The organism is Polaromonas sp. P4_F6 (assembly GCF_056401275.1).
This window is the reverse complement of sequence record NZ_JBFUJQ010000010.1, coordinates 1-57,671: the sequence shown is the minus strand read 5'-3', so window position 1 is coordinate 57,671 and position 57,671 is coordinate 1. Positions and strand designations below refer to the sequence as shown.

43 protein-coding genes, 1 pseudogene and 1 riboswitch (1 of these 45 running past the window's edge) are annotated in these 57,671 nt (G+C 64.7%); of the genes and pseudogenes, 15 read left to right on the top strand and 29 right to left on the bottom strand.

The genetic code is table 11. The features are described from left to right. The 12 genes and pseudogenes from AC1DUN_RS20155 to AC1DUN_RS20100 all read right to left on the bottom strand — a co-directional run. On the bottom strand, window positions 1–1,087 hold the 5' portion of the coding sequence (locus AC1DUN_RS20155) for a DUF2827 domain-containing protein (protein WP_477715525.1). The gene continues 53 nt to the left of window position 1, outside the view; 1,087 of the gene's 1,140 nt are visible here — the first part of the coding sequence; it begins with the start codon at window positions 1,085–1,087; its stop codon lies beyond the left edge, outside the window. Window positions 1,088–1,097: 10 nt separating this feature from the next. After that, entirely contained in the window at window positions 1,098–2,216 is a 1,119-nt protein-coding gene (locus tag AC1DUN_RS20150) for a DUF2827 domain-containing protein (RefSeq protein ID WP_477715524.1), read from the bottom strand. Between the two features lie 19 nt (window positions 2,217–2,235). Then, a complete protein-coding gene (locus tag AC1DUN_RS20145; protein WP_477715523.1) occupies window positions 2,236–2,841 on the bottom strand; it encodes a hypothetical protein in 606 nt (201 codons plus the stop codon). Then, window positions 2,841–3,995 carry a DUF2827 domain-containing protein gene (locus tag AC1DUN_RS20140; RefSeq protein WP_477715522.1) on the bottom strand — a complete coding sequence of 385 codons (1,155 nt, stop codon included), beginning with the start codon at window positions 3,993–3,995 and terminating at the stop codon, window positions 2,841–2,843. Before AC1DUN_RS20140 ends, AC1DUN_RS20145 begins: the two co-directional genes overlap by 1 nt. After that, a complete protein-coding gene (locus tag AC1DUN_RS20135) occupies window positions 3,992–5,137 on the bottom strand; it encodes a DUF2827 domain-containing protein (protein ID WP_477664672.1) in 1,146 nt (381 codons plus the stop codon). Before AC1DUN_RS20135 ends, AC1DUN_RS20140 begins: the two co-directional genes overlap by 4 nt. A 113-nt stretch (window positions 5,138–5,250) precedes the next feature. Then, entirely contained in the window at window positions 5,251–14,412 is a 9,162-nt protein-coding gene (locus AC1DUN_RS20130; protein ID WP_477715649.1) for an ESPR-type extended signal peptide-containing protein, read from the bottom strand. 99 nt (window positions 14,413–14,511) lie between these two features. Then, a pseudogene (locus AC1DUN_RS20125) lies at window positions 14,512–14,643 on the bottom strand (ESPR domain-containing protein); the annotation flags it as partial. Between the two features lie 497 nt (window positions 14,644–15,140). Then, the gene (locus tag AC1DUN_RS20120) at window positions 15,141–16,085 is read right to left on the bottom strand and encodes an RluA family pseudouridine synthase (protein ID WP_477715521.1); all 945 of its coding nucleotides are present in this window, start codon (window positions 16,083–16,085) and stop codon (window positions 15,141–15,143) included. Further along, entirely contained in the window at window positions 16,086–16,841 is a 756-nt protein-coding gene (gene trmB, locus AC1DUN_RS20115) for a tRNA (guanosine(46)-N7)-methyltransferase TrmB (protein ID WP_477715520.1), read from the bottom strand. Beyond that, entirely contained in the window at window positions 16,838–17,728 is an 891-nt protein-coding gene (gene gluQRS / locus AC1DUN_RS20110) for a tRNA glutamyl-Q(34) synthetase GluQRS (protein ID WP_477715519.1), read from the bottom strand. Before gluQRS ends, trmB begins: the two co-directional genes overlap by 4 nt. Before the next feature lie 20 nt (window positions 17,729–17,748). Further along, complete coding sequence (locus AC1DUN_RS20105) at window positions 17,749–18,825, bottom strand: NAD(P)/FAD-dependent oxidoreductase (protein ID WP_477715518.1); 1,077 nt, start codon at window positions 18,823–18,825, stop codon at window positions 17,749–17,751. Window positions 18,826–19,005: 180 nt separating this feature from the next. Continuing rightward, complete coding sequence (locus AC1DUN_RS20100; RefSeq protein WP_477715517.1) at window positions 19,006–19,950, bottom strand: LysR family transcriptional regulator; 945 nt, start codon at window positions 19,948–19,950, stop codon at window positions 19,006–19,008. Between the two features lie 118 nt (window positions 19,951–20,068). On the opposite strand from AC1DUN_RS20100, the gene AC1DUN_RS20095 reads away from it, so the two are divergent. From AC1DUN_RS20095 to AC1DUN_RS20075, 5 genes are all read left to right on the top strand, one after another. Beyond that, a complete protein-coding gene (locus AC1DUN_RS20095) occupies window positions 20,069–20,770 on the top strand; it encodes a pirin family protein (protein ID WP_477715516.1) in 702 nt (233 codons plus the stop codon). A gap of 104 nt (window positions 20,771–20,874) precedes the next feature. Further along, on the top strand, window positions 20,875–21,270 hold the full coding sequence (locus tag AC1DUN_RS20090) for a DoxX family protein (protein WP_477715515.1): 396 nt from the start codon (window positions 20,875–20,877) through the stop codon (window positions 21,268–21,270). 105 nt (window positions 21,271–21,375) lie between these two features. Further along, window positions 21,376–21,930 (top strand): flavodoxin family protein, encoded by a 555-nt coding sequence (locus AC1DUN_RS20085; protein ID WP_477715514.1) that lies wholly within the window; start codon window positions 21,376–21,378, stop codon window positions 21,928–21,930. Between the two features lie 25 nt (window positions 21,931–21,955). Further along, window positions 21,956–22,363 carry an OsmC family protein gene (locus AC1DUN_RS20080; protein WP_477715513.1) on the top strand — a complete coding sequence of 136 codons (408 nt, stop codon included), beginning with the start codon at window positions 21,956–21,958 and terminating at the stop codon, window positions 22,361–22,363. Then, entirely contained in the window at window positions 22,360–23,244 is an 885-nt protein-coding gene (locus AC1DUN_RS20075) for a pirin family protein (RefSeq protein ID WP_477715512.1), read from the top strand. The genes AC1DUN_RS20080 and AC1DUN_RS20075 overlap by 4 nt, the downstream gene beginning before the upstream one ends. 12 nt (window positions 23,245–23,256) lie before the next feature. On the opposite strand, the gene egtB is transcribed toward AC1DUN_RS20075, so the two are convergent. After that, the gene (gene egtB / locus AC1DUN_RS20070) at window positions 23,257–24,600 is read right to left on the bottom strand and encodes an ergothioneine biosynthesis protein EgtB (protein WP_477715511.1); all 1,344 of its coding nucleotides are present in this window, start codon (window positions 24,598–24,600) and stop codon (window positions 23,257–23,259) included. A gap of 76 nt (window positions 24,601–24,676) precedes the next feature. Then, a complete protein-coding gene (locus AC1DUN_RS20065) occupies window positions 24,677–25,483 on the bottom strand; it encodes a sulfurtransferase (RefSeq protein ID WP_477715510.1) in 807 nt (268 codons plus the stop codon). An 86-nt stretch (window positions 25,484–25,569) separates the two neighbouring features. Here AC1DUN_RS20065 and dnaE point away from each other — a divergent pair, with 86 nt between their 5' ends. Then, window positions 25,570–29,052 carry a DNA polymerase III subunit alpha gene (gene dnaE, locus AC1DUN_RS20060; protein WP_477715509.1) on the top strand — a complete coding sequence of 1,161 codons (3,483 nt, stop codon included), beginning with the start codon at window positions 25,570–25,572 and terminating at the stop codon, window positions 29,050–29,052. A gap of 64 nt (window positions 29,053–29,116) precedes the next feature. Here dnaE and tolA read toward each other — a convergent pair whose 3' ends face one another. The 10 genes from tolA to ribD form a co-directional block, all read right to left on the bottom strand. Then, window positions 29,117–30,031 carry a cell envelope integrity protein TolA gene (gene tolA / locus AC1DUN_RS20055; RefSeq protein WP_477715508.1) on the bottom strand — a complete coding sequence of 305 codons (915 nt, stop codon included), beginning with the start codon at window positions 30,029–30,031 and terminating at the stop codon, window positions 29,117–29,119. A 24-nt stretch (window positions 30,032–30,055) separates the two neighbouring features. Then, the gene (locus AC1DUN_RS20050) at window positions 30,056–30,496 is read right to left on the bottom strand and encodes a biopolymer transporter ExbD (protein ID WP_477715507.1); all 441 of its coding nucleotides are present in this window, start codon (window positions 30,494–30,496) and stop codon (window positions 30,056–30,058) included. 17 nt (window positions 30,497–30,513) lie between these two features. Continuing rightward, window positions 30,514–31,206: a protein TolQ gene (gene tolQ, locus AC1DUN_RS20045; protein WP_477664028.1), complete on the bottom strand. Its 693-nt coding sequence runs from the start codon at window positions 31,204–31,206 to the stop codon at window positions 30,514–30,516. Next, the gene (gene ybgC / locus AC1DUN_RS20040; protein ID WP_477715506.1) at window positions 31,203–31,637 is read right to left on the bottom strand and encodes a tol-pal system-associated acyl-CoA thioesterase; all 435 of its coding nucleotides are present in this window, start codon (window positions 31,635–31,637) and stop codon (window positions 31,203–31,205) included. The genes tolQ and ybgC overlap by 4 nt, the downstream gene beginning before the upstream one ends. After that, window positions 31,634–32,830: a pyridoxal phosphate-dependent aminotransferase gene (locus AC1DUN_RS20035; protein ID WP_477715505.1), complete on the bottom strand. Its 1,197-nt coding sequence runs from the start codon at window positions 32,828–32,830 to the stop codon at window positions 31,634–31,636. The genes ybgC and AC1DUN_RS20035 overlap by 4 nt, the downstream gene beginning before the upstream one ends. A gap of 10 nt (window positions 32,831–32,840) precedes the next feature. Next, on the bottom strand, window positions 32,841–33,368 hold the full coding sequence (gene nusB / locus AC1DUN_RS20030) for a transcription antitermination factor NusB (RefSeq protein WP_074575392.1): 528 nt from the start codon (window positions 33,366–33,368) through the stop codon (window positions 32,841–32,843). 59 nt (window positions 33,369–33,427) lie between these two features. After that, window positions 33,428–33,892, bottom strand: a complete 465-nt coding sequence (gene ribH, locus AC1DUN_RS20025) for a 6,7-dimethyl-8-ribityllumazine synthase (RefSeq protein ID WP_477715504.1) — start codon at window positions 33,890–33,892, stop codon at window positions 33,428–33,430. Window positions 33,893–33,940: 48 nt separating this feature from the next. Next, complete coding sequence (gene ribBA, locus AC1DUN_RS20020; RefSeq protein ID WP_477715503.1) at window positions 33,941–35,047, bottom strand: bifunctional 3,4-dihydroxy-2-butanone-4-phosphate synthase/GTP cyclohydrolase II; 1,107 nt, start codon at window positions 35,045–35,047, stop codon at window positions 33,941–33,943. A gap of 3 nt (window positions 35,048–35,050) precedes the next feature. Then, window positions 35,051–35,692 carry a riboflavin synthase gene (locus AC1DUN_RS20015; protein ID WP_477715502.1) on the bottom strand — a complete coding sequence of 214 codons (642 nt, stop codon included), beginning with the start codon at window positions 35,690–35,692 and terminating at the stop codon, window positions 35,051–35,053. A gap of 85 nt (window positions 35,693–35,777) precedes the next feature. After that, a complete protein-coding gene (gene ribD, locus AC1DUN_RS20010) occupies window positions 35,778–36,896 on the bottom strand; it encodes a bifunctional diaminohydroxyphosphoribosylaminopyrimidine deaminase/5-amino-6-(5-phosphoribosylamino)uracil reductase RibD (protein WP_477715501.1) in 1,119 nt (372 codons plus the stop codon). A gap of 79 nt (window positions 36,897–36,975) precedes the next feature. Between ribD and AC1DUN_RS20005 the strand changes: the two genes are divergently transcribed. From AC1DUN_RS20005 to AC1DUN_RS19980, 6 genes are all read left to right on the top strand, one after another. Then, window positions 36,976–37,599: a GspH/FimT family pseudopilin gene (locus AC1DUN_RS20005; RefSeq protein ID WP_477715500.1), complete on the top strand. Its 624-nt coding sequence runs from the start codon at window positions 36,976–36,978 to the stop codon at window positions 37,597–37,599. A gap of 10 nt (window positions 37,600–37,609) precedes the next feature. Then, window positions 37,610–38,140: a type IV pilus modification protein PilV gene (pilV, locus tag AC1DUN_RS20000; protein ID WP_477715499.1), complete on the top strand. Its 531-nt coding sequence runs from the start codon at window positions 37,610–37,612 to the stop codon at window positions 38,138–38,140. Continuing rightward, window positions 38,137–39,312: a PilW family protein gene (locus AC1DUN_RS19995; RefSeq protein ID WP_477715498.1), complete on the top strand. Its 1,176-nt coding sequence runs from the start codon at window positions 38,137–38,139 to the stop codon at window positions 39,310–39,312. The genes pilV and AC1DUN_RS19995 overlap by 4 nt, the downstream gene beginning before the upstream one ends. A 137-nt stretch (window positions 39,313–39,449) precedes the next feature. Continuing rightward, complete coding sequence (locus tag AC1DUN_RS19990) at window positions 39,450–39,959, top strand: pilus assembly PilX family protein (protein ID WP_477715497.1); 510 nt, start codon at window positions 39,450–39,452, stop codon at window positions 39,957–39,959. Window positions 39,960–39,983: 24 nt separating this feature from the next. Then, window positions 39,984–44,591: a pilus assembly protein gene (locus tag AC1DUN_RS19985; protein WP_477715496.1), complete on the top strand. Its 4,608-nt coding sequence runs from the start codon at window positions 39,984–39,986 to the stop codon at window positions 44,589–44,591. Between the two features lie 80 nt (window positions 44,592–44,671). Continuing rightward, window positions 44,672–45,097, top strand: a complete 426-nt coding sequence (locus AC1DUN_RS19980) for a type IV pilin protein (RefSeq protein ID WP_477715495.1) — start codon at window positions 44,672–44,674, stop codon at window positions 45,095–45,097. 6 nt (window positions 45,098–45,103) lie between these two features. Here the strand turns inward: AC1DUN_RS19980 and nrdR are convergent, their stop codons facing one another. The 3 genes from nrdR to AC1DUN_RS19965 form a co-directional block, all read right to left on the bottom strand. Further along, the gene (gene nrdR / locus AC1DUN_RS19975) at window positions 45,104–45,553 is read right to left on the bottom strand and encodes a transcriptional regulator NrdR (protein WP_007872661.1); all 450 of its coding nucleotides are present in this window, start codon (window positions 45,551–45,553) and stop codon (window positions 45,104–45,106) included. A 103-nt stretch (window positions 45,554–45,656) separates the two neighbouring features. Beyond that, a complete protein-coding gene (gene glyA / locus AC1DUN_RS19970; protein ID WP_477715494.1) occupies window positions 45,657–46,901 on the bottom strand; it encodes a serine hydroxymethyltransferase in 1,245 nt (414 codons plus the stop codon). Window positions 46,902–47,059: 158 nt separating this feature from the next. Next, window positions 47,060–47,190: riboswitch (ZMP/ZTP riboswitch) on the bottom strand. A gap of 143 nt (window positions 47,191–47,333) precedes the next feature. Next, window positions 47,334–48,215: a lytic transglycosylase domain-containing protein gene (locus tag AC1DUN_RS19965; protein WP_477664040.1), complete on the bottom strand. Its 882-nt coding sequence runs from the start codon at window positions 48,213–48,215 to the stop codon at window positions 47,334–47,336. Between the two features lie 759 nt (window positions 48,216–48,974). Between AC1DUN_RS19965 and AC1DUN_RS19960 the strand changes: the two genes are divergently transcribed. From AC1DUN_RS19960 to trhA, 3 genes are all read left to right on the top strand, one after another. Next, window positions 48,975–52,880 (top strand): DUF748 domain-containing protein, encoded by a 3,906-nt coding sequence (locus AC1DUN_RS19960; RefSeq protein ID WP_477715493.1) that lies wholly within the window; start codon window positions 48,975–48,977, stop codon window positions 52,878–52,880. 184 nt (window positions 52,881–53,064) lie between these two features. After that, complete coding sequence (locus AC1DUN_RS19955; RefSeq protein ID WP_477715492.1) at window positions 53,065–55,863, top strand: DUF349 domain-containing protein; 2,799 nt, start codon at window positions 53,065–53,067, stop codon at window positions 55,861–55,863. Then, a complete protein-coding gene (gene trhA, locus AC1DUN_RS19950; RefSeq protein ID WP_477715491.1) occupies window positions 55,860–56,537 on the top strand; it encodes a PAQR family membrane homeostasis protein TrhA in 678 nt (225 codons plus the stop codon). The genes AC1DUN_RS19955 and trhA overlap by 4 nt, the downstream gene beginning before the upstream one ends. A gap of 21 nt (window positions 56,538–56,558) precedes the next feature. Here trhA and AC1DUN_RS19945 read toward each other — a convergent pair whose 3' ends face one another. Then, the gene (locus tag AC1DUN_RS19945) at window positions 56,559–57,164 is read right to left on the bottom strand and encodes a DUF4337 domain-containing protein (protein ID WP_477715490.1); all 606 of its coding nucleotides are present in this window, start codon (window positions 57,162–57,164) and stop codon (window positions 56,559–56,561) included. 107 nt (window positions 57,165–57,271) lie between these two features. Continuing rightward, window positions 57,272–57,671, bottom strand: a 400-nt coding sequence (locus AC1DUN_RS19940) for an ankyrin repeat domain-containing protein (RefSeq protein WP_477715489.1), incomplete at its 5' end; no start/stop codon positions are given.

Genomic DNA, 57,671 nt, shown 5'->3' with positions numbered 1-57,671 from the left:
CGACCTCGGTATTGCCCGGCAGGTAGCGCTTGATCAGCTCGCGCTGCCGCGCCGCATAGGCAGCAGCCAGTTCGTCGTGCTTGTCGAACACCTCCAGCAGGCGCGCGCAGCCCGCCTCGACGTCATTGCCCTCGTAGTAATAGCCCAGGTCGGCGCACAGGTGGGCGTTGTGTACCAGCGGATAGCCCTGCCAGCAGACCTCGAGGTAAAAGTAGTTGAGCGCGTTTTCCCACTGGTGCGAGATCACGACGTCGCTCATCTCGCTGAGAAAGGCCGGCGTTTCATACACGCCCAGGAAGGAGGCCTTGTGCTGGCGCACGATGTCGAGCTGGTTCATCAGCGCGACAAACTCCTTGCTCTCCTGCGCCAGGCGCAAGGCATTGGTGACGTGCAGCCAGGCGATGGCCTCGGGCCTGCGCCTGTAGGCTTCCTCGGCGATCAGGATGGGGTAGAGGCAGAACTTGACCACATCCAGGTTCTGCTCCATCACGCTGAGCCGGCGCGGGCCGTGCCGCGGGTGGTAGCGGCCGGCATCGGGGAGGGCCTGGCTGCGTTCCTCGATGAACACCGGGTCCCAGACAAAGGGCACCACGGTGGCCGGCCTGCGCCGCAGCGTTGAAAAATAATGCTGGCTGATGGGCGCCACCTGCGGAATCACCCAGAGGTCGTCATAACGCTGGTTGATGAACAGGTCATAACCCCACAGTGGCCGGCCAAACAGGATGGACTCCATGGTGTGCACATATTCAAAGCCGCAGCAGTAGGACACCAGCCGCGTTCCGCGGCGCTTGAGGTAATCGGTCTGCTCCGCGCTGACCTGGCCGCCGAGCTCGATCAGCACGTCCAGCGAGTCCTTGGCATCCTCAAAGGCGACGGTGGGCCAGCGCCGCTGGTCCCAGGGCAGGGCGGCCGTGATGCGCACGGCGGTGGTGTTCACCAGGCGTACCGAGGCCACCAGCCGCGAGTGCTTGAGGGTTTCGGCCAGGAACACCGCGTTCTGTTTGATGCCGTTGTTCCACAGCGTTTCGGCCTCCTGGTGCAGGCCTATGGTGATGCCTATGCGCAGGCCGGGGCTGGTGGAGGTCATGGCTGCGGTCTCAGCCGGTCAAAAGCCCGGCCAGCAGTTCGTCGTAGCGGGCCACCAGTTCCGGGTTGGCGGCCGTGTGCACCCTTAGCCGCTCCCGCTGCCGCGCGGCATATTCGGTGGCCGCATCGTCATGCCGCTGCAGCACCTGCAGCAGCTGGCGCGCGCCGGCGTCCACGTCATTGCCTTCGTAGTAATAGCCCAGCTCTTTGCACATGCCGGCGTTGTGCACCAGCGGGTAGCCCAGCCAGCAGACGTCGAAGTAGAAATAGTTGAGCGGGTTGTCCCACTGGTTGGAGATCACGGCATCGGCGTGTTCGCCCAGGAAATTCGCCGTGTCATAACGCCCCAGGAAGGTGGCCTTGCCGGCATTGACGATGTCGAGCTGGAACATCAGCAGCTGGAACTCGCGGCTTTGCTCGGCCAGGTGCTTGGCGCTGCAGACGTTGAGGAACTCGATCAGCTCGGGCCGCGCCCGGAAGGCCGCTTCGGCGATCAGGATGGGATAGATACAGGCCTTGACCACATCCATATTCGGTTCCATGACGGCCAGGCGCTTGGCCGCGCGGCCCGGCTGGTAGCGCGCGCCATGGGGCAGCGCCGCCACACTGGACTCCAGCCAGCGCGGGTCCCAGACAAAGGGAACGACCTTGGCCGGGCAGCGCCTGAGCGTCTGGATAAAGGACAGCGAGTTGTTGGCCACCTGGGGAATCACCCAGATCTCGTCGTAGTGGCGGTTCATGTAAACGCCGTTGGGCCAGAGCGGCCGGCCGAACAGGATGGACTCCAGCACCACCACGTACTCGCTGCCGCAGCAGTAGCTGACCAGGCGCGTGCCGGACGCCTTCAGCTGCAGGGAATGCGCTTCGCTGATGCCGCCGCCCAGCTCGATCAGCACGTCGAGGTCCTTCATGGCGGCCTCCAGCGTGACGACCGGGAAGGCCTGGAGGTCCCAGGGAAGCTGGCTGGTGATGGGCACGTCGGTGGTGTTGACCAGCTGCACCCGGTGGCCCAGCGGCGAGGCCTGCAGCACGCAGGCCAGGTTCAGCGCGTTCTGCTTGATGCCGTTGACCCACAGGCTTTCATCGGGCGAGCGCAGGCCTATGGTGATGCCTATGCGCAGGGCCTTCATGGCCGGTTTGCCCCGCCGTTCATCGCCTCGGCGCTTTCAGCGCAGGGTCTTTCCAGTCGTACTCGACGTGGCGGCGGATGATCAGGCAGCCGGGCGGCGAGTCGATCAGGGTCACCGAGGCGCCGGGGTCGCGCGCATCGACGTAGACGGTGAAGGTGGCCAGCAGCTGCGTGGCCTGGTAGCCGCCCAGCTCCTGCTGCGCGATGCTGCGGCAGGCAAAAGGCGCGACCGAGATGCGTTCGGCCGCGACCGAGCAGCCGCCCGTGCTGTCGGGCACCGCCGTCAGGGAAAAGGCCAGCGAGGCGTTTTTGTACTCGACCCCGCTGAGCGAGAAGAAGGGGCCGCCGTCGGGGTTTTTGCGGTCCCAGTCGACCAGCACGTCGTTGCCGGTGCTGCCGTTGACGGTCAGCGAGGACAGGCGGGTGATGGCCGGCAGGCAGCGCCTCACGCCCACATTGGTGGCGGCGGCTGTCAGCGCGTCCAGCGGTGCGCCGGGGGCGGGAGCGGCAGCTGCCGCGGGCGGGCGCTGCGGCGTGACCTGTGCCTGCGCCTGGAAAGCCGGCGCGCCCAGAACCGCGGCCGCCAGCAGAGCGCGGCGCAAAAAGGAGAGGAAAGAGGTGGGCATCACGATGAAGCTGCGCGGTACAGATGGACCAGCGCCTCATTGTAGGCACGCACGTTGTCCTCGTTCTCGGGCGCCAGCGTGCGCAAAAAGGTGCGCGCGCGCTCCCGGTAGCCGGCCAGGTCGGCGTCATGCTGGGAAAAGGCCTGCAGCAGGGCCAGGCCGCCTTCCTCGCAATCGAAGCCGGGGTAGAAGTAGCCGCAATCGGCGAGGAAGCTGGAGTTGTGGACCAGCGGGTAGCCGCCGTAAAGCGCTTCGTAATACAGGTAGTTCTGCCCGTTTTCCCAGTGGTGGCAGACCACGGCATCGACCTGCGAGGACAAACACTGATAGACCGGAAAGCGGCCTTCGAAGACGGCCAGGCCGTGCCTGACGATGTCCAGGCTGTTGGCGAAGCCGACAAAGGTCACATGGTCCTTCATGTGAAAGCTGTTGTAGACCCGCATCAGCTCGATCACGCGCGGGTTGGCCCGGTGCGCCATGTCGATCAGCAGCATGGGCAGGTGGCTGGTCTTGACCATGCAGATATTGGGCTCGAAGATGCCCAGCCGCCATTTTTTGCGGCCCGGTTTGTAGCCGAAGGTCTCGCCGTTGGGCAGGGTCGCGGCCGCGCGGTCTATCACGCCGGGGCTCCAGAGGTGCTGCATCAGCCGTACCGGCGCCCGCATCGCGCTGCCGAAGTAGTGCATGCAGCTGCGCTCGTACTCTGGCAGGGTCCAGATTTCGTCGTAGGGCGTTCCGGCGATCAGCAAGCCGTGCTGCTTGTTGAAAATCATGCGCTCGATGTCGATGACGTAGTCGTTGCCGACGCGCATGGTCACGATCTTCCCGCCGCGCTCGCGAAAGCCCACGGCCCAGTCCCGGCCCAGCTGCGCGCTCATTTCTATCATGATGTCGAGCTTGTCGGCCGCGGCCGCCATGTCGATGATGGGCACCGGGGAGTCGGCCATGAAGCGCTGGGCGTCGGCCGCGTCGCCGTCGCCGCCTCCGCTGACCAGGTAGGTTTCGGCCACGTTGGGCGCCTTGAGCAGCAGCATCACCAGAAACAGGCAGTTCTGGTAAATGCCGTTTTCCCACAGCGATTGCTCGCCCTTGCGCACGTAAATGGAAACGCCGACCCGCAGGCGGTCAGGTGTGCTCGCTTTGGCCTGGCTCATGCGGCGGCTCCCACGCTTGCGGTATTGCTGAAAAGCGCCTGCAGCCTGCGCGCCAGGCTTTGCAGGTTGGCGTGCGCGAAGGGATCGACCGAGGCGATCACCCGCCGGGCCTGCTGGCGGTGCTGCTCCAGGCGGCTGTCGTGCTGGCTTGCGGCCAGCAGCAGCTTGCGCCCGCCTTCGGCCGTGTTGAAGTCGGGATAGTAGTAGTCGGAATACCCGGCGTCGCGCAGCCAGGGCGAGTTGTGGATCAGCGGGTAGTTGCCGTGCAGGGCGTCCAGGTAGTTGTAGTTCTGGTCGTTTTGCCACTGGTGGGCCACCACGGCGTCGGCATGCTGCACCATATAGCCGGCAAAGTCATGGCGGCCCTGGAAAATCGCTTTTTGCTGCTTGACCAGATCCAGCGAGTTGGCCAGGTAGAGCAGCGTGGGGTGGTCCTTGAGGTGCAGGGTGTTGAGCACGTGCATGAAGCTCACCTGGGCGGGCTCGGCGCGGAAGGCCTCGTCGCAGACCAGCATGGGGATGTTGGTGCATTTGACCACCGACACATTGGGCTCGAAGATGGCCACGCGCAGGCCGGCGCCGGGCGCGCGCGGTTTGTAGCCGAAGGCATAACCCTCTTTCTCCAGTTCCCGGGCGCGCGCGTCCAGGAACTGCGGCGACCAGATATAGGGCACTTCATGCACCGGGCAGCGGTGCAGGGCGCGCAACATGGGGGCGAAGGCGGAAAAGTCCTTGGGCAGTATCCAGATCTCGTCGCAGCGGTCGGCCCGGCTGAAAAACCCCGGGCGGTCGAACACGCTGGGCTCTATCAGGCCGACATAGGGCTGGCCGGCGCAGTACCAGACCACTTTTTTGCCCTGGGCGCGCAGGTAGTCCAGCCATTTGACGTCCAGCGCGCCGGCCATCTCGATGGCCAGGTCGATGTGGTCGGTGGCTTCGTGCGCGGACATCATGCGCAGGCCCAGCGCGTCCATGTTGACCTGGGGCGGCATGCTGCTCTGGTCCCCGCCGTTGAGCAGCACGACGGACTGCACAAAGGGCAGCTTCTGGAAGGACTGGGCCAGGAAGATGACGTTCTGCCCCAGCCCGTTTTCCCAGATGTTCTGGCCGGCGTGTGTGAGGACCGAGATACCGATACGCATGCTTGTGTCTCTCCCAAAGCAATGAGCGCCGGGGGCCCTGGGGGGGCCGCGCGGCGCTCACCGGGAGCCGGGGGGCTCCATCTGATGGTTTTAAGGCGCTCAGGCCATTCTACTTAACGCCACTTCCAGCTTGCGCCGAAGTTCATGCCCCACTCCTTGCCGGTGGTGGAGACGCCGAAGCCCCATGCGCTCTTGCCGTCGTTGTTGAGCGCCTTGAAGTTCAGGCCCAGCGCGCCGTAGCCCTTGTAGTTGCCCACGCCTATGCCCAGGGCTTTTTCGCCGCCTTCGAGGTTGGGCATGTAGGTGGCGGCCATGGCCATGCTCATCGCGATGCCGGAGTAGGCCACGCGCCTGACATCGTTGAGCTGCCCGACGTTGACCGCGTCGGTGGCGTAAACACCGGGGGCCACATTGGTGATGCGGCGCTCGTTGCCGGGCGAGCCCACCGACACCGTATTGGGCTGGTCGGCCACCGAGTAGGCACCCAGTGCCACGGAGCGGTTGGCCGTGGCTTCGGCCGCGGCGCCCAGGGCCACCGAGTCGTTGCCCGAGGCCAGCGAGTTCCAGCCGACGGCGGTGGCCGGGTCGGCAATCGCCCTGGCCTGGAAGCCGATGGCCACGGAGCCCTCATAGGTGGCCGTTGCGCGGAAGCCGATGGCCGTGGTGTTTTTGTCCTGGGCCAGCGATTGCGAGCCGTAGGCGGTGGCGCCGGTGGCCACCGTCGTGGCGGCCGCGCCGTTGACCCCGGCACGGGTGCCGGCGCTGGCGCACAAGCCGGTTGCCGTGGTGTCGGCGCCGTTGGCCACCGTGCAATCGGAAGGCGAGGCCACGGTCTGCAGCGCCGTGCCGTTCAGGGACTTGCCCTGTGTGAGCAGCCCGGCGCCGGCGGCGCCGCCCGCGGTGGACCCTATGACCGCGCCGCCGTTGGCCGCCGCGGAGTTTGCCGCATTGACCAGCGGGGCCAGGGCCGTGGTGCCCGAGGTCGCGCTCGACAGCCCGGTGGACAGCGAGGCGATGCCGTTGTTGGCGGTGCTCAAGCCGGTGGACAGCGAGGTCACGCTGTTGCCGATTGTGCTCAGGCCGGTCGACAGGGAGGTGATGCCGCTGTTGGCCGTGCTCAGGCCGGTGGAGGTCGAGGTCGACAGCGAGGCGATGTTGCTGTTGGCCGTGCTCAGGCCGGTGGACAGCGAGCTGGTGCCTGTGGAGACCGAGGTCGACAGCGAAGTCACGCTGCTGCTGACCGTGCTGAGCCCGGTGGAGACGGCGCTGAAGCCGGTCGAGAGCGAGCTGAAGCCGGTGGAAGTCGAGGTGGACAGCGAGTTGAGCCCGGTCGACAGGGAACTGATGCCCGTGGACGTCGAGGTCGACAGCGAGGCGACGTTGCTGTTGGTGGTGCTCAGGCCCGTGGACAGCGAGCTGACGCCCGTCGACAGGGAACTGACCCCGGTGGACAGCGAACTGAGGCCGGTGGACGTCGAGGTCGACAGCGAATCAATGCTGGTCGACAGGGAAACGATGCCTGTCGAGGTCGACGTCGAGAGCGAGCTGACCCCGGTGGACAGCGAGCTGATGCCGGTGGATGTCGAGGTCGACAGTGAACTGATACCGGTGGACAGGGAGCTCACGCCGGTCGAGAGCGAACTGACGCCGGTGGACAGTGAACTCACACCGGTCGACAGCGAGCTGACACCGGTCGAGGCCGAGGTGGACAGGGACGCGACGTTGCTGTTGGTGCTGCTCAGGCCCGTGGACAGCGAACTGGCGCTCGTGGAGGTCGAGGTGGACAGCCCGTCGATGGCGGTCGACAGCGAGCTGATGCCCGTCGAGGCCGAGGTGGACAGCACCGCGACATTGCTGTTGGTGGTGCTGAGGCCCGTCGAGAGGGAGCCCACGCTGGTCGACAGCGAGATAAAGCCGGTGGACAGCGATCCAAACCCGGTGGACAGGGAGCCGAAGCCGGTCGACAGCGAACTGATGCCCGTGGAGGCCGAGGTCGACAGGGAATCCAGGCCCGTGGACAGCGAACTCACGCCGGTCGACAGCGAGCTGGTGCTGGTGGAACCCGAGGTCGACAGTGAATCAATGGCGGTGGACAGCGAGCTCACACCGGTCGAAGTGGAGGTCGACAGCGAGGCGACATTGCTGTTGGTGCTGCTCAAGCCGGTGGAGAGCGAACTGACGCCGGTCGAGGTGGAGGTCGACAAGGAGCTAAAGCCCGTCGAGATCGAGCTGAAACCGGTGGACACCGTGTTGAAGCCGGTGGACAGCGAGGCCACCACGCTTTCGGTGGTACTCAGGCCGGTCGACAGGGAGTTGAAGCCGGTCGAGGTGGACGTCGACAGCGAGTTAAAGCCCGTCGAGATCGAACTGAAACCGGTGGACACCGTGTTGAAGCCGGTGGACAGCGAGGCCACCACACTTTCGGTGGTGCTCAGGCCGGTGGACAGGGAGCTGAAGCCGGTCGAGGTCGACGTCGACAGCGAGTTAAAGCCGGTCGAGATCGAGCTGAAACCCGTCGAGATGGAACTGAAGCCGGTGGAGACCGTGCCAAAACCGGTGGACAGCGAGGCCACGGCGCTGTCCGTGGTGCTCAGGCCCGTGGACAGGGAACTGAGACCCGTGGACATGGAACTGAAGCCCGTCGAGGTGGCGGTGGACAGCGAGCTGAAGCCTGTCGAGAGTGAACTGAAGCCGGTGGACACCGAACTGAAACCGGTCGACAGTGAGGCCACGCCGCTCTCGGCGGTGCTCAGGCCCGTGGACAGCGAGCTAAAGCCAGTGGATGTTGAAGTCGACAGCGAGCTGAAACCGGTCGAAATGGAGCTGAAGCCGGTAGAGATGGAACCAAAGCCGGTCGAGAGCGAAGCCACGGTGCTGTCGGTGGTGCTCAGGCCCGTGGACAGGGAGCTCAAGCCCGTCGAGGTGGAGGTCGACAGCGAGGTGATCCGGCTGGCCGAGGTGCTCAGGCCCGTCGAGGCCGAGGTGGACAGGGAGCCGATACCGGTCGAGGCCGAGGTCGACAGCGCCGCCAGGTTGCTGTCGGTGGTGCTCAGGCCCGTGGACAGCGAACTGAAGCCGGCCGACGTGGCGGTCGACAGCGAGCTGAAACCGGTCGATAGGGAGCCGAAGCCGGTGGACAGCGACGTGACGTTGCTGTCCGTGGTGCTCAAGCCCGTCGACAAGGATGCAATGCCGCTGGTCGCCGTGCTCAGGCCGGTTGAGGTCGAAGTCGACAGTGAAGTGATCCGGCTGTCGGCGGTGCTCAGGCCCGTCGAAGCGGAGGTCGACAGCGAGGTCACATTGCTGTTGGTCGTGCTCAGTCCGGTGGACAGCGAGTTCGTTGACGTCGACAGGGAGGCAATACCGCTGGTCGCCGTGCTCAGGCCGGTGGACGTCGAAGTCGACAGCGAAGTGATCCGGCTGTCGGCGGTGCTCAGGCCTGTCGAGGTGGAAGTCGACAGCGAGGTGACGTTGCTGTTGGTCGTGCTCAGGCCGGTGGAAACTGAGGCGATGCCGCTTGTGGCGGTGCTCAAACCGGTCGAGGTGGACGTTGACAGGGATGCCACATTGCTGTCCGTTGTGCTCAGGCCCGTGGACAAGGAGGAAATACCGCTGGCGGCTGTGCTGAGTCCCGTCGAGGTGGAGCTTGACAGCGAGCTGATGCCGGTCGAAGCAGACGTCGACAGGGATGCGACATTGCTGTTGGTGCTGCTCAATCCGGTGGACAGCGAGCTGAAGCCGGTTGAGGCCGAGGTCGACAGCGAAGTGATGCCGCTGGCGGCGGTACTCAGGCCTGTTGACGTGGAAGTCGACAGCGAGGTGACGTTGCTGTTGGTGGTGCTCAGGCCGGTGGACAGCGAGCTGGCCGAGGTCGACAAGGATCCGATGCCGGTCGAGGCCGACGTGGACAGCGCCGCGACATTGCTGTCCGTGGTGCTCAACCCTGTCGACAAAGAAGCAATGCCGCTGGTCGATGTGCTCAACCCCGAGGAGGTAGACGTCGAGAGCGAGGTGATGCGGCTGTCGGCGGTGCTCAAGCCTGTCGAAGTGGAGGTCGACAGTGAGGTGACGTTGCTGTTGGTGGTGCTCAGGCCGGTGGACAGCGAGCTGACGCCAGTCGAAGCGGACGTCGACAGCGACGCGACATTGCTGTTTGTGGTGCTCAGGCCCGTCGACAGGGAGGTGATGCCGCTGGTTGCCGTGCTCAAGCCCGTTGAAGTGGAAGTCGACAGCGAGGTGACGCTGCTGTTCGTGGTGCTCAATCCGGTGGAGAGCGAGGAAATGCCGCTGGCGGCGGTGCTCAGGCCGGTGGAGGTCGACGTCGACAGCGACGTGGTCCGGCTATCGGCCGTGCTCAAGCCGGTTGAGGCGGATGTCGACAGGGATGCCACATTGCTGTCCGTTGTGCTCAGGCCCGTGGACAGCGAGGAAATACCGCTGGCGGCCGTGCTCAAGCCCGTCGAAGTGGAGCTTGACAGCGAGCTGATGCCGGTCGAAGCCGACGTCGACAGCGAAGTGATGCCGCTGGCCGCGGTGCTCAGTCCGGTTGATGTGGACGTGGACAGGGACGTGATCCGGCTGTCGGCGGTGCTCAGGCCCGTGGATGTCGAAGTCGACAGCGAGGTGACGTTGCTATTGGTCGTGCTCAGGCCTGTAGACAGGGAACTGGCCGAGGTCGACAGGGAGCCGATGCCGGTCGAAGCGGACGTCGACAAGGACGCGACATTGCTGTTGGTTGTGCTCAGGCCGGTCGACAGGGAGGTGATACCGCTGGCCGCGGTACTCAGGCCCGTGGATGCCGATGTGGACAGCGATGTGACGTTGCTGTCCGTGGTGCTAAGCCCGGTGGACAAGGAGCTGATGCCGCTGGCGGCCGTGCTCAAGCCGGTCGATGTCGAGGACGACAGCGAGGTGACGTTGCTGTTGGTGGTGCTCAGGCCTGTCGACAGGGACGTGATGCCGCTCGTCGCCGTGCTCAAACCGATGGAGGTCGAGGATGACAGTGAAGTGATCCGGCTGTCGGCCGTGCTCAGGCCCGTTGAGGTGGATGTCGACAGCGAGGTGACGTTGCTATTGGTCGTGCTCAGGCCGGTGGACAGCGAGCTGGCCGAGGTCGACAGGGAACCGATGCCGGTCGAAGCGGACGTCGACAAGGACGCGACATTGCTGTTCGTGGTGCTGAGGCCGGTGGACAGCGAAGTGATGCCGCTGGTCGCCGTGCTCAATCCTGTGGAAGTAGACGTCGACAGTGAAGTGATCCGGCTGTCGGCGGTGCTCAGTCCTGTCGACGTGGAGGTCGACAGCGAGGTGACGCTGCTATTGGTGGTGCTCAGGCCGGTGGACAGCGAACTGGCCGACGTTGACAGGGACGCGATGCCGCTGGTGGCCGTGCTCAGGCCCGTGGACGTGGACGTGGACAGGGATGCAATACCGCTGCTGGCCGTGCTCAAGCCGGTGGATAGCGAGGCAATGCCGCTGGCGGCGGTGCTCAGGCCTGTCGAAGCCGAAGTGGACAGGGAGCCTATCCCGGTCGATGCCGATGTGGACAGCGACGTGGTGCGGCTGTCCGCCGTGCTCAGGCCGGTGGAGGTCGAGGTCGACAGCGAGGCCAGGCCGCTGGAGACCGCGCTGACACCGGTCGACAGGGAACTGATGCCCGTGGACACCGATGCGACTGCGCTGTTCGTGGTGCTCAGGCCGGTGGACAGCGAGCCGATGCCCGTCGAAGCCGACGTGGACAGCGATGCGACATTGCTGTTAGCGGTGCTCAGGCCAGTCGACAGCGAAGTGATGCCGCTGGTCGCGGTGCTCAGGCCGGTTGACGTCGAGGTGGACAGGGAGCCGACCGCGGTCGACGCGGACGTCGACAAGGACGTGACACTGCTGTTGGTGCTGCTCAGGCCGGTGGAAAGAGAACCAATACCGGTGGACGTGGACGTCGATAGCGAGGTGATCCGGCTGTCGGCGGTGCTCAGGCCGGTTGACGCTGAAGTGGACAAGGAGCCGACCGCGGTCGATGCGGACGTCGACAAGGACGTGACACTGCTGTTGGTGGTGCTCAGCCCGGTGGACAGGGACGTGATGCCACTGGCGGCGGTGCTCAGGCCGGTGGAAAGCGAGCCGATACCGGTGGACGTGGACGTCGACAGCGAAGTGATACGGCTGTCGGCGGTGCTCAAACCGGTCGAAGTCGAGGCGGACAGCGAGGTGACGTTGCTGTTCGCCGTGCTCAAGCCGGTAGACAGTGAGCCGATACCGGTTGAGGCAGATGTCGACAAGGACGTGACGCTGCTGTTGGTGGTGCTCAGGCCGGTGGACAGCGATGTGATGCTGCTGGTAGCGGTACTCAAGCCGGTCGACGTCGACGTGGATAGCGAGGTGACRYTGCTGTTGGCCGTGCTGAGYCCRGTGGACAGYGAGCTGCTGGCGGTCGACAGCGATGTGACATTGCTGTTGGTGCTGCTCAGGCCAGTGGACAGCGATGTGATGCCGCTGGTAGCGGTGCTCAAGCCCGTCGATGTCGACGTGGACAGCGAKGTGACGCGGCTGTCGGTGGTGCTGAGGCCYGTGGACAGCGAGGTGACGYTGCTGTTGGCCGTGCTGAGYCCRGTGGACAGTGAGCTGCTGGCGGTCGACAGYGATGTGACRTTGCTGTTGGTGCTGCTCAGGCCGGTGGACAGCGAGGTGACGCCGCTGGTCGCGGTGCTCAGGCCCGTCGATGTAGAAGTGGACAGCGAGGTGACGCTGCTGTTAACCGTGCTGAGCCCGGTAGAAAGTGAGCTATTGGCAGTCGACAGCGATGTGACGTTGCTGTTGGTGCTGCTCAGGCCGGTAGACAGTGAGGTGATGCCACTGGTGGCGGTGCTCAAGCCCGTGGACGTGGAGGTCGAAAGTGAGCTGATGCCTGTCGATGCCGAGGTCGACAGCGAGGTCACGCTGCTGTTGGTGCTGCTCAGGCCGGTCGATAGGGAGGTAATCCCACTGGTGGCGGTGCTCAGCCCCGTGGACGTTGAGGTCGAGAGCGAACTGATGCCGGTCGATGCCGAAGTCGACAGCGATGTGACGTTGCTGTTGGTGCTGCTCAGGCCGGTGGACAGTGAGGTGATGCCACTGGTGGCGGTGCTCAAGCCCGTCGACGTCGAAGTCGACAGTGAGGTGATCCGGCTGTCTGCGGTACTGAGGCCGGTCGATGCCGATGTGGACAGGGAACTGATACCGGTCGAGGCGGATGTTGACAGCGAAGTGACGCTGCTATTCGTCGTGCTCAGGCCTGTGGAGGTCGACGTCGACAAGGACGCCACGCTGCTGTTGGTGCCGCTAAGGCCGGTCGACAGCGAGACGATGCCGCTTGTGGCTGTGCTCAAACCCGTCGAGGTGGAGGTCGACAGCGAAGTGACACTGCTGTTGGTGGTGCTCAGCCCAGTCGACAGGGAGAGGATGCCGCTGCTGGCCGTGCTGAGCCCGGTGGATAGGGAAGTGATGCCGCTGGTAGCGGTGCTCAGGCCCGTCGATGCCGACGTGGACAGCGAGGTGACGCGGCTGTCCGTGGTGCTCAGGCCGGTGGACAGCGAAGTGATGCCGCTGGTGGCCGTGCTCAGACCTGTGGATGTCGAGGTCGAGAGCGAACTGATGCCCGTCGACGCCGAAGTCGACAGCGAAACCACGCTGCTGTTGGTGCTGCTCAGGCCGGTGGAAAGTGAGGTGATCCCGCTGGTCGCCGTGCTCAAGCCCGTTGACGTCGAGGTCGACAGTGAGGTGATCCGGCTATCCGCGGTGCTGAGGCCGGTCGATGCCGAGGTGGACAGCGAACTGATACCGGTAGAGGCCGAGGTTGACAGCGAGGTCACGCTGCTATTGGTCGTGCTGAGCCCGGTGGAGAGCGATGTGATGCCGCTGGTAGCTGTGCTCAGGCCTGTCGACGTCGAGGTGGACAGGGAGGTGACACGGCTGTCTGTGGTGCTGAGCCCAGTGGACAGGGAACTGCTGGCAGTCGACAGCGATGTGACATTGCTGTTGGTGGTGCTCAGGCCGGTGGACAGCGAGGTGATCCCGCTGGCAGCCGTGCTCAGGCCGGTAGACAGTGAGGTGATGCCGCTGGTGGCCGTGCTCAAGCCCGTCGATGCCGACGTGGACAGCGAGGTGACGCGGCTGTCGGTGGTGCTGAGGCCCGTGGATAGCGAGATGACGCTGCTGTTGGCCGTGCTGAGCCCGGTAGAAAGTGAGCTGCTGGCGGTCGACAGTGATGTGACGTTGCTGTTGGTGCTGCTCAGGCCGGTGGATAGCGATGTGATGCCGCTGGTAGCGGTGCTCAGGCCTGTCGACGTCGAGGTGGACAGGGATGTGACACGGCTGTCCGTGGTGCTCAAGCCCGTCGACAGCGAGGTGACGCTGCTGTTGGTGGTGCTCAGTCCGGTGGAGAGCGACGTAATGCCGCTGGTGGCGGTGCTCAGGCCGGTAGAGGTAGACGTCGACAGTGAGGTGACGCTGCTGTTGGTCGTGCTCAGTCCAGTGGACAAGGAGACGATGCCGCTGCTGGCTGTGCTGAGACCGGTCGATGCCGATGTGGATAGCGAAGTGACGCTGCTGTTGGTGGTGCTCAGTCCGGTGGAGAGCGATGTAATGCCGCTGGTAGCGGTACTCAGGCCGGTAGACGTGGAGGTCGACAGCGAGGTGACGCTGCTGTTGGTTGTGCTCAGTCCAGTGGACAAGGAGACGATGCCGCTGTTGGCCGTGCTGAGTCCTGTGGACAGGGACGTGATCCCGCTGTTGGCGGTGCTCAAGCCTGTGGACGTGGAGGTCGAGAGGGAACTGATGCCCGTCGATGCCGATGTGGACAGCGAAGTGACGCTGCTATTCGTCGTGCTCAGTCCGGTGGACAGCGAGGTGATGCCGCTGGTTGCGGTGCTCAAACCTGTGGACGTGGAGGTCGAGAGGGAGCTGATGCCCGTAGATGCCGAAGTCGACAGCGAAGCCACACTGCTGTTGGTGGTGCTCAGGCCGGTGGACAGCGAACTGATGCCGGTGGAAGCCGAGGTCGACAGGGACGTGATGCTGCTCGTGGCGGTGCTCAGTCCGGTGGACAGGGAGCCGATACCCGTCGAGGTGGAGGTGGACAGCGACGTGACGCGGCTGTCCGTGGTGCTCAGGCCCGTTGACAGCGAGTTGAGGCGGCTGGTGGCGGTACTCAGGCCTGTTGACGTCGAGGTCGACAGTGAATCGACGTAAATGCGTGTGTTGTTGACGTAATTCACGCAGGTCGAGGCTGCGGAATACATCGTGCCGCCATTGCCCGCGGTACAGGCGGCTTCCGGCAGTGTTTGCCCGTAGGCCGAACTCACGGGGCTGAGGCCCCCGCCACCGAAGAGCCCCGCAACAAGGACTGCACCCGCGGCGCCGGCCTGGACCACCTTGGATCCGCTGCGTTTGCCGCGCGCGCTCGAGATTTCCGACACGGCGACCCACGTGCCCAGAAGCTCGCTGTAGACGGTACGGTAGAACTTGTTCATGGTGGGGTGGGGGCAGGCGTGTGGCCGGTAGTGTTTGCTTAAGTGCTATTTGTAAAAATATGTACAAACGATGTAACTAGTTCACAAGATTCTCCCATAGGTCCTGGAAAAAGCATGCTGAAATTTTCGATGTGTTTCTTGTAAAGCATTGATTTGATTGATTTTTGAGGAAAAAATCACGTGCTGACAAGGCGATAGATATATCGGTTTCTACGTAGAGATTCCTGAAAAGTGATTCAATATGTAACTAATACGCGATTTTTCACCTCTTTCCTGACATCTTTGGTGACCGATTTCACGAAAAACGTCACTTTCGGATTAATACCGCGATCCGGCTCACGCCCGGCCTTCCAGGGGTGTGGAGTCGGGAAACTGCGTTGGGATGGGGAGACACGGGCAGGCCGGGAGCCCGTCATCACGGCCGGCGGGCGCAGCCCGGCTGCGCGCGGGCATGGGCACCCCGCGCGCCGCGGTTTGGCTGGAAAGAGGCGAGGGGTTTAGCCGCCCGTTGCCGGGGGCAGGCCTGCCAGCAGGCTCAAACGCGTCTGGAAAGACCGTTGCTGACCCGTGACCGGGTCGGTGAAATGCATGGATTTCGCGAGGAGCTGCAGGGGCCGGCTGTAGTCGTCGTCGGGCGTGGGATGCACCGGCGGGTAAATCCTGTCGTTGAGGATGGGAATCCCCAGGGCATGCATATGCACCCGCAGCTGGTGTTTCTTGCCGGTGACCGGGCTCAGCGCGTAGCGGGCCCAGCCCTCACGGGCCTCCAGCACGCTGATATGGGTCTCGCTGTTGGCGGGGCCGGGTGCTTCCTGCTGCCGGAAGAAGGGCTCGCCCTGCACGATGCGGCTTTGGCGAAGCAGCGGAAAAACAATGTCTTCACGCCACGGCGCGATGGCCTCGTAGTGTTTGGCCACCTCGTGGCGCCTGAACAGCGCCTGGTAGGCGTCCCGGTCAGCGGGCCTGACCGAAAACAGCACCAGGCCGGCGGTTTCGCGGTCTATGCGGTGCAGCGGCGCCAGGCCGTCCAGGCCCAGGCGGTTTTTAAGGCGCACCAGCAGCGTTTCCTGCACATAGTGGCCCGAGGGCGTGACCGGCAGGAAATGGGGTTTGTCGGCCACGACCAGGTGCTCGTCCTGGTACAGCACGCTGGCCTCGAAGGGCACGCGGGGCTCGTCCTCCAGCGCGCGGTAGTAGTAGACGCGCATGTGGCCGCGGTAGGGCCGTTCAGCGGTGACGGGCACGCCGAACTCGTCGGCCACCAGGCCGTCCCGCATGCGTTGCAGCCAGGTTTCGCGCGTGATCGCGGGAAAGCGCTGCACCAGGAAGTCGGTGATGCTGGGCCAGTTGCCGGCCGGCAGGCCCACGCAGCTGGGGCTGACCCCGTCGCGGGTCGGCAGCCCATGGGACGGCTGTCCGTTCACGCCGGCACGGGCGGGCATTCAGACACGGGTGAACACCACGTCCCAGACGCCGTGCCCCAGCTTGATGCCGCGGTTTTCGAATTTGGTCAGGGGCCGGTAGGCCGGCTTGGGCGCGTAGCCGCCCTGGGCAGCATCCGCCGTGTTGCGCAGCAGCGGCTCGGCGCCCAGCACCTCGAGGATTTGCTCGGCATAGGGTTGCCAGTCGGTGGCGCAGTGCAGGTAGCCGCCGGGTTTGAGGCGGGCGGCCAGCTTGGCAACCAGCGGCGCCTGGATCAGGCGGCGCTTGTTGTGCCGTTTTTTGTGCCAGGGATCGGGAAAAAAGATGTGCACGCCGTCCAGGCTGGCCGGCGCGAGCATGTTGTCTATCACCTCAACGGCGTCGTGCTGAAGGATGCGGATGTTGGCCAGGCCTTGCTCGCTGATGCGCTTGAGCAGCGCGCCCACGCCGGGGGTGTGGACCTCGCAGCACAGGAAGTTTTTTTCGGGCATCAGCGCGGCGATGTGGGCCGTCGCCTCGCCCATGCCAAAACCTATCTCGAGGATGGTGGGGGCCGAACGCTGGTAAATGGCCTCGAAGTCCGCCGGCGCCGCCGCATAGGGCAGCAGGAACTGTGGGCCCACGTCGGCAAAGGCCTTGGCCTGGCCGATGGTGGTGCGGCCGGTGCGGCGCACAAAACTGCGGATATTGCGCGGGGCGCCCGGCTCGGCGGGGGCGCCTTCTGGCGTTTCGGCGGGGAGGGAGGCGGGCGGGGTGGGGGAAGTTGTATCTGTCACCGGCTGATTTTAAGGCGCGCCGCCCATAGGGGCACGGCCTGCCCCAGCCAGTCCTGCGGCGTGGCGGCACTGGCCAGCAATGGCAGGCCCAGCACCGCGCCGGCCTGGCGCAGCAGGGCCAGCGGCTGGGAAGTGTCCAGCGTCTGCGCGCCGTTCTGTTTGGAGAGTTTTTCGCCGTTGGCGCCCAGCACCAGCGGCGTGTGCAGGTAGCGCGGCTGGGGCAGGCCCAGCGCGCGCTGCAGCAGGATTTGCCGCGCCGTGTTGTCGGCCAGGTCCTCGCCGCGCACGATGTCGGTAATGCCCTGGGCCGCGTCGTCGACCACCACGGCCAGCTGGTAGGCCCACAGGCCGTCGGCGCGCTTGAGCACGAAGTCGCCCACTTCGCGGGCCACGTCCTGCGACTGCGGGCCCAGCAGGCGGTCCTGCCAGCCGATGGGCGCGGGGGCTCGCGTGTCCAGCCGCCAGGCGCGCGCAGGGCGGCCGTGCAGGCCACCGCGGCAGGTACCGGGATAGACCAGTTCGCCATGGCGTTCGCGCGGCTGGCCGGAAGCCGCCAGTGCGCGGGCGATGTCCTGGCGCGTGCAGGCGCAGGGGTAGGCCAGCCCGCGCGCGACCAGCGAATCCAGCGCCTGCTGGTACAGCGCGCCGCGCTGTGATTGGTAGACGGGCGGCTCGTCCGGCAACAGGCCGCATTGGGCCAGTTGCTGAAAAATCGTCTGGTCGGCGCCGGGCACGCAGCGCGGCGTGTCCACGTCCTCGATGCGCACCAGCCAGCGGCCCTGGTGCGCGCGGGCATCCAGCCAGCTGGCCAGGGCGGCCACGAGTGAGCCTGCATGCAGCGGGCCGGTCGGAGAAGGGGCGAAGCGGCCCCGGTATTCGGCCTCCACGCCGATTTCGCTCCCGGCGTTCAGGCCAGTTCAAGAGCCATTTCAAGGCCCGATATAAAGCCCTCTTCGACGCGATGCCCCAGGCACCAGTCGCCGCAGGCGCCTATGCGGGACTTGGCGTCCCATGCATGGGTCTTGCCCAGCGGTTGCAGCGTCTGGGCGTGGCGCCAGCGGTGCACCACGGCATGGGGCGGCGCCGCGCGTATGCCGGTGACTTCGGTAAAGGCCTTGAGCAGTTTGGCCTTGACGCGTTCGGCGTCGTCTTCCAGGTGGCGCTGCGACCAGTCGGGGCTGGCCTGCACGGTCCAGCGTTCAATGGGGCTGCGCCCGGGTTTGGATGACTCGCGCGCCAGCCAGGCGATGCGGTGGTGGGTGCTGCGCGCCGCGTTCCAGTGGGGGCCCAGGTGCGCCATCGTGGGTTGCATGGCCTGGGGGAAGGCCAGCATCAGCGTCCAGCAGGGCGCCACGCTGACCTTGGCGAGTGCTTCCATCAGCGGCTTGCCTTGTTGCGAGCTCAGCAGCAGGGCGTGCGCCTGCGGCGAGGGCAGGGCCAGCACCACGTCGTCAAAGCCCGAGTGCACCCGGCTGCCGGCGCCCGGGCCTTCGGTCTGCAGCTGCCATTGTTCGGGGTGCAGCTTGTCGCGTTCCAGCCGCAGCACCTCTGTCTCCAGCAGCAGGCGGCCCGCGGCCGCCAGGGGCTGGGCCCATTGGCGCAGCAGCGCGTTCATGCCCGGCGTGGGGACCCAGTGCGCCTCCTTGGGCGGCAGGGCCGAAGCCACGACACGGCCCAGCTCGTCGAGGATGCGCACGGTGTTGGCGCTCCACGGCCGTACCAGCCCGGGAACCGTGGCCAGGGCTTTTTCGAAACGCGCGTCGCGCACGGTGAAATACTGCGCGCCGTGGTCGAAGCCGCCGAATTCGCTGTCCCGGGTGGCCATGCGCCCGCCGACTTCAGGACTTTTCTCGAACACCGTGACCTGGTGGCCGGCCTGCGCCAGCGTGCGCGCGCAGGCAATGCCGGCGATGCCGGCGCCTATCACCGCGATGCGGCGGCCGGCCGCGGATTCAGGGAGGGGGAGGCTGGCGTTTTTTGTCATGTCTTGTGTGTGCTTTTTGGGTTTGATGAATGAGGCGCCTTGCCGCTTTCGCGGGCAATTCACGGCCCCCCGGCCTGGGTCATCACGTCTGAACCATAAACGAAAACGATAAGAAGCTCTAAGCGCACTCTACACGCAGGCGCGGCCGCCGCGCCCGGATTGCGCAGCGACTACGGGTTTTCACATGCGCTCCAGCAGCGCTTTTCGCGTGGCCGCGCTCTCCAGTTGCTTGAGCCACCACTGCAGCGCGCGGCCCTCCTTGCCGTCGGGCGCGCGCAGCCAGGCATAACTCATGGGCACCTGGCGCGGGGCGCGCTGCATGCGTTTTTCCACCAGCCGGCCGGTGGCGACATGGGGGCGTGCCAGGTATTCCGGCAGGAAGCCGCCCCCCAGGCCGCGCAGCTGCGCCTGGAGTTTTTCCTGCATGCCGGGCACGGTGAAGATGTCCTGGCCGCCCAGCAGCCCGACCGTGACGCCGCTGCCGCGCTGCACCGAATCGGCCACGGCCACGGCGCGATGCGGCATCAGCATGGCGTCGGTCAGGGGCTCGGGGGCTTGCGCCAGCGGGTGGTGGGGCGCAACCGCGTAAATGAAATGAATGCTGCCCAGCGCCCTGTGCTGCACCGCGCTATTGGCCGAGGGCTCTATGGCCACGCCCAGGGCCAGGTCGGCCTGGCCCGACGTGAGTGCCTCCAGCGTGCCCGACAGCGCCTCTTCGCGCAGGCGCAGCCGGGTGGGTGGGTTCAGCGCAAAAAAAGCCTCGCACAGTTCCATCACCGTGGTGCGCGAAATCACGCTGTCCACCGCCAGCGTGAGCTGCGGCTCCCAGCCGGTGGCCACGCGCTTGACCCGGTTGGCCACGGCATCGAGTTCGGCCAGCAGGCGGTTGCCCTCGCGCAGCAGTTCCTTGCCGGCTTCGGTCAGTTTGGCCTGGCGCGAGGAGCGGTCAAAGAGCAGCACGTCCAGCGCATCTTCCACCTGGCGTATCCGGTAGGTCAGGGCGCTGGGCACCAGGCCCAGCTCGCGTGCCGCGGCCGCCATGCTGCCGGCGCTGTGGATCGCGCCTATCAGGCTCAGGGTTTCGGGCGTCAGGGCGTCGCGTACCCGGTTGTTGATCGTTGCCATAAGAATGATTCAAATAATTTGAATGATGCCATCAAAGCGAAGCAATGGAAAGCCGGGGTCCCAGGCCTACATTGGAGTCATCGGCAACGCATCTCAACCAGCTCGAAAGGAGCACCTCATGATGACCTTAAGAAACTCCAGCGAACGCGGCTACGCAGACCACGGCTGGCTCAAGTCCTTCCATTCCTTTTCCTTCGCCGGCTACTACGACCCGGCTCACATGGGCTTTGGCAACCTGCGCGTCATCAATGAGGATCGCATCGCGGCCGGCCGCGGCTTCGGCACGCACGGCCACCAGAACATGGAAATCATCAGCTATGTGCTGAGCGGTGAACTCGCGCACAAGGACAGCCTGGGCAACATCAAGGGCATCCCGCCTGGCGACGTGCAGCGCATGAGCGCCGGCACGGGTGTGCAGCACAGCGAGTTCAACCATGCGGACGGCCAGACCACGCACTTCCTGCAGATCTGGATAGAGCCCAATGTGACCGGCATTCCCCCAAGCTATGAGCAAAAGACCTTTGCTGACGCCGAAAAACGCGGCGCCCTGCGCCTGGTGGCCTCACCCGACGGCGCCAAGGGCTCGGTGTTGATCCACGCCGATGCGAGGCTGTATGCGGGCCTCTTCGACGGCGCGGAAAGTGCCACGCTGGAACTGAGTGCGGCGCGCAAGACCTATGTGCACCTGGTCCGTGGGCAGCTCGAAGTCAACGGCCAGGTGCTCAAGGCCGGCGATGCCGCCATGCTGCAATCGCAAGCCATGCTGCAGCTGGCCCATGGCCGGGACGCTGAAGTGCTGGTGTTTGACCTGGCACCGTAACCCACACCCAGGGCGAGCGCGCATGCGCATGAGCGCACGGCGCTTGCCCAGAGTGTTTTTTTCATCCATGATTTCCCCGTTAACTTTACTTAGAAGGACTCACCATGCTTAATTCCCTGCAAAACCCCCTCTCCCTGATTGGCCGCCTGCTGATAGCCCTGCTGTTTGTGCCTGCCGGCTTCAGCAAGATCGCTGGTTTCACGGGTACTGTGGGATACATCGCGTCCAAGGGCGTGCCCCTGCCTGAAGTCGCCGCCGCCATCGCCATCGTGGTGGAACTGGGCCTGGGCATTCTTCTGGCCGTGGGCTTCCAGACGCGCTGGGCCGCGCTGGCCATCGGCGTCTTCACGGTCGTCATCACCTGCATCTTCCATGCGTTCTGGACCGACCCCACGCAGCAGATGATGTTCTTCAAGAACATGGCCATCGCCGGTGGCCTCTTCAGCATCGCGGCTTTCGGCGGCGGCGCCTGGAGCCTGGACGGCCAGCGCAAAGGCTGATCTACCAAGCGGGGCTGCAGCGAAGGGTTTCACGCCCGGGCTGCAGCCCTTTTTTACCTGTCCCGAATTTCGTCTTTCCTTTTCCATTCCCGCGAAAGAACCTGAATGCCCAAAGTTGTCGTGATTTACCACTCCGGCTACGGCCACACCCAGCGCATGGCGCAGTCGGTGGCGGCAGGCGCCGGCGCCGAGCTGCTGGCCATAGACGCCGACGGCAACCTGCCCGAAGGCGGCTGGGAGACGCTCAATGCCGCCGACGCCATCATCATGGGCTCGCCCACCTACATGGGCAATGTGAGCTGGCAGTTCAAGAAGTTCGCCGACGCCTCCTCCAAGCCCTGGTACAGCCAGGCCTGGAAAGACAAGCTCTTCGCCGGCTTCACCAACAGCGCCGCGATGAACGGCGACAAGCTGTCCACGCTGAACTACCTGTTCACCCTGGCCATGCAGCACGGCGGCATCTGGGTCAGCCAGGGCATGCTGCCCAGCAACAGCAAGGCCGCGCTGCGCAACGACGCCAACTACCTGGGCTCCTACAGCGGCGCCATCGCGCAGTCGCCCTCCGATGCCGGCGCCGGCGAGATGTCGGCCGGCGATCTGGAAACCGCGCGCAGCTTCGGCGCGCGTGTCGCGGCCGTCGCCGCGAAATTCGCCGCCTGATTTTTTCCTTGCCCACAGGAATCCCATGACCATAGAACTCCAGCGAGACCTCAGTGCGGCCGTGGCCCAGCAGGTGCATGTGCGCAGCCATGCCTTCAGCGCCGACGTCAGCGAAGCCGAAGGCGGCGCCGACAGCGGCCCCAGCCCGCACGACCTTTACGACGCGGCGCTCGGCGCCTGCAAGGCCCTGACCGTGATGTGGTACGCCCGCAAAAAAGGCATCCCGGTCGAGGATGTCCACACACGCATAGAGCGCGATGACTCGCAGGAGCGCAGCGGCGTCTACAAACTCTCGGCCAGGCTGCAGATCAAGGGCGCCCTGAGCGACGCCCAGCTGCAGGAACTGCACGCCGTGGCGCAGAAATGCCCGGTGCACAAACTTATGACCACCGTCACGACCGAAATCACCACCGAACTGGAGCGCCTGCCATGAGCACCGTGTTGAAACTGACCGGCCACCACAAAGACCTGGGCGGCGGCTTTATGGTGCGCCGCCTGCTGCCCGCCGCGCAGCAGCAGTCGGTCGGCCCCTTTATCTTTTTTGACCACTTCGGCCCGGTGACCGAGCAGCCCGGCACCAACCACGACGTGCGGCCGCATCCGCACATCGGCCTGGCGACGGTGACCTATTTGTTCGAGGGCGCGATGATGCACCGCGACAGCCTGGGCTCGGCCCAGCGCATAGAGCCCGGTGCCATCAACTGGATGACGGCCGGCCGCGGCATCGTGCATTCGGAGCGCGCACCCGAAGACCTGCGCGGCAGGTCTTACGTGAACCACGGCCTGCAGCTGTGGGCGGCCCTGCCGAAAGAGTTTGAAGAAACGGCGCCCGGCTTTTCGCACACGCCGGCCGAGACCATTCCGGCCACCACGGTGGACGGCGCCGCGGTGCGCGTCCTGATCGGCGAGGCTTTCGGAAAGACTTCGCCGGTCAAGACTTTTTCCAAGACGCTGTACCTGGACGTGGCCCTGGCCGCTGGCGTGCCCTTCATGCTGCCGTCACTCGCGGAGCAGATGGCGATTTATTCGGTGGATGGCGACCTGATGGTGGACGGTGAGCCCCTGGCCATGCACACCCTGGCGACGCTGGCGCCCGGCGCGGCGGTGCAATTGAGCGCGAGTGTGCCAACCCGCCTGGTGGTGATAGGCGGCGATGCGCTCGATGCGCACCGCTTCATGTGGTGGAACTTTGTCTCCAGCCGCAAGGAGCGCATCGTGCAGGCCAGCGAAGACTGGGAAGCGCAGGCCATGGGCCAGGTGCCCGGTGAGACCGAGTTCATTCCGCTGCCTGAGCGGAAATTCTCGGCGAGCTGAGTCCGCGTTCGATCAGCTTCGCAGGTCGCGCGCCAGCCGCAGGCCGCTGAACTGCCAGCGCGCATCGGGCGGAAAGAAGTTGCGGTAGCTTGCGCGCATATGGCTTTGCGGCGTGGCGCAGGAGCCGCCGCGCAGCACAAACTGGTTGCACATGAATTTGCCGTTGTACTCGCCGACCAGGCCTTCCCAGGGCTTGTAGCCGGGGTAGGGGTTGTAGTTGGACTGCGTCCATTCCCAGACGTCGCCGAACATCTGCGCGGGCAGGCCGCGGCTGCCCTCCTGCTGCGGCAGCGGATGGAAGGCCGAGGTCTCCACAAAGTTGCCCTGGGGCGCGGCGCCTGCCGGCAGGCCGCGCGCGGCGAGCTCCCATTCAAACTCGGTCGGCAGGCGGGCGCCGGCCCAGCGCGCGAAAGCGTCGGCTTCAAAATAACTGAGGTGGCAGGCCGGTGTGTTCGGGTCCACGTCTATCAGGCCTTGCAGCGTGAAGTGCTGGTAGCCGCCCTCACCACCCTCGCCACCTTGCCAGTAAAAGGGCAGGCTGACCTTGTTTTCCGTGACCCAATCCCAGCCCATGGACAGCCACAGCTCGGGACGCTGGTAGCCCTTGTCGGCGATAAAGGCCATGATCTCGCCGTTGGTCACCGGCCGGCTGGCCAGTTCAAAGGCCACCACATAGGCCTTGTGGCGCGGCGTTTCATTGTCAAAGGCGAATTCGCCGTCGCGCGCGGCATCGTAGCCATGCTCCACCAGGCCGGCCTCATGGCGCAGCCATTCCACCGGCTGCGGGTGTATGCCGGCCAGCGGCCAGCGGCTTGCATAGGCCGGGCGTGCGGGGTTGAAGGACAGTGCGTGCTTGATGTCGGTCAGCAGCAATTCCTGGTGCTGCTGCTCGTGGTGCAGGCCCAGGGTTACGAGTTCGGTGAGTTCCCGCCGCCGCGCGCTGTCGGCGCCGGCCTCCACCGCGTCTATCACCGCCAGCATGCGCTGGTTGACCTGCGCGCGGTAGGCCAGCACTTCGTCCAGCGAGGGCCGGCTGATCAGGCCGCGCTTGGGCCGCGGGTATTTGTCGCCCACGCCGTTGTAATAGCTGTTGAACAGCACACGAAAGCCGGCGTCAAAAGGCATGAAACCGGGCTCAAAGCGTTCGAGGATAAAGGTCTCAAAAAACCAGGTCAGGTGAGCCAGATGCCATTTGGCCGGGCTGGCGTCGGGCATGGACTGCAGCTGGCAGTCTTCCGGGCTCAGGGGCTGTATCAGCGCCTCGGTCTGCTGGCGCAGGGCGACAAAGCGCCTGGCGAGCGGAGACAGGGATGCGTGGGCGGCCTGCTGGCGTGCGGGGGAGGTGTCTGTGGGCATGGTGGCTACCGTAAAAAAGAGACGGTTGGCGGACGTGGATGCGAACGACTCAAAAGCTTCGCACGGGGTTTTGGGCTCAGCTGTCGGACAAGAGCCCGAGAACCTCGGGCCTGCGTGCAGAAGGCGGCGAATTCAAAGGCTTCACGGGCGGGTTGACCTGGGGTTTGAGCGCTGGGTCCAGCGCGCGGCGTTCGTCAAAGACAAAACATTCGCCGTCAAAATGCGCATGCCCGCTTTCCTCGAAGTACTTGAGGATGCCGCCGTCCAGCTGCCAGACGTTCTCCACCCCGGCTTCGCGCATCAGGATGGCGGCCTTTTCGCAGCGTATGCCGCCGGTGCAAAAGCTCACCACGGTCTTGCCGGCCAGCTCCTGTTTGTGCGCCTGCAGGGCCTCGGGAAACTCGGTGAACTTGCGGATACGCCAGTCGATGGCGTTGTGGAAGGTGCCGACGTCGGCTTCAAAGTCGTTACGCGTGTCCAGCGTCACCACGGGACGGCCCGTGTCGTCGTGTCCCGCGTCCAGCCAGCGCTTGAGCGTGGCGGCGTCCACCGCCGGCGCGCGGCCGGCCGCGGGCTGCACGGCCGGGTGGTTCATGCGGATGATTTCGGGCTTGACCTTGACCAGCAGCTTGCGAAAGGGCTGGGCGCCGGACCAGCTTTCCTTGGCCTGCAAGTCGGCAAAACGCGCATCCTGTTTCAACCATGCCAAAAAATCATGAATATCGCCGGCCGGGCCCGCCAGGAAGAGGTTGATGCCTTCTTCGGCCAGCAGCACCGTGCCCTTGATGGCATGGCCCCGCAGCCTGCCCGCCAGGCTGGTTTGCAGCACTTCGGGCTGGGCCAGCGCGACAAACTTGTAGGCCGCAATGTTCAGGATTTGCATGATGCGATTGATTGTAGGCAGGCATGCAAGGCCTTGCACTGCCCCATGGCGCCTGAGCGGACAGACCCGGCCCTAAAATGGGCTTTATGTTTGTTCATTTGCGCCTCCACACCGAATTTTCCGTCGTCGACGGCACCAACCGCATCGATGAAGTCGTGGCCGCCGCGGCCGCAGACGGGCAACCGGCGCTGGCCATCACCGACCTGAGCAACCTCTTCGGCACCGTCAAGTTTTACAAGGAAACCCGCGGCGCGGGCGTCAAGCCCCTGATAGGCGCCGACATCTGGGTGCAGGTGCCGGGCAAGGACGCCGGCACACCCGCCGCCCGCCTGCTGCTGCTGGTGCAAAGCCGCCAGGGCTACCTGAACCTGTCCGAGATCCTCACGCGCGCCTGGACCAAGAACGTGGTGCGCGACCAGGCGGTGGTCAAGCTCGAGTGGCTGCAGGAGCTGGGCGAAGGCCTGATCGCGCTGTCGGGCGCGCAGGGCGGCTCCGTGGGCCAGGCCCTGCTGCAGGGCGACAGCGCCCGCGCCGCGGAATGTGCGCTGTATTTCGCGGGCCTGTTCCCGCACCGCTTCTACCTGGAACTGCAGCGCGCCCAGCGGCCCGACGACGAGCGCCATGTGGCCGCCGCCGTCCAGCTGGCGGCGCGGCTCAAGCTGCCCGTGGTGGCCACCCACCCCGTGCAGTTCCTGACCTATGACGATTACGAGGCGCATGAAGCGCGCGTCTGCATCTCGGAAGGCGAGATCCTGGGCAACACGCGGCGCGTTCGCAAGTTCACGCGCGAGCAGTACTTCAAGTCGGCCGGGCAGATGCAGGCGCTGTTCGCCGACGTGCCCACGGCCCTGGCCAACACGCTGGAGATCGCCAAGCGCTGCAACCTCACGCTGGAGCTGGGCAAGCCCATGCTGCCCGACTACCCGACGCCCGAAGTGGGTGGCGTGCGCATGCCCATCGACGAGTATTTCCGCCAGGCCTCGTTTGAAGGCCTGGAAGAGCGCCTGGCCCACCTGTACCGCGATGTGGCCGTGCGCGACCAGAAGCGGCCCGAGTACGTCAAGCGGCTGGAGTTCGAGATCAACACCATCCTCAAGATGGGCTTTCCCGGCTACTTCCTGATCGTGGGCGACTTCATCAACTGGGCCAAAAACAACGGCTGCCCGGTCGGACCGGGCCGGGGCTCCGGCGCGGGTTCGCTGGTGGCCTATTCGCTCAAGATCACCGACCTGGACCCGCTGCAGTACAACCTGCTGTTCGAGCGCTTCCTGAACCCGGAGCGGGTGTCCATGCCCGACTTCGACATCGACTTCTGCCAGAGCAACCGCGACCGCGTGATCGATTACGTGAAGGATAAATACGGCAAGGACGCGGTGAGCCAGATCGTGACCTTCGGCACCATGGCGGCGCGCGCCGCCATCCGCGACGTGGGCCGGGTGCTGGATTTTCCCTACGGCTTTTGCGACGGCATTTCCAAGCTCATCCCCAACAAGCCGGGCCAGCACATCACGATTGAACAGGCGAAAGAGCAGGAGCCCGTGCTCGCCGAGCGCGAGCGCAAGGAAGAGGACGTTCAAACCCTGCTGGCACTCGCGCAGAAACTCGAGGGCCTGACCCGCAACGTCGGCATGCACGCCGGGGGCGTGCTGATCGCGCCCAGCAAGCTGACCGATTTCTGCCCGCTTTACGCCCAGCCGGGCAGCGACTCCGCGGTGAGCCAGTTCGACAAGGACGATGTGGAGGCCATTGGCCTCGTCAAGTTCGACTTTTTGGGCCTGGCCACCCTGACCATCCTGGAGATCGCCAGGGAGTTCATCATCGCGCGCCACCCGGCCCAGAAAGACTTCAAGTTCGAAGACCTGCCGCTCAACGACCGCAAGGTCTACGAGCTTTTCGGCCGGGGCCAGACCGAAGCCGTGTTCCAGTTTGAAAGTATCGGCATGCAGCGCATGCTGAAAGACGCCAAGCCGGACCGCCTGGAAGACCTGATCGCGATGAATGCGCTGTATCGGCCGGGGCCCATGGAACTGATCCCGACCTATATCGCGCGCAAGCAGGGCAAGGAAGTGCCCGAATACCCGGACCCGCGCGTCAAGGCCATTCTCGAAGAGACCTACGGCATCATGGTCTACCAGGAGCAGGTGATGCAGACCGCGCAGATCCTGGGCGGCTACTCGCTGGGCGGCGCCGACTTGCTGCGCCGCGCCATGGGCAAGAAGAAAAAAGAGGAGATGGACGCGCAGCGCGAGGTGTTCCGCAAGGGCGCGGGCGAGGGTGGCCTGAGCCTGGAGAAAGCCGACGAGGTCTTCGACCTGATGGAAAAATTTGCGGGCTACGGCTTCAACAAGTCGCACTCCGCCGCCTATGCGCTGCTGGCCTACCACACGGCCTGGCTCAAGGTGCACTACACCGCCGAATTCTTCGCCGCCAACATGACGGTGGAAATGGACGACACCGACAAGCTCAAGGTGCTGTTCGGCGACGCGCAGAAGATGGGCATACAGTTCGAGTCGCCCGACATCAACCGCGGCGACTACCGCTTCGAGCCCATCAGCGCGACCTCGGTGCGTTACGGCCTGGGCGCCGTCAAGGGCACGGGCCAGCAGGCGATTGCCGCGATTGTCGCGGCGCGCAAGGAGGGCGGCCCCTTTACCTCGCTCTACGATTTTTGCGTGCGCGTGGACCGCAGCCGCCTGAACAAGCGCACGGTGGAAGCCCTGATCAAGGGCGGCGCCTTCGACAACCTGCAGCTCAACCGCGCCTCGCTGCTGGCCTCGGTGGACCGTGCTTTTGAGTTCGCCGCCGCGACCGAGGCCAACGCCAACCAGGGCGGATTGTTCGACATGAGCGACTCGCACGCCGCCAGCACCCAGGAACCGCCGCTGGTGGAGGCCATGCCCTTCGGCGTGAAGGCGCGCCTGGTGCAGGAAAAAACCGCGATCGGCTTTTACCTCTCGGGCCATTTGTTCGACGAGGTGGAGACCGAGGTGCGCCAGTTCGCCAAACGCAAGATCGAGGACCTGATCGACTCGCGCGAACCGCAACTGCTGGCCGCCATCCTGAGCGACCTGCGCATCATCAACGGCAACCGCGGCAAGCTGATCATCTTCAAGCTTGACGACAAGACCGACGTGCTCGAGGCCTCGGTCGACGAGGCGCTGTTCAACGCCAACCGCAACCTGCTCAAGGACGACGAACTGGTGATCGTGCAGGGCACGCTGCAGGGCGCGTCCGAGCGCTTCGGGCGCCGCTTCAAGGTCACGCAGGTGTGGGACCTGGAAACCGCGCGCTGCAAGTTCGGCAAGTACCTGCGCGTGGCCGTCAACGGCAGCGCGCCCGACATCTCGCGCATGGTCAGGGACTTCCCGCCGCGTCGTGAAATGTCGGAGCAGGGCGAGATCAGCCGCGGCCTGCCGGTGCGCCTGAGCCTCAGGCGGCAAAACGAGATAGGCGGCGCGACGGCCGAGCTGCACCTGGGCGAGGCCGCCAGGTTTTTCCCCACCGATGCGGCGCTGGCCAGCTGGATGGCGCAGGCCGACAAGGGGCTGGTGCAGATTGTTTACGAGTGATGCCGCCTTTGCCCGCCGCCATGCCAAAGTGCATGCGCGGTGAGCCGGAGTTCATTTCCAGCCGCTAGTAGTTTTTGGCGCGCATTTCCAGAATCAGGATGGTGTCCGGAATCCGGCCGTCGACGTCCTTGGGCATGACCCGGGTGCGGATGATGGCGTTGATCGCTGCCTCATCCCAGGCCTTGTTGCCGCTGGATTGAACCAGGCGCTGGCTGATGATGGTGCCGTCCAGTGTCATGCGCACTTCTACCTTGGCAATCGGATTGCCTTCCACTTCCTGGGCAAACACAATATTCGGCCTGATCGCCGCCCTGACGATGGCGCCATAGGTCGTGGATCCGCCGCTGGATTTTTGCGCCGTGCCCTTGGATTCCGCATCGCCGGTGGCGCCGGCCATGCCGGTGATACGGCGCAGGTTTTCCTGGCGCAGTTTTTCAGCGGCGGCCTGGGCCGCTTTTTGCTGGGCGGCGTCCTTGTTGTCCTTCTGGGCTTCGAGTTTTTTGGCGTCTTCCGCGGCCTTGCGTTTGGCCAGCTCTTCCTTGGCCTTCTTGTCGGCGGCTTTTTGTTTTTCCAGCTCTTTGTCTTTCTGGGCCTGCAGCTCAGCCTTCTGCTTTTCTTTCAGGCGCTCGGCTTCCGCCTGCTTTTGTTCCTGCGCGAGCTTGCGTTTCTTTTCCTGCTCCAGCGCAATGTCCACCTTGGGCGCGGGCGGCGGCGGTGGCGTCCTGGCTTCCGGGGTGGGCGTTGGTGGGGGAGGGGGCGGCGTGGGTACTTCGACCGGTTTGGGCGCGGCCTGCTGGGCCGGAACGTTGGTCCACAGCTCGGCCTGAAAGGCGACGTCCGGGGTGCTGCGCTTCCAGCTGACGCCCCAGGTCAGGGCGGCGATCAGCAGGGCATGGGCGAGCAGCGCCAGCGCGAAGGCACGGCCCGACCCGCCGTCCCGGGGCGGGAGGAAGTCTAGGCGGTCTGCGGCGCTGGGCATGGCGAACTCCGGGCGGCCTGGCGGCTACTTGCTGCCAGTCTGCACCGACAGGCCCACGCGCGAGACACCGGCTTTTTGCAGGTTGTCCATGACCTGGACCACGGTTTCGTACTTGATGGATTTGTCGGCGCTGATGACCACGGGCACGGCCTGCGCGCCCTCGGCCTTCACGCCCGGCTCCAGTTTTGCGATATCGGCCGCGACGTTGCGCACATTGCTGGGCACGCTGTCGGTCTTGATCTTGATCTGCACGGCTTCGTCCTTGCTGATCTGGATCTGCACCGGGTTTTGCGGCTGGCTGGGCGCCCGGCCGACCTTGGGCAGCGCGATCATGCTGGGCGTGATCAGCGGCGCCGTCACCATGAAGATGATGAGCAGCACCAGCATCACGTCGATGAAGGGCACCATGTTGATCTCGCTGATGGTGCGCCGGCCGCGGCCCCGGCGGGAATTGACTGCTGGCATCGCTGTCTCCTCGTAGCTCAGTGGCCGGAAGGCGAGTGCGCGCCCAGGTTGCGCTGCAGGATATTGGAGAACTCTTCGATGAAAGTCTCCAGCCGGTTGGCGACGCGGTCTATGTCGTGCGAGAAGCGGTTGTAGGCGACGACGGCCGGAATCGCCGCGAACAGGCCGATGGCGGTGGCCACCAGTGCCTCGGCAATGCCGGGCGCCACCGTGGCCAGCGTGACCTGCTCCAGGGCCGCCAGGCCGGTGAAGGCGTGCATGATGCCCCAGACCGTGCCGAACAGGCCCACGTAAGGCGATACCGAGCCGACGGTGGCCAGGAAGGACAGGTTGGACTCGATGGCGTCGAGTTCGCGCTGGTAGCTCGCGCGCATGGCGCGCCGCGCGCCGTCCAGCAGCGTGCCGGGGTCGGTGATGTGGCGCTCGCGCAGCTTCTGGTATTCACGCATGCCGCTGGCAAAAATCCGCTCCATCGCACCCGAATGTTTGGCGTTTTGCGCGGCGCCGGCGAAGAGGTCGTTCAGGCTGGTGCCCGACCAGAACTCGCGGTCGAATTCGTCGTTGAGTTTCTGCACGCGCTTGAGTGCGACGATCTTGCGGAAGATCGCGGCCCAGCTGGCGATGGACACGCCGACCAGCAGCGCCACGACGGCCTGCACGACCCAGCTGGCGTTGAGGATGAGGCTGACGATGGACAGGTCTTGGTTCATGTTGTGGCCGTATCGGTTTTTAAGCTGTCAAGAATGGAAGCCGGAATGCGCCGTGGCTGAAGGCTGGCGGCGTCGACCCAGCCGATCCTGATGGTTCCTTCGCAGAGCAAGGGTGCCTGCTCTGTTTTTAATAGCACCTGCTGGCTGATTATCATGGACGCACGGCCGGCTTCGACCAGGCTTGCCGTAACAATCAGTTCATCGTCCAGCCGGGCGGAACGATGGTAACGGATGCTGGTTTCCGCCACCACGAAGATACCGCCCGTGCTTTCCCGCAGGCGCTGCTGTTCAATACCGAGTGATCTGAGCCATTCGGTGCGCGAACGTTCAAAAAATTTCAGGTAGTTTGCGTAAAAGACGATACCGCCCGCGTCGGTGTCTTCCCAATAGACCCGCAAAGGCCAGCTGAAAACCCGCGCGCCTGCGCTCATGCCAGCACTGCCTTGAGCCTGGCCACGGCTTCCTGCAGCTGCGCCATGGAGTTGGCCGTGGAAAAGCGGATGAATTGTTCGGGCGCCGCGTGGCCGAAATCGCGGCCCGGCGTGACGGCCAGGTGGGCGCGCTTCATGAGCTCGAACGCGAAGTCCCAGCTGCCGCTCACGCCCAGGCGCGCGGCGGCCCGGGTGCAGTCGGCATAGGCGTAGAAGGCGCCGTCGGGCATCACCGGCACCGTCAGGCCCAGGCGGTTCAGTTCGGGAATGAAGTAGTCGCGGCGCGCCTTGAATTCGGCGCGGCGGCGTTCGTATTCCCGCAGGCTTTCGGGCTCGAAGCAGGCCAGCGCCGCATGCTGGGCCACGGTGCTGGGGCAGATGAAGAGGTTTTGCGCGATGCGCTCTATCACCGGCGCCAGTGCTTCGGGCACCACCAGCCAGCCCAGGCGCCAGCCGGTCATGTTGAAGTATTTGCTGAAGCTGTTGATGCTGATCACGCTCTGGCCCAGCTCGCCGGGCATGGCCAGGGCCGAATGGCCGAAATGCTCTTCGTAGCTCAGGCCCAGGTAAATCTCGTCGATCAGCGTGATGCCGCCGCGGCCGTGCACGAACTCGTGGATGCGCTGGAGTTCTTCGGGCGCGATGGAGGTGCCGGTGGGGTTGGAGGGCGAGGCCAGCAGCACGCCGCGTGTTTGCGGCTTCCAGGCGGCCTCGACCTTTTCGCGGGTGAGCTGGAAGCGTTCGGCCGCGGTGGCCGGCACCAGCACCGCATTGCCTTCGGCGGCGCTGACGAAATGCCGGTTGCAGGGATAGCTGGGGTCGGGCATCAGGATTTCGTCGCCGGCCTCGATCAGCGCCAGGCAGGCCAGCTGCAGCGCGGCCGAGGCGCCCGCCGTGATGATGATGCGGCCGGGCGCGACTTGAGCGCCGAAACGCGCGGCGTACCAGGCGCTGATGCGCTCGCGCAGCGCCGGCAGGCCGGTGGCCTGGGTGTACTGCGTGTTGCCCTGCGAGATCGCGCGGGCGGCGGCCTCCTGCACCAGGGGCGGCGCGGTGAAGTCGGGCTCGCCGATGTTCAGGAAGATCATGGGCCGGTCGCTGTGGGCGAATTCCTGCGCCAGCGCCGAGGCCGCCTTGGCGACCTCCATGACATAAAACGGCTCAATGCGTTGAGCCCGCCGGGCGATTTTCACGGCAGGCCTTTCACCGGGCGGCTTGTCGGGCTTTGTCGGCGGCGACTTCGGCGGCGCGAAGGGCGGGCGCCATCTTGTTAAGCACGCCGTTGACGTATTTGTGGCCGTCGGTGCCGCCGAAGGCCTTGGCCAGTTCGATGCACTCGTTGATCACGACGCGCCAGGGCACATCCAGGCAGTGGGTGAATTCGTAGGCGCCTATCCACAGCACCGCGTGCTCGATGGGCGAAATCTCGGCCATGGGCCGGTCCAGCAGGGGAACAATGCCGGCGTCCAGCGTTTTGGCGTCGGCGATGCAGCCGTGCAGCAGCGCGTCATAGTGGGCCGAATCGGCCTTGTGAAAGCCCGCGAGGTCGCGTGTGAAGGCGTCTATCGAGTCGGCCTCGTTGCGGCCCACCAGGTGCTGGTAAAGGGCCTGCAGGGCGAATTCGCGCGCGCGCGTGCGCGCCGATTTGTCGGCGGCTTTTTTGACGCCGGTATCGGTCAGGCCGGTGCGGGTCTGCGGCGGGCGTTTGGGTTTGATGATGGGTTCAGCCATGAAAAGTGCCAGTCAGGTTAAGGGGGTGGGCGCAGTGCTCGGCAAGCGGCTTGGCGCGTTCAGGCAATTTCATTGATCAGGTTGGCCATCTCGACGGCCACGCGCGCGGCGTCGCGCCCTTTTTCCTCCTGGCGGGCCTGGGCCTGCGCGAGGTTTTCGGTCGTCAGGATGGCATTGGCGATGGGCAGCTGGTAGTCCAGCGCCAGGCGCGTGACGGCGGCGCCGCTTTCGTTGGCTACCAGCTCGAAGTGGTAGGTCTCGCCGCGGATGATGCAGCCCAGGGCGATCAGCGCGTCGTACTTGTCGCTTTCGGCCAGCGCCTGCAGCGCGCAGGGCACCTCCAGCGCACCGGGGACCTTGACGTGGCGAATGTTGTCCTCGTGCACGCCCAGGGCGGCAAGTTCGTGTTTGCAGGCGTCCGCCAGCGCGTTGGTGATACTTTCATTGAAGCGCGCCTGCACGATGCCTATGGAAAGTTTTCTGCCGTCCAGTTTGTCGGCTGTACCTTTTTCTGCTCCGAACACGATGATTCCCTTTTGATTGATGTGTAGGTTTGTGGGCTGGCGAAAAGCTCAGTCCCGGGTGATGTAGCCGACGATTTCCAGGCCGTAGCCCGTCATGCTGGGCATGCGGCGCGGATTGCCCATGAGGTTCATGCGGTGCACGCCGCATTCGCGCAAAATCTGCGCGCCCACGCCGTAGGTGCGCAGGTCCATGCGGCCGCGTTCGGGCGCCTGGCTGGCGCGCGCCGTGCCTTCGAACTGGGCTAGCAGCTGCGCGGCGCTTTCGCCGCAGTTGAGCAGCACGGCCACGCCCCGGCCTTCATCGGCGATGTGTTTGAGGCTCTGGTCCAGGCTCCAGGAGTGCATGGGGCGGCCGGTTTCCAGCACGTCCAGCACCGACAGCGGCTCGTGCACGCGCGCGGCCACGATGTCATCGGCCGACCATTCGCCCCTGACCAGGGCCAGGTGCAGGCCCTGGCTGGGTTTGTCGCGAAAGGCGTGGGCGGTGAACTCGCCGAAGGCGGTCTGCAGCGTGCGGCAGCCGATTTTTTCGACCAGGGAGTCGTTGCGGCTGCGGTGCTCGATCAGGTCGGCGATGGTGCCTATCTTGAGGCCGTGCTCGGCCGCGAAGACCAGCAGGTCGGGCAGGCGGGCCATGGTGCCGTCGTCCTTCATGATCTCGCAGATCACGGCGGCCGGCGAGCAGCCGGCCATGCCGGCCAGGTCGCAGCCGGCTTCGGTGTGGCCGGCGCGCATCAGCACGCCGCCGTCCACCGCCTGCAGCGGGAAGATGTGGCCGGGCTGCACCAGATCGCTGACCTTGGCGTTTTTGGCGACGGCGGCCTGCACGGTGCGGGCCCGGTCGGCGGCGGAGATGCCGGTGGTCACGCCTTCGGCGGCTTCGATGGAGACGGTAAACGCGGTGGAGTGTTTGGTGCCGTTGCGCGTCGCCATGGGCGGCAGCTGCAGCAGCTCGCAGCGTTCGCGGGTCAGGGTCAGGCAGATCAGGCCGCGGCCGAAACGCGCCATGAAATTGATGGCATCGGGCGTGACGTGGTCGGCCGCGAGCACCAGGTCGCCTTCGTTCTCGCGGTCTTCCTCGTCGATCAGGATGACCATGCGGCCGGCGCGCATGTCGGCGACGATGTCTTCAACAGGGGAAATGGCAGTGCTCATGGTTCAGGGCTTTTTGAGTGTGTTGTTGTGGGTGTCGCCCAGCATGCGCTCGACGTAGCGCGCGATCAGGTCGATTTCGAGGTTGACCCGGGAGCCGGCGGCCAGCCGGCCCAAGGCGGTGTTCTGCACGGTATGCGGGATCAGGTTGATGCTGAGTTCCGTGCCTTCGGCCTGGTCGGTGACCCGGTTGACCGTGAGGCTCACGCCGTTGACGGTGATGGAGCCCTTGTAGGCCAGGTATTTGCCGAGTTCGCGCGGAGCCAGTATGCGCAGTTCCCAGCTTTCACCGACCTCGGCGAAATGTGTGACGCGGCCGATTCCGTCGACATGGCCGGAAACGATATGGCCGCCCAGGCGGTCATGGGCGCGCAGGGCTTTTTCGAGGTTGACGGTGCCGGTTTCGGCCAGGCCCGTGGTTTTGGCCAGCGATTCGGCGGAAATGTCGATGGTGAAGCGGTTCAGGGGCAAGTCCAGCGTGGTGGCTGTCATGCAGGCGCCGTTGAGCGCGATGCTGTCGCCCAGGCCCACGTCGTCAAGGTAACCCGCAGGCGCCTCGATGGTGAGCCGCTTGCCGTGGTCTGAAGAGCTGCCCAGGCTTTGGATGGCGACGATGCGCCCCAAGCCGGTAATGATTCCGGTAAACATGCGCTATTTTCGCAGGGATTCAGGCCCGGGCGCCGGGAAAGGCCACTATTGCCCTGTAAAAGCGGCCCAGCCGCATGAAATCGGGCTAGAACCGGTCCCGGCCAACGCCGCGGGCCAGCACGCGCAGGTCGGGGCCGACCCTCTCGGCGGACTGGAATTGCAGGGCCACGGCATCGCCGAGCTGTTCCAGGGGGCCGAACGAGGCCATGCCCATACCCGGGCCCAGCAGCCTGGGCGCTAGGTAGACCAGGAACTCGTCGATCAGCCCCTCGCGGACCAGGGAGCCGTTGAGCTTGCTGCCGGCCTCTACATGCAGTTCGTTGATTTCGCGGCGCGCCAGGTCTTTCATCATGGCGGCCAGGTCCACTTTTCCGCGGGCGCCGGGCAGGCAGGTCACCGTGGCACCTTGGGCCGCCAGGGCGGCCTCCCGCGAAGCATCCTGAACCGCGGTGTAAATCCACACCGGCCCGCCGGCCTCGAAAATCTTGGCGTCCACCGGTGTCTGCAACAGGCTGTCGACGATCACGCGAAAGGGCTGCCTGGGCGTATCGACCAGCCGGACGTCCAGCCGGGGGTTGTCCTGCAGCACCGTGCCTATGCCGGTCAGCACGGCGCCGGCCCGGGCGCGCCAGGCATGGCCGTCGGCCCGGGCTTCGGGCGAGGTGATCCATTGGCTCTGGCCGTTGGCCAGGGCGGTAGCGCCGTCCAGCGAGGCGGCGATTTTCATGCGCACCCAGGGGGCCCCCCGAACCATGCGGCTGAAGAAGCCGATATTCAGTTCCCGGGCCTCAGCGGCGCCGTCACCCACTTCCACTTCGACGCCGGCCGCGCGCAGGCGCTCAAAGCCCTGGCCGGAAACCAGCGGATTGGGGTCCGCCATGGCGGCGACAACCTTGCGGATGCCCGCGGCAATCAGGGCGTCGCAGCAGGGGCCGGTGCGCCCATGGTGGGAGCAGGGCTCCAGTGTGACGTAGGCTGTGGCGCCTTTCACGGAACGCCCCTGGGCAGCGGCGTCCTGCAGGGCCATGATCTCGGCATGGGCTCCACCCGCGCGCTGCGTGTGGCCCTGGCCGACTACGCCGTTGTCATCAGCGATGACGCAGCCGACACTCGGGTTGGGCGGTGTGACGGCTCTGGCGCCATGGGCCAGGCTGAGCGCCAGGGCCTGTCCGCTGGAGGGGAGGGAGGGGGTCGGAGTTGTCATGATGCCGCTTGGCGATCCAGTGCGACCGCTCATCAGTACTGTAACCGCTGCGTTGCCTTGCGTGAGTAAGATGCCCGGCATGAATGCTCAACCCTTTGCCGCGATTGCCTTTGCGCCTTGCCCTGCATACCCGCACTGGCAAATGGGCCGGCGCGCTGGTGAGCGGGGATTCACAATCATTGAGTTAATGGTGGCTGTGGCAATAGTCGGCATTCTTGCCGCGGTTGCGGCTCCTTCCTTTATTGGCCTTATGCAGCGCAACCGGTTGGCGGCCGCCTCATCCGCATTGCAGGTGTCGCTGAGCCTGGCGAGGTCGGAGGCCGTCAAGCGCGGATCCGATGCGCGGGTCACGGTCGCGGCCAACGGTGCTGCGGGTGTATGGACCAATGGATGGACCGTGTTTGTCGACAAGACGACCACTGCCAATGGCGGTGTCGGTCCAACCGCCGACAGCGCTACCGTGACGCGGCTGGAGATCACGAATGCTCCGGCCGCGCCGGTCAGCGCGGGTCAAACCGGGACGGTAAATTATTTTTCCTATAACGGGCAAGGCCGCATGATCGATGTTTCGGGGGCGGCTGTTGTCAATAGGGCGTTCTGGTTTTTCGATGGGACCAGCCAGAAATACTGCCTGGTGGTCAACAATACGGGCAGGGTCCGGACCACGCGTGTTGAAGCAGCCAGCAGTTGCCCCACTAGTTGACGGTGCAAACATGACACGTACTGAAAACCTATCCAAACATGCTCGGCGGCCTGCCCGTATGCCCTTGGGGCGTCTGGCTGGATTCAGCCTTATCGAGGTCATGGTGACGATGGTGATCCTCTCGTTTGGATTGCTGGGCATTGCCGGTCTTCTGGTCAGCGGGGTGTCGAATGCCTCGTCTTCGGAGGCCATGACCAAAGCGAGCGAGCTGGCCGCGGACATGGCCGACCGCATGCGCGCCAATTCCGCCGTGGCCCTTTCCGCCACCAGTGAATACATCACCACTTATGCGGACACCCCGCCCGCCAGCCCTGCCAGCATTGCGCAGAGCGATAAAAAGGTGTGGCTGGAGGCGCTGGCTGCCCAGCTTCCGCAGGGCGACGGCAAGATCACAAGTTTCTCCAGCGGCGGAACTCGCAAGATGGTCATCGAGGTGCGCTGGAGTAACTGCCTGGGCACCATCAGCGATGCGGATCGAACCGCCTGTACCGACAATTCGGCGACGGCTTTTAAAACAGTCACCTTTGAGCTGCGACTATGAAAATAATCAGGCATGTGGTCGGGCAAGGCGCCCAGCGCGGGCTCTCGCTGGTCGAGTTGTTGATCGCGCTTGGACTGTCGCTGGTCGTGTTGGTGGGGCTGTCGTCCGTCTACGTGGCCGTCAAGCAGTCATTCCGGTTTCAGGAAACGACAGGCAGGCTGCAGGAGGATGGTGCATTCGCCCTGGACTTCATTGCCAAAGACCTGAGAATGGCCGGATACGCGGGATGCCCCGGCATCAACAAAATCACGGTGGGAGGGGTGACCACCTACTACCCCGGCAGCATGATGACCACGGGCAGCCCGAGCGGAATTAATGGGCCCAATCCCCTGGCGCAGATTGAAACGGGCAATGCGGAGGTGATTCTGCAGCCCTTTACCTCGCTCAACTTCATTCGCGGATTCGACAACGTGCCTGCCGGCATGTTCGCGTCGGGTGCGGCGCCGTCGTCGAGCGGCACAAACAGTCTGTTTTTTTCGGGGGGGAGCCCCAATGCCGTATCGCTGAGCGCCCTGATGGCCAGCGCCACCGCGAGTCCTACTCTGGGATCGGACCCTTACGGCTGGCGCAACACCACGACCAATAGCGGCATCTACGATTTCATCATTTCAAACTGCGCTTCTTCCAGTGTTTTTAAGGGGAAGGTAAGCGTCTCGGGTGGGGTAACCAGCGTTGCCCACGGCACCGGGCTGGGAAATGCCGCGGATACTTTCACCTCCAGCACGGCATTTGGCACCGACGCGACCGTGATGCCGGTTGAATGGAGTTTTTACTATGTTGCGCCCGGTACTGGCACCACGACTCCCAGCCTGTACCGGGTGTTTTACAACGGCAATGCCAGGCAGGCCGCCGAGGAACTGGTTTCCAACGTCGAAAGCATGCGGCTTCATTACGGCGAAAACACGTCGGTGGACGCTTCCGGTGCGCCCACGCTTGTCGCCGATGTATGGCGTACCAGTGCCGCCACCGTGACTGATTGGTCCAAAGTTGTGGCCGTTCGCATTGGGTTGATGATGATCAGTTCTGAAGAGAACGTGAATCCCGGGGTCACGCCGGTAACTCCCACGCTTCTCGGGCAGACCTACACCTTGCCCACAGGGGCTTCGACCCAGCGGCTCCGCAAGGAGTTTTCTACCACGGTGGTCCTGCGCAACAGGGTGGCAGCGCGATGAAGCCGCATGCCAGATCGACTATGTCTGAAAAATTTTGTGCCATCGATTGCCATGAAAAGTCCGCCGGCGCACCCAGGGCGGGCAGGAGAAGGTTGCGGGCTTCATCGGTAAAGCCCACGCGCGGTCGGCAACGTGGCATGACCTTGCTGGTGGGCATGATTTTGCTGGTGATGCTGATGGTGATCAGCGTCGTCGGTTTTCGAAACACCACGCTGTCCGAGCGCATGACGGGCAATGTGCTGGATCGCAATACATCGTTTCAGTCTGCCGAAAATTCAGGCAAGGAAGCATTGCAAGTCATCGAGTCGGGCAGCTTCAACCCGGCCATCGTGGGTCACTACAGCCCGGCGCTTGCAAGCGGCGGTACCACAAATTTTTGGACGCAAGGCGATGGGGTTACCGTGGCTGCGCCTGCCACGGGTTGCCCCACTACCAGCCCGTTCAGCTGGACCAGCTGCGCTGTCGCCGTCACTACAAAGTACGCCAACAACGCCAACAATGCCCAGTACGTGATTGAGTTGCTCACGCAGGTTTCAAGCGGCGGGAGCACGACGTCTACCTACCGAGTGACGTCAAGAAGTACCGGCGGGTCGGGTAATGCGGACGTGGTATTGCAAGTTCTCTACACCAAAACGACCACCCCATAGTCAGCGCATTTAGGAGATTCAGTCATGATCAAGCGACTTGGTTTTTTCACGCATGCGAATGCGACTCCCGGAGTGCTCCGGCGTGGGAACTTTGCGGGTGCGTTGGGGGCGGCAGCAAGTCGCCAAGGCATTTCAGGCTGCGTGTCGATGCTGCGGTCAGGGCTGTTGGGCCTGCTCGTGCTGGCGGGCGCCGCGCCGTTGACGACGGCCGTCGCCCAGACCACCGTGGATATCGCGAAGGTTCCGCTGCTGGCGCTGAAAAGTGCGCCAGGCCTGGTGATGCTGACCATGAGCCGGGATCAACGGCTTTACTATTCGGCGTACAACGACGCCAGCGACTTGGACGGTGATGGTGTTTTGGACGTCGGCTACAAGGAGTCGATTACCTATTACGGTTACTTTATTTCCGACCGATGCTACAAGTACGACACGTCGGTCACCCCTAACCGTTTTGTGCCCGTATCGATTGCCAACGCGAGCACCGGCTGTTCTTCCAGCACGGGACGCTGGCACGGAAACTGGATGAACTGGATGGCGACATCCCGCATGGATGCCCTTCGGAAGGTGCTTTACGGGGGCAAACGCGTCACCGATACAGCTACAACAACGGTACTTGAAGCGGCCCATATCCCGCCTGATGCGCACATCTGGGGCAAGGAATACCGGCCCGCGGCAGTCACCGGAACGGACACCTACGACATTACCAAGTACACCCCCTTGTCTGCTCCCACCAGCGGCAAAATGCATCTTTTCATGATGAAGAGCGAGGGCACCTCTGGCTCGACCTCCATAGGTGTGAATCCGCCGTCAATGCGCGTGGTTCAAAACGTCGATGGATATATTGATCGCGCCTGGCTGTGGGCTTCCAGCGAACGTCCTGTTGGAGGTGCGGCCGGGACATCGTCGTATACACGACCTTCCGGCAGGGTGTCCAATCCGACACCCAGTGCGATTGGGTATGGCCTGCCCGGATTTTCTTCGGGAACAAGCTACTCCAGTCAGAGCTTCCCGTACTTATACAACTACACCATTCGCGTGGAGGCCTGTGTCAGCCTGAGCGGTGGGGTGGGTCGTGAGGACGGATGTACCGGATACCCCGCCTCTGCCCCGACTTCCTGGAAACCTACAGGCGTACTGCACGATTATTCGGTCAACGATCAGCTGAAATTCGGTCTTCTCACGGGATCCTATACCAACAACTACTCGGGGGGGGTGGTGCGCAAGGATATCGGTAGTTTCAAGAATGAATTCAGTGCGACGAATGGCGTCTTCAACAACACCGGCATCACCAAGACCATCAACAGCCTCACCAATTTCGGCTTTGATATCAGCGACCAGACCTACTATTGCAGCGGCAACACTTTCTTGTGGGACCGCCTGCGCAATCAGGGCGAATGCAATATGTGGGGCGCTCCCGTTGCGGAGATGATGTACGAGGGTTTGCGCTATTTCACCGACAAGCAGCCGCTTGCCGCGTTCTCTTCGGGGGTCGGTGCCGCCAGCAGTGCCGATACCCTGATGGGCTTGCCCTTGGTGACCACCTGGAGCAACCCTTTCAGGCCCGTCGCCTCGGGCGGCAGTCCGATTTGCTCGCGGCCGGTTCAAATGGTGATTGCCGATCCCGTCACCAGCTTTGACTCCGACCAGTTGCCCGGCGCGGCGTACACGCCTGTCACCGGCCTCGGGACCGCCATCCCCGCTACTGACCTGACCGGCTTGAATGTTTCGACGCAGGCGGACGCTATCTGGGCGTCGGAATTTGGTAGTGCGACGAAGAACTTTTTTATCGGCCAATCCACGGCTTCAAACGCGGACGGCAATCCATCGGCCAAAGCAGCGACATCGTTCAAGTTTTTGCGAGGCCATGCACCGGACGAGACCAACACGCAGGGCAGCTATTACGCGGCGAGCGTTGCCCGGTTTGGTCAAGCCACGGGTGTTCCGGTTCGCCCGGATGCGGCGACCGCTCCGACGACCGTCAAGGTGGATAACCTCTCGATCGCGCTTGGTACCGTCGTGCCAAAAATCGAACTGACTTATCTGAGTAACAAGGTCTCTCTTGTTCCGGTTTCCAAGTCCGTCGCGGGATGCTCGCCGGCGCCAACGGCCACTTTCAAGCCGACTGGGTCGATCATGGGGTTCTTTGTGGACCGCATTGCCAATACCGCGGCTGCCAACACGGACGCCAGCATCAATGGCGGGCGGCCTTTCATACGCGCCATGGTGAGCTTTTCCGACATGGACGTCGGCGGTGACAACGAGGCGGACGCCAATGCGTATTACACGCTGTCGATTAACAGCTCGGGCAAACTCGTGGTGCAAATGGACAGCTATTACCAAGCTACCTGCGCGGAGCAGCATCTGGGCTATGTCATTTCAGGCACCACCGCGGATGGCGCCTATCTTGAGGTGACCGGCTTCGGTACTTCGACGGCGACCTCGTTCTCCCTGGACACGATGACAACGCACAATCCGGCGCCGAAATCGGCCACGCGTACCTTCACGCTTTCCTCGGTTGCGAGTGGGGCGACCTATGTACCGCACGATCCCCTGTGGTATGCCGCCAAATACGGCGGTAGTGGTGTGTTGGACGACAACGGTGATCCGACCAACTATTTCAAGGTGACCAGCCCGGCGGACCTGCCCGCCCAAATGGGCAAGGCTTTCCGGTCGGCCGCTGCACTGGCTGCCGTGGCCAGTACCAGCGTGGTGGGGGTGGGACAGCGGAGTCTCGGTTCCGCAGCCATCTACCAGGCCAACTATGACTCCTTGACCTGGTCGTCGCGCATTTACGCCTTCCCGGTGGCCGCCGATGGCACTTTGGCCAATACGCCGGTTTGGGAGGTCTCCACGAAGATTCCCGCTCCTGCTACACGCAATAAGCTGTTTCTGGGACGAGGCGGCACCACGACGCCTTTTGCGTTGACGCCGACCGGCTTCACCTCATTGACTACTGCGGAGCAGGCTGACTTTGGCAGCGCCGCTGTTTACTCCTACCTCTTGGGGGACAAAACTGGGGAAGAACGCAAGGGTGGGACATTCCGCAACAGGGGCACCACCGCGGGCTCGGGGTATGGCTCCGTGCTGGGCGACATCGTGAATTCCGATCCGCAAATCATTTCCAAAAAGGACTTTGATTACGCGGCCAGCGACGCCACGTACACCACTTTCCTGACCAGCATCAACTTTGAAACGCTCGCTGTGGGCAGTAACGACGGGTTCTTCCACATTTTTGATGCGGAACCGGATGCAACGGGCGGGGGCGAGTTGCTGGGCTTCATGCCGCAAGCCGCCCGGACCAAAATCAAGGACCTGTCCGATCCCGCCTATCAGCACCGTAATTTTGTGGACGGCCCGATCGCCATCAGCCATGCAAAAATTGCGGTTCCAGGCGATGTTGTCGTCAATTGGCGCACCGTTGTCGTTGGGACGGGTGGCGATGGGGCGCAAACCGTCTTTGCCGTCAACGCGACGTCCAAGACTTTTACGGCCAACAGCATTCTTTGGGAAATCAACCAGTCTTCCTCAGGTGTTGGAACAACGCTCGGCAATGTCATGGGCCGGCCGGCCATCGGAAAGCTGAATGACGGAACCTGGGTTGCGATTTTTGGAAACGGCTACAACAGCACCGCCGGTACGGCCAACCTGTATGTGGTTCGCCTGGATACCGGCGCCATTGTCCGCGTCATTCCCACCAATGCATCCTTTACCGGCAATGGCTTGGGTTCCATAGAAATCGTGCGCAAGACGACCGGCACCCGGGACACGATCGACTACGTCTATGGCGCCGATTACAAGGGCAATATCTGGCGGTTCGACCCCAACGTCGCAACGGCCGCCGCCCTGATTTATTCGACCCCGACAGGCCGCCCGATCACGGCTGAGATCAAGGTGGGACCCGCGCCTACGACTATTCTTCCGACGGGCGGGAAGATGATCTATTTTGGAACCGGCAGCTACTTGACCGCCACCGACCCGGCGAATACGACCGTCCAGGCTTTGTACGGAATCTTCGACAGCGTGAACACCACCTCCAATGCGATACCGTTCGTCGCGGAGGCAGACCTGTCGTCGATGACGATTACCGCCACTGCGGGCGCGGACACGCGGACCACCTCCGCTGCCGACTCGCCCGCCTGGTACACCGTGGCGGGTAAAAAAGGATGGGTGGTCCCATTGACCGGCACCAACGTTGTTGCGGGCGAACGCGTGATCGCGCCGCCGGTCCGTTACACGGTGGGGGGTCTTATCGATGCCTTCTTGTTCACCTCCATCGTGCCCAGTACCGATGAATGCCAGGCGGGCCTGGATGCCTGGATCACCGGGGTTGATGCGATGACCGGCGGCTACAAGAAGGTGTTCAGTACCCTGCTGCCGAATTCAGTGCGGATACGCGGCGGTTCACCGCGCGGGGTGTTCGTGCTGCAGGACGGCGGCGCACCGACGCTGTACATCAGCCAGACCATTTTTAATGGTCAAATAGCAAGCACGTCGTTTACCACCGGAACCGGCGGCACGCAAACCGTGAATATCAACGGGGTTGAAGGTACGACGCGCGTCATCTCCATCGGCCTGACTAACCCGACGGTCCCAGCCTCGGCAAGCCGGCAAGTGTGGCGCCAGTTGAAATGATCAAGGAAAGGGCGGGCGGCAGCTTCATAGGTGTAGGCCGGCCCGCTTCCGTCTTCAACTTTTAGCGAGAAGGAATGAAATTGAAATCCATTAAAAAAAATCGTGGCTTCTCCTTGATCGAATTGATGGCCGTTGTGGTCGTCATCGGCCTGTTGTCGGTCATCGCGATTCCTTCGTACCAGAAATACGTTCAGCGCAGCCAACGCGCCGGCGCAAAATCGACTTTGCTCGAAGCTGCGCAATTCATGGAGCGTTATCGCTCCAGCAATTTCAAGTACGTTGACGCCAGCGGCAACGCGCCCGCGCTGCCTGGGGGGCTGCAAGTCTCCCCCAACCAGGGCACCAAGCGCTACGACATCGCGCTTTCGGCCGTGAATGCGACGTCTTTCACCTTGACGGCCACGCCTAGCGGCTGGGCGGACAGCCTTTGCGGCAACCTGACGCTGACCAACCTTGGCGTCAAGGGGCAGAGCGTGGGCGATACCGCGACTTGCTGGAATCGTTGAGTACGCCTAGCGCCTGACCTCGTCGACCAGGGTCTTGAACTCGTCGATGTCCTCAAAGCTGCGGTAGACGCTGGCAAAACGCACATAGGCCACCTTGTCGAGCTTTTTGAGCTCGCGCATCACCAGCTCGCCGAGCCGGTTGGAGGCGACCTCGCGCACCCCCAGGCTCAGCAGCTTTTCTTCTATGCGTTCAATGGCCGAGTCGATCTGCTCGGTGCTGACAGGGCGCTTGCGCAGCGCCAGGTTCATGGAGCCCAGGATCTTGCTGCGCTTGTACTCGATGCGCCGGCCGTCCTTCTTGACGATGGACGGGAAGGTGACGTCGGGCCGCTCGTAGGTGGTGAAGCGCTTTTCGCAGGCGCCGCACTGGCGGCGGCGGCGTATGAAGTCGGCGTCCTCGGCCACCCGGGTTTCGACAACCTGGGTTTCGAGGTGGCCGCAGAAAGGGCATTTCATGGGTGTTGGCCTGAATTTAAAGACATCAATCGGTCCTTAGCTAGCCCCTGGAGATCGGCGCGGGATGCTATCAAAATCATAGTTCCCGCGCCGTCCGCCGCGATCAGCGATAAACCGGAAAACGGCTCGTCAGGGCATGAACCTTGGCGCGTACCGTTTCCAGGGTGGCCGCGTCGCGCGGGTTGTCGAGTACGTCGGCGACCAGGTTGGCGGTGGCGCGGGCTTCCTCGTCCTTGAAGCCGCGGGTGGTCATGGCCGGGGTACCGATGCGCACACCGCTGGTGACCATGGGTTTTTCCGGGTCGTTCGGGATGGCGTTCTTGTTGATCGTCATGTGGGCGCTGCCCAGCACGGCTTCGGCTTCCTTGCCGGTGATGCCCTTGGCGCGCAGGTCGACCAGCATCACGTGGCTTTCGGTACGGCCGCTGACGATGCGCAGGCCGCGCTGCGTCAGGGTATCTGCGACGATTTGCGCGTTCTTCACGACCTGCTGCTGGTAGGCCTTGAACTCGGGCGTCATGGCTTCCTTGAAGGCCACGGCCTTGGCCGCGATCACATGCATCAGCGGGCCGCCCTGCAGGCCGGGGAAGATGGCGCTGTTGATGGCTTTTTCGTGCTCGGCCTTCATCAGGATGATGCCGCCGCGCGGGCCGCGCAGGCTTTTGTGCGTGGTCGAGGTGACGATGTCGGCATGCGGCACCGGGTTCGGGTAGACGCCCGCGGCCACCAGGCCGGCGTAATGGGCGATGTCGACCATGAAGATCGCGCCGACGGCCTTGGCCACCTTGGCGAAGCGCTCGAAGTCGATGCGCAGGCTGTAGGCCGAGGCGCCCGCGATGATCAGCTTGGGCTTGGTTTCGTGGGCCTTGCGCTCCATCGCGTCGTAGTCGATTTCTTCCTTGTCGTTCAGGCCGTAGGAGACGACGTTGAACCATTTGCCGCTCATGTTCAGGGCCATGCCGTGCGTCAGGTGGCCGCCTTCGGCCAGGCTCATGCCCATGATGGTGTCGCCGGGTTTCAGGAAGGCCAGGAACACGGCCTCGTTGGCCGAAGCGCCGCAATGCGCCTGCACGTTGGCGGCTTCGGCGCCGAAGATCGCCTTGATGCGGTCTATGGCCAGTTGCTCGGCCACGTCCACGTGCTCGCAGCCGCCGTAGTAGCGGCGGCCCGGATAGCCTTCGGCGTATTTGTTGGTGAGCTGCGAGCCTTGCGCGGCCATGACGGCGGGCGAGGCGTAGTTTTCGCTGGCGATCAGCTCGATGTGCTGCTCTTGCCGGGCGTTTTCAGCCTGGATGGCGGCGAAGATTTCGGGGTCGGTCTGTTCGACCAGGATGTTGCGGTGGTACATGATGGCAGTCCTTAAAGACGTGGTCCCTGCTATTCATGAGCCACTCACAAAACCCTCCTGGCGTTGTTGCGCCGCCTTGCCGTGCTGTAGCACTGTCTGCGGCGTCGCACCTAGCCAGGACCGCTGCGCTGGGTTTTGTGAGTGGCTCTAAATGAAACAAGGGCTGCCCAGGCGAACGGCTGAACGCTTCGGCCCAACGGCTGTCAGCGGTGCGCTTCCCAGTGGTGTCCCACGTCAGCTCAGATGGTTGCGAAAAACCTCGAGCCTATCGCCAGTTGCGCACCCGGTTAGTGTAACTGAGGGCGCGTCAAACCCGCGGCGCGCCGTCCCATGGCCCCACGGCCGCCACCCGGAAAGCAAAAAGCCGGGCGCTGGCGGCAGCCCGGCTTTGTGGTGTGAACGGACGGGCCCTTGGAGCGCGCCCGGCAGGGATCAGGACTGGCTCAGCAGCGCCACTTTTTCGGGCGTTTTGCCTTCCGAGGCCGGCGTCTCGGACTTGCCGGGCAGGGAGGCCGGAACCGGGCGCGAGCTGCCGCCGGGTTCGGTAAAGAAGGGCGAGGGCTTGCCGCGCTTGGACGCCGAGGCCACCACGGCCAGCAGGCGGGCATGTTCCCCCATCACCTTGCCGGCATAGCCGCCGTCGTCTTCCATGTTGGCGGCGCCCACATAGTATTTGAGGCCGCCCTCGATGGAGCCGGCGCGGGCGATGCATTCCTGCAGCACCTTGACGCCGACGCGCAGGTTGGTGACCGGGTCGAAGGCCGCCAGCTTGCCGCCGAAGTTGTCGTATTTGTCGTGGTGCACCTTGGTCATGACCTGCATCAGGCCCTGGGCGCCCACCGGGCTTTGCGCGAACGGGTTGAAACCGGACTCGATGGCCATGATGGCCAGGATCAGGGTCGGGTCGAGCTTGGCCTTCTGGCCGATGTCGAAGGCCTCAGCCACCAGCACGCTCAAGGGCTCCGGCGCCACGCCGTATTTCTTGCTGAGCCAGTAAGCCACCGCCGCCTGCTGGGCCGGCAGGTCCTTGGGGTTGGACGCCGTGGCGCGCTCGATGGCGGCCGGCTCGGTAAAGCCGATGGCCGCTTCCTGGCGCTGCTGCAGCCAGGTCATGAGCTTGAATTCACCGGCCTGACGCAAGTCGGGCCGGGCAGTCAGTGTGATCACCGCGAATACGACCGCCAGGCCCAGGAGGGCGAAGCTGTTGTGGGTGATCTCGAAAAAGCCCTGGGCGATGTCATCAGCAATGGTTAAAACACTGCTGCGTACACTTTTCAAGTGCGCCTCAAGGCCGAATTGTCCTAGCGCTGTCATAGCACTCCTTTCTACGCTTGCAGGCCCTTTGGGGGCCAAGCAGGCTTTGATTGGGTCGCCATCAAACCAAGGCATGCCTTGTGGGTGTTGACCCCTGTTTGACGTTGCCGGCTTCTTTGGGGAAGGGGGCAGCGGAGATTCGGGTTGTCCCTAGGTTTCTGTGGGACTGGCGGGATTCTAGGGGGTCGTTAAATAACCTGTCAATAATAACAAATCGTTTCTTTATATTGATTAAGCAAATAAAAACCTTGATCCTGGGCAGAACCCGCCTGAATCAAGGTAGTTACGGCCTCTTTTTGAGACCAAGCTCTAAGTTAGATTCGACGTGAAAAATACCGGATCAGCGGATCGCGGGTCTGGCTGTAGGCGGTTTCCGATGCCCCATGTGGGACGGTTGGGGCGATTTCGGGATGCCGGCGGGAGTCCGAAGGCTGTGGCAATCGCTCCGGTCCCGGTGATTGAAAAGATGGTCTTGCCTGCACGGAGCGGGAGGTTTAACCTGCAGTTGCCTGATTCATTTGGGCATCCAACCGGGTAACCAACCCCGGAAAAACTGGAAGCAATCACTTGCTTTCATCGCACTGGGGACGATTCATCTCTCCTTTGCGAAACCCGACGGCATGAGCATAAACGCCCGCCGTCAACCCCGGTCGGCTCAGCTGCCCGGGGTTTTTCTTTTGGGTATTGCCCTTTCGGGGTGACCGTCTTTTTCAAATAAGTCATTGACCGATTGGCGCCAGCGTTAAAAACTCGACGCCTATGGCAATCAATGATCTGAAGAATAAATGGCGCGACATCGAATGGCGAAACACCGCAAAAACCCTGCCGGCACGGGCCGCCGGCGTGGCCCGCTCACCCTTGTGGCGGCGCCGCGCCGCCTGGGCACTCGGTGTGCTGCTGCTGGTCTGGGCGCTGGCCTATGCGGCCGTGCCGTCCATCCTGAAATCGCAGCTCGAGAAGATCGCCTCTGAAAAACTGGGCCGGCAGGTCACGGTGGGCGCGGTCGACTTCAAGCCCTGGTCGCTGGAACTCACGCTGAGCGACCTGGCCATTGCCAGGGCCGGCGCGGCCGGCGCGGCCGGCGCTCCCCAGGCGGCCCCCCAGCTGGCCGTCAAGCGCATATATATAGATGCGGAGCTGGAGTCCCTGCTGCGGCTKGCGCCGGTGGCCGATGCCGTGCAGATCGACGAACCCGTGGCCTTTCTGGCCCACCAGGGCGAGGGGCGCTATGACATCGACGATATCCTGGAGCGCCTGAAGGCGCCCGCGGACCAGCCAGCCGGCGATCCGCCGCGCTTTGCGGTCTACAACATCGTGGTGAGCGGCGGGCGCATGGATTTTGCCGACCAGTCCGTCGGCAAGACCCATGAGCTGAGGGACCTGAACCTCTCCGTGCCTTTCCTGAGCAACCTCAAGTCCCAGCGGGAGATCAAGACCTCGCCGCACCTGGCTTTCAAGCTCAACGGCAGCAGCTTTGACACCGCCGCCGAAGGCACACCCTTTGCCCAGACCCACAAAACCGACGCCACCTTCACGCTGCGCGGCTTTGACCTGAACCCCTACCTGGCCTACTGGCCGGCAAGCCTGCCCTACAAACTGCAAAGTGCCGTGCTGCATGCCGACGCCAAAGTGGCGTTTGAGCAGACGCCGGCCACGCAGGTGCGAATCTCCGGCACGGTGACGGCGGAAAAAGTGCGCGTGCAGGCGGTGGGCCAGGCGCCCGCTGCCCGCCCCGACATGCTGGCGTTTGAGCGGCTGCAGGTGACCATGGCCGACGTGCGACCGCTGGAGCAGTTCGTCAAGCTCGCGTCGGTCGAGTTGAGCGCGCCCGCGTTGTCCGTGGTCCGCGACCGGTCGGGGCGGCTCAACCTGTTGCCGCCAGCCGCCGCGCCTGCTACAAAAAGTGAAGCAAGCAAGCTTGATGCCGCAAAGCCCGCCGCTGCGGCCAAGGCGCCAGCGACGACACCCTGGAAGGTGCAGGTGGCCCGTGTGGCGGTGCGTGCAGGCAGCGTGAACTGGCTGGACGAAACCCTGGCTTCGCCCGCCGACATCCGCTTGAGTGGCCTGGCGCTCAATGCCACGGCCATCGCCATGCCTTTTTCGGCCGGCGCCCCGCTGCAATTCGAGGGCTCGGTGGGGCTTGAACCGCCTGCCGCGCCCGCGCCTCCGTCCGTCAAGGCCGGGGCAAAGGGCGGTGCCAAACCCGCCGCACCGCAGGCCCCTGCCATTCCGGCGCTGCTCACGTTCCAGGGCAGTGCCACCGACCAGGCCGCCCAGCTGACGGCCAAGGTGGCCGCCTGGCCGCTGGGCATGGCCGCCAAATACGTGGGCCAGTTCCTGCTGCCGGCGCTGGGCGGCCGGCTCGATGCCGAGCTGGGCGTGAACTGGCAGGCGGCCAGCGGCGACAAGCCGCAGGTGCTGCAGCTCAGCGCGCCGCAGCTCGCGCTGAGCGAGGTGCAACTGGCGCAGGGCAAGGTGTCGCTGGTGTCGGTCAAGCGCGTGGACCTGGCGCAGGTGGAGATCGACGTGGCCGGCCAGAACTTCAAGGCCGCCAAACTGCTGCTGACCCAGCCCAAGGCCCTGGTGGAGCGGGGCAGCGACAAGCGCTGGATGTACGAGCGCTGGATGGTGAACTCCGGCGCGGCAAGGCCTGCGCCCCCGCCCACCGACGCCGCCACGCGGGCGAACGCGCCCTCCTGGGCCGTGGCCATCAACGACGTGCAGCTTGAAGGCGGCGCCATGTCGTTTTCCGACAAGGCCGGCGCCAAGCCGGTGGCGTTTGAGGTGACCGCGGCCAAGGCCCAGCTGGGCGGGCTGCTGCTCGACGACAGGCCCGCATCCCGGGCCCAGGCCGCCAAGCCCATGCCGCTGACCGCCTCCCTGCGCCTGGCCTCCGGGCGTTTCGAGCCCGGCAAGCTGGACTTCAACGGAAGCCTGGGCCTGGTACCGCTCCAGGCCCAGGGTCGGCTGCTGGTCGACCGGCTGCCGGTGCAGGCCTTTGAGCCTTACTTCGCCGACATCCTCAATATCGAACTGCTGCGCGCCGATGCCAGCTTCAAGGGCCGGGTGGCTTACCGCCAGACGCCGGCAGGGCCCCAGGCCCAGGTGACGGGCGATGTGTCGCTGGAAGAGCTGCGCGCCAACACGCTGGCCCCCAGCGAAGACCTGCTGGCCTGGAAAGCGCTGAACCTGCGCGGCTTCCATGTGGCACTGGAGCCGGCCAAGGCGACGCGCGTGGAGGTCAAGGAAACCGTGCTGACCGACTTTTTCGCGCGTGTGATCGTCATGCCCGACGGCCGCATCAACCTGCAGGACCTTGTCAAATCCGGGGAACCGGCGGGAGCCGCAGAGACCGCCGCCGCAGCCGCTGCGCCGGCCTCCGCGCCCGCGGCCCCGCCCAGAACGGCGGTTGCCGAGGCGAAAGCCGCGCCGGCCGCAACAACCCCGCCGCCCATCGTGAGCTTCGGCCCCATCAGCCTGATCAACGGCAAGGTGCTGTTTTCCGACCGCTTCGTCAAGCCGAACTACTCGGCCGACCTCAGCGACCTGACCGGCAAGCTCAGCGCCTTTTCGTCGGTGGCGCCCGCGCCCGCGGGCGGCGCGGCGGCCGCCCCCAATATGGCCGACCTGGAACTGCGCGGGCGCGCCGAGGGCACGGCCTCGCTTGAAATCCTGGGCAAGCTCAACCCCCTGGCCAAGCCGCTGGCGCTGGACATCAAGGGCAAGGTGCGCGACCTGGAGCTGCCGCCGCTGTCGCCGTACTCCGTCAAGTACTCGGGCTACGGCATCAACCGCGGCAAGCTCAGCGTCGACGTGAGCTACCTGGTGCAGCCCGACGGCAAGCTCACCGCCACCAACAAGGTGATCCTGAACCAGCTCAGCTTCGGTGAAAAGGTGCCGGGCTCCACCGCCAGCCTGCCGGTCAAGCTCGCCGTCGCGTTGCTGGCCGACCGCAACGGCGTGATCGACATCGACCTGCCCATCAGCGGCTCGCTCAACGACCCGCAGTTCAGCCTGGGCCCCATCATCGTCAAGGTCATCGTCAACGTGATCGTCAAGGCCATCACCGCGCCTTTCAGCCTGCTGGCCAACGCCTTCGGCGGCGGCGGCGAGGAACTCAGCACCGTGGGTTTCGCGCCCGGTAGCGCCGAGCTGCGCCCTGAAGCCAAGGCCGGGCTGGACAAGGTGGCCAAGGCCCTGGCCGACAGGCCATCGCTGCAGCTCACCGTGGTGGGCACCAGCAGCGTGGAGGCCGAGCGCGAGGGCTTCAAGCGCGAGCGGCTGGACGCGCTGGTGCGCGCCGAAAAACGCCGCATCACGGTGAAGGAGGGCGGCACCACCTCGGCCGCCGTCAGCATCAGCCCGGCAGAATACCCGGAGCTGCTCAAGGAAGTCTACAAACGCGCCGACATGCCCAAGCCGCGCAACCTGATAGGCCTGGCCAAGGACCTGCCTGTGCCCGAGATGGAAAAACTGCTGCTGGCCGACATCAAGGTCAATGACGACGCCATGCGCGAGCTCGCCGTGCAGCGCGGCGTGGCGGTGAAAGACTACCTCGCCTCGCGCGATCTGCCGCCCGAAAGGCTGTTCCTGGGCGCGGCCAAAGCCGTGCCGCCGGAGGCCAAATGGACACCCCGCGCGGAGCTGAATTTGGCGATGCCTTAAAAAAGGCGAAAATAGCACCAGCGCTTTATTGATAAAGCTTTTATGGGGCCAGGGCCAATGCGCGCAACGCGGGTTGCGCGGCGCGGCCTCCCATCCATTCCAATACCTGCTGCCGCTGCGCAAGAATCCCCTGACGAGGGAGCCTTGCGGTCGGCGGCAACTATTTTTTTGACCTTGCGTTCCCATGTTTAAATCTTCAAAACCCGACACTCCCGCCGTGAAAACGCCATCCACCAAGCAGGCCGAAGCCCATCCGCTGGACGGCCTGACCGGCGGCGCGTTTTCCGCGCCGACCTCCGGCGAGCGCGCCTCGCGCATCCGCAGCTGGCTGGCCACCGAGCCCACGGCCGAGCAGATGGCCGAGGTCTACAAGGACCTGTCCAACCGCGACAAGGGCGCGGCCAAGCCGCTGAAGGAAAAGCTCGACGAGATCAAACGCAGCAAGGGCCAGGAAGCCGTGGCCGCCGAGTGGGCCGAAAAAGCCCAGGCGCTGCTGGCCGTGCCCAAGCTCAACCTGGCCGACGCCCTGGCCTGGCAGCGCGACGCGGCCAAGGCCGGCGCGCCCCTGTCCAAGGAACCGCTGGCCGGCCTGAAGGCGCAGCTGGCCGAGCGTGTCAAGACGATTGAAGACCTGCAGCACCGCACCCAGGTGCAGCGCGAGGCCGCCGTGCTGATCGCGCAGCGCATCGAGGTGCTGTCCATCAAGCCCTGGCGCGAAGCCGAAGGCGCGCTGGACACCCTGAAGGCCGACGTGGCCCACTGGCAGGGCCAGGCCGATGAACTCACGCACGACGCCAACTGGGCCAGTGTGGACGCCAAGTTCCCGCCGCTGCTCGACGCTTCGCGCGCCCAGCTGCTGGCCGTGTGGGAAGCCTTCCAGGGCGCGCTGGCCCAGGCCGTCAAGGCCGCCGAAGACACGGCCGCGCCTTTGCCCGCCGTGCCCGTGTGGGCCGATGAATTGCGCGCCGCTCGCGGCCAGGCTCCCGCCGAGGGCGAGCAGGCCGCGCGCGCGCCCAAGGCCAAGGTCGATCCGGCCGTGCTCAAGGAGATGCGCGAAAAGTCGTCCGCCGTCGTGCAGGCCGCGCTCGCCAAGCTCGAGCATGAGGTCACCGAAGGCCACGGCAAGTCCACACCCAAGGTCGCGGCCGAGCTGCGCCAGGCGCTCAAGGAACACATCCGCAACATCGACAGCAAGCTCGAAGCCGCCGCGCATGCCGCGCTCACCGCGGCCGGCGAACTCGAAGGCTGGCAGCGCTGGCGCGCCGACCAGATTCGTGAAGAGCTGGTCGTGAAGGCCGAAGCGCTGGTGGCCAAGCCGCTGGGCGGGCGCAAGCAGCAGGAAGCCCTGCGCGCCATGCGCGAGCAGTGGAAGACCAGCGACCAGGGCGGCACGCCCAACCACGCGCTGTGGAAACGCTTTGACGACGCCTGCAATGAAGCCCACAAGGTCGTCGAGGCCTGGCTCGAGAAGGTCAAGGAGCAAAACGAAACCGTCAAGGCCGAGCGCAAGCTGCTGATCGACGAAGTCCTTGCCTGGGCCGAAGCCAACAAGGGCAATACCGACTGGAAGCACCACATCCGCAGCCTCAACGGTTTTGTCGAAAAATGGCGCGAGGCCGGCCACCTGGGCGAAAAGGCCTTTGCCGAAATCCAGCCCGTGTGGAAGGCCGCCATGGACACGGCCGACGCCGCGCTGACCGCCGCGCGCAGCGAAAGCATTGCGCGCCGCAAGGCCATGATTGAAGAGGCTGTGGTGCTGGGCGCCGAGCCGCAGCTGCGCATAGATGCCGTCAAGTCGCTGCAGCAGCGCTGGCAGCATGAGGCGCAGGCCGTGCCCATAGAGCGCAAGCAGGAACAGAAAATGTGGGACGCTTTCCGCAAGCCCATAGACGACGCCTTCCAGCGCAAGACCGCCGAGCGCGAAAAAGCCGCCGCGGCCCTGGGCGAATACGACCGCATGGTGCTGGAAGCCTCCAAGGCCGTGGAAGCCGCCACCGCCAGCGGCGACGCCCAGAAGATCCATGCCGCGGCCAAGGCGCTGGAGGCCATTGTGCGCGGCCAGGTGCCTGTGGCTGCCGCCGCAGCGCCCGCGCCCGCAGCCGCCGCCACGCCTTCCGTGGAGGCCACGCTGGCCGCCGCGGGCAGCGAGCCGGCCGCTCAGGCCGCCGAGCCTGCCGCCGACGCTGAAGCCGCCGCGGCCGCGGAATTCGCCGAAGCCGGCGAGCCGGCCAGCGCGCCCGCGGAACCGCCTCCCGCACCCAAGCCCGCGCCCAAGCCCATCGTGGCAAGGCGCGGCGACGACCGCCCCGGCATGAAAAAAGCCGACCCCGTGGCCGCGGGGCGCGGCGGCAAGTTCGGCGACCGCAAGGACGCGCGTCCGGGCGGCAAGCCGGGCGGCCCGCGCCAGGGCACCGACAACAAATTCGAGCCCTACCGTCCCGACCGTGATAGCCGGGATGCCCGTCCGGGTCGTGACGAGCGTGGCCCGCGCGGCAGCGAGCGCCCGGCCTTTGAAGAGCGCGGCCCGCGCCTGGGCGACGCCGCCTTCCGCGCCCAGCGCGAAGCCTTTGAAGCGGCCAACCAGGCCCTGAAAAAGCTCGCCGTGCAGGCGCACGGCGAGGTGCTGACGCATTTGCTGACCGCCTGGGAAAAACGCGACCCGGCGCAACTGCCCAGCGCGCAGGATCTCGGCAAGGCCGTGCCGCCCGCCGTGCGCAACCGCTGGGTGCAGGCCGTCAGCACGCCTTCGGGCAAGGACGCCGCCGAAGCGCTGCTGCGCCTGGAAATTGCCGCCGACCTGCCCACGCCTGCCGAGCACATCAGCGCGCGCCGCATGCTGCAGCTGCAGCTGCTGACCAAACGCAACGCGCCTGCGCCGGCCGAAACCTGGGGCGAAGACACGGCCCAGGTGCTGGCCGCCGACTTTGATGCCGGCAATGCCCGGCGCGTTCAGAACGTGCTCAAGGCGCTTCTCAAACGATGAGGGCTTCTGCCGCTGCTGTGGCCTTGCCCCAGGATCGGCCGCAAACCTTGGGCGAGGAAATCGCCAACAGCGTCAGCCACGGCATGGCGCTGCTCGCTGCGATAGTGGCTGCCCCTTTCTTGGTGGCGGCCAGCGCGCGGCAAGGTGATGCCATTGACATTGCCGGCGCCTCGGTGTTCGCCGCCACCATGGTGCTGCTGTACTTCACCTCCATGCTGTACCACGCGCTGCCGGCGGTGCGCGCCGCGCGCGCCAAGAGCGTGTTCCAGGTGCTGGACCATGGTGCGATCTACCTGCTGATTGCTGGAACCTATACGCCTTTCACCTTAGGTGTGCTGCGCGGTCCCTGGGGCTGGACGCTGTTCGGCCTGGTCTGGGCCATGGCGCTGGCCGGGGTGGCGGTGAAGGCCGTCGCCGGCATACGCTACCCGCGCGTGTCCACGGCGCTGTACCTCGCGATGGGATGGATTGCCGTGATTGCCGTCAAGCCCATGCTGGAACTGATTCCGGGCTGGGGCTTGTTCTGGCTGGTGGCCGGCGGCCTTTTTTACACCTTGGGCGTGGGCTTTTTCGCCACCGATTCCAGACTGCGCTACGGGCACTTCATCTGGCATTTGTTTGTGGCGGCGGGTACCGCCTGCCACTGCGTGGCCGTGCTGTACTACGCGACCTAAGCCCGGGGCCGCGCCGGGCCGCTAGGACAGCAGCCGGATCAGCATATCCGGGTGAATGCCCCAGCCCGCCAGGCCGGCCAGACCCATCATCACGCCAAAACCCGTGGGCACCAGCGCCAGAAAGTAAAGCCACCAGAAATGGGTCAGCGCCGTGACGGCCAGCAGTGAAATGGCAATGGCCAGCAGGGCGTCGGCCAGGTCGAACTGGTCGTCGCGGAAATTGGCGGCGTCATAGTCTTTCTGGTCCTGCTCGGCTTGTGTTTTGAGTTCGTCTTTTTTTCTGGCCTGCTCTGCCGCCAGTTGCTCGTACTGCGCAATGGCCTTCTGGTAATTGGCTTGCTCCGAAGCCGGCTGTGACGGGGCGGCCAGCCGCAGTTGCAGCAGGGTGCCTTTGGCGACTTCCTCGCGGATGTTGCGCGCCTGGTAGAAGTTCCAGTGGTCCAGCTTGTTGGCCTGCGCCTGCTGCATTGCCTGGACGATGTTGTCGTCCTTGACCTTGCAGATACCCATGAAGGTGGCCAGCAGGGCAATCGTGATGGCCACAAACTGGTTGAGCTTGCGGAACTGCGCAAAGGATGCGTCGTCGGCGTCGTCGCCCTTGGCAACTTCAAGGGGATCTATATCCATGGGAAGGACCTGTTCGTGAAAAAGGGTTCAGGGGCAAGCGGGCTGCAATCGTACCTCGTGCCGTCTACCGGGGTCCGTCACCCGCGCGTCCGGCACTGCCGCCACGCTCAGCGGGCGGCTTCGATCAGGTGGGCAATTCCGTCATAGCCCAGCCGCCGCGCATGCTGCAGCGCATTCAGTCCGTCCTGGTCTATCAGGGCTGTGTTCGCGCCCGCCGCCAGCAGGCGCTGGACCACGGCCGTGTGCCCCTGCATGGAGGCCAGCATCAGGGGCGTGCGGCCCGCCGCATCGGCTGCATTGAGGGCCGCGCCTTGCTGGAGCAGGCGCTCCACCTGCGGCAGGTCGCCCGCGCGCGCCGCGTTCTGCAGTGCGCTTGCCAGTTTGGGTGTGCCGGGCGCTTCCGCGCGCGGTGAGGGCGCTGGCGCGCTGAGTTTTTCCCGCCGCTGCTCCGGTGCTGCGGCCGCGGCTGGCGCAGCGGCGGCGCGTGCCGCCGGCGCTGCCATGGCG

Excerpts from the sequence above, each read along its gene's own strand:
- AC1DUN_RS20150 (WP_477715524.1), bottom strand. The coding sequence starts at position 2,216 with ATGAAGGCCCTGCGCATAGGCATCACCATAGGCCTGCGCTCGCCCGAT.
- AC1DUN_RS20145 (WP_477715523.1), bottom strand. The coding sequence starts at position 2,841 with ATGCCCACCTCTTTCCTCTCCTTTTTGCGCCGCGCTCTGCTGGCGGCC.
- AC1DUN_RS20140 (WP_477715522.1), bottom strand. The coding sequence starts at position 3,995 with ATGAGCCAGGCCAAAGCGAGCACACCTGACCGCCTGCGGGTCGGCGTT.
- AC1DUN_RS20135 (WP_477664672.1), bottom strand. The coding sequence starts at position 5,137 with ATGCGTATCGGTATCTCGGTCCTCACACACGCCGGCCAGAACATCTGG.
- AC1DUN_RS20120 (WP_477715521.1), bottom strand. The coding sequence starts at position 16,085 with ATGCCCGCCCGTGCCGGCGTGAACGGACAGCCGTCCCATGGGCTGCCG.
- AC1DUN_RS20105 (WP_477715518.1), bottom strand. The coding sequence starts at position 18,825 with ATGACAAAAAACGCCAGCCTCCCCCTCCCTGAATCCGCGGCCGGCCGC.
- AC1DUN_RS20100 (WP_477715517.1), bottom strand. The coding sequence starts at position 19,950 with ATGGCAACGATCAACAACCGGGTACGCGACGCCCTGACGCCCGAAACC.
- AC1DUN_RS20095 (WP_477715516.1), top strand. The coding sequence starts at position 20,069 with ATGATGACCTTAAGAAACTCCAGCGAACGCGGCTACGCAGACCACGGC.
- AC1DUN_RS20090 (WP_477715515.1), top strand. The coding sequence starts at position 20,875 with ATGCTTAATTCCCTGCAAAACCCCCTCTCCCTGATTGGCCGCCTGCTG.
- AC1DUN_RS20085 (WP_477715514.1), top strand. The coding sequence starts at position 21,376 with ATGCCCAAAGTTGTCGTGATTTACCACTCCGGCTACGGCCACACCCAG.
- AC1DUN_RS20080 (WP_477715513.1), top strand. The coding sequence starts at position 21,956 with ATGACCATAGAACTCCAGCGAGACCTCAGTGCGGCCGTGGCCCAGCAG.
- AC1DUN_RS20075 (WP_477715512.1), top strand. The coding sequence starts at position 22,360 with ATGAGCACCGTGTTGAAACTGACCGGCCACCACAAAGACCTGGGCGGC.
- egtB (WP_477715511.1), bottom strand. The coding sequence starts at position 24,600 with ATGCCCACAGACACCTCCCCCGCACGCCAGCAGGCCGCCCACGCATCC.
- AC1DUN_RS20065 (WP_477715510.1), bottom strand. The coding sequence starts at position 25,483 with ATGCAAATCCTGAACATTGCGGCCTACAAGTTTGTCGCGCTGGCCCAG.
- dnaE (WP_477715509.1), top strand. The coding sequence starts at position 25,570 with ATGTTTGTTCATTTGCGCCTCCACACCGAATTTTCCGTCGTCGACGGC.
- tolA (WP_477715508.1), bottom strand. The coding sequence starts at position 30,031 with ATGCCCAGCGCCGCAGACCGCCTAGACTTCCTCCCGCCCCGGGACGGC.
- AC1DUN_RS20050 (WP_477715507.1), bottom strand. The coding sequence starts at position 30,496 with ATGCCAGCAGTCAATTCCCGCCGGGGCCGCGGCCGGCGCACCATCAGC.
- tolQ (WP_477664028.1), bottom strand. The coding sequence starts at position 31,206 with ATGAACCAAGACCTGTCCATCGTCAGCCTCATCCTCAACGCCAGCTGG.
- ybgC (WP_477715506.1), bottom strand. The coding sequence starts at position 31,637 with ATGAGCGCAGGCGCGCGGGTTTTCAGCTGGCCTTTGCGGGTCTATTGG.
- nusB (WP_074575392.1), bottom strand. The coding sequence starts at position 33,368 with ATGGCTGAACCCATCATCAAACCCAAACGCCCGCCGCAGACCCGCACC.
- ribBA (WP_477715503.1), bottom strand. The coding sequence starts at position 35,047 with ATGAGCACTGCCATTTCCCCTGTTGAAGACATCGTCGCCGACATGCGC.
- AC1DUN_RS20015 (WP_477715502.1), bottom strand. The coding sequence starts at position 35,692 with ATGTTTACCGGAATCATTACCGGCTTGGGGCGCATCGTCGCCATCCAA.
- ribD (WP_477715501.1), bottom strand. The coding sequence starts at position 36,896 with ATGACAACTCCGACCCCCTCCCTCCCCTCCAGCGGACAGGCCCTGGCG.
- AC1DUN_RS20005 (WP_477715500.1), top strand. The coding sequence starts at position 36,976 with ATGAATGCTCAACCCTTTGCCGCGATTGCCTTTGCGCCTTGCCCTGCA.
- pilV (WP_477715499.1), top strand. The coding sequence starts at position 37,610 with ATGACACGTACTGAAAACCTATCCAAACATGCTCGGCGGCCTGCCCGT.
- AC1DUN_RS19995 (WP_477715498.1), top strand. The coding sequence starts at position 38,137 with ATGAAAATAATCAGGCATGTGGTCGGGCAAGGCGCCCAGCGCGGGCTC.
- AC1DUN_RS19990 (WP_477715497.1), top strand. The coding sequence starts at position 39,450 with ATGACCTTGCTGGTGGGCATGATTTTGCTGGTGATGCTGATGGTGATC.
- AC1DUN_RS19985 (WP_477715496.1), top strand. The coding sequence starts at position 39,984 with ATGATCAAGCGACTTGGTTTTTTCACGCATGCGAATGCGACTCCCGGA.
- nrdR (WP_007872661.1), bottom strand. The coding sequence starts at position 45,553 with ATGAAATGCCCTTTCTGCGGCCACCTCGAAACCCAGGTTGTCGAAACC.
- glyA (WP_477715494.1), bottom strand. The coding sequence starts at position 46,901 with ATGTACCACCGCAACATCCTGGTCGAACAGACCGACCCCGAAATCTTC.
- AC1DUN_RS19965 (WP_477664040.1), bottom strand. The coding sequence starts at position 48,215 with ATGACAGCGCTAGGACAATTCGGCCTTGAGGCGCACTTGAAAAGTGTA.
- AC1DUN_RS19955 (WP_477715492.1), top strand. The coding sequence starts at position 53,065 with ATGTTTAAATCTTCAAAACCCGACACTCCCGCCGTGAAAACGCCATCC.
- trhA (WP_477715491.1), top strand. The coding sequence starts at position 55,860 with ATGAGGGCTTCTGCCGCTGCTGTGGCCTTGCCCCAGGATCGGCCGCAA.
- AC1DUN_RS19945 (WP_477715490.1), bottom strand. The coding sequence starts at position 57,164 with ATGGATATAGATCCCCTTGAAGTTGCCAAGGGCGACGACGCCGACGAC.